Source organism: Pseudomonas sp. RA_5y_Pfl1_P24, from assembly GCF_963970945.1.
GTDB classification, from domain to species: Bacteria; Pseudomonadota; Gammaproteobacteria; order Pseudomonadales; family Pseudomonadaceae; genus Aquipseudomonas; species Aquipseudomonas tritici.
Map to the genome: position 1 here is coordinate 114,960 of NZ_CAXAOJ010000013.1, position 57,671 is coordinate 172,630.

Sequence of the window (57,671 nt, forward strand, 5' to 3'; positions counted from 1 at the left end):
GAGAGCAGCGTCCGCCTCTTTACCGGTGAGGCCCTGACGGATCAGGCTGACCAGGAACAGGTGGTTATCGGTGCCGCCGGACACTACGTCGTAGCCGCGCTTGATGAACACCTCGGCCATGGCCTGGGCGTTGTCGATCACCTGTTGCTGGTAGACCTTGAAGCCAGGCTCCTGGGCTTCCTTGAAGCACACGGCCTTGCCGGCGATGACATGCATCAGCGGGCCGCCCTGGGCGCCGGGGAATACCGCGGCGTTGAGTTTCTTTTCAATGGCTTCGTTGGCCTTGGCCAGGATCAGGCCGCCACGCGGACCACGCAGGGTCTTGTGGGTGGTGGTGGTAACCACATCGGCGTACGGCAGCGGGTTCGGGTACAGGCCTGCGGCAACCAGGCCAGCGACGTGGGCCATGTCGACGAACAGCAGCGCGCCGACCTTGTCGGCAATCGCGCGAAAGCGTAGGAAATCCAAGGTCTTGGAGTAGGCGGAGAAACCGGCCACCACCATCTTCGGCTGGTGTTCCACGGCCAGGCGTTCGACTTCGTCGTAGTCGATCAAGCCGGTGTCGGTGTTGATGCCGTATTGCACCGCGTTGTACAGCTTGCCCGAGGACGACACTTTGGCGCCGTGGGTCAGGTGGCCGCCGTGGGCCAGGCTCATGCCGAGGATGGTGTCGCCGGCGTTCAGCAGGGCCAGGTACACCGCGCTGTTGGCGGAGGAACCGGAGTGCGGCTGCACGTTGGCGTAATCGGCACCGAACAGCTGCTTGGCGCGCTCGATGGCCAGGGTTTCGACTTTATCCACATGCTCGCAACCGCCGTAATAGCGCTTACCCGGGTAGCCTTCGGCGTATTTGTTGGTGAGGCCACTGCCCTGGGCTTCCATCACGCGTTTGCTGGTGTAGTTCTCCGACGCGATCAGCTCGATATGATCTTCCTGACGCTGCTCCTCGGCATTCATCGCCGCCAGCAGTGCGTCGTCATATCCCTGGATCTGGTCTTGTTTGCTGAACATCGCGTCTCTCCCAGCCTTTCGTATTGTTGAGGCCCGTGCAGAGCCCTTTGATGCGATGGTAGGGCTGACGCCTCTGGATCAAATGCCTACGGACGCCACGCAAAGGTGCGTTTACGACATGGCGTGAACAACACCGAAACAAATGTGGGAATGGGCTTGTGTGGGAGCTGGCTTGCCTGCGATGCAGACACCTCGGTCTATAAGCAGAACCGAGGTGATGCCATCGCAGCGGTTCGACGATTCGACAAGCCAGCTCCCACAAGGGTTACGCGATGATCTTGCGAACGATCAGCAGCAGAAGGAAATGCAGGGGGTAGAGGGCGTAAGCCCAACGGCGCATGGCCGGGGGCGCGACATCTTTGGCATGTCGCAACAGGACTAATCCCGCCAATGGCGCGATCAGGCAGGCGGCCAACCCCATCAACGCGACAGGCGTGCCGCTATTAAGCAAAATCTGCCATTGATTGGCGGCCACACACACCAACCCCGGCAACACGCTTAAATACCAGGGCCGTCGGAACACCAACAGCATCGCCAGCGGCAGCAACACACCGAAAAAACCGAACATCAGGTGCGTGGAAAATACAGCGCCGATTACGATAGCAATCAACGCCAATCCTCGATCAAAAAGCGCCTTTTGCTGCCATCCTCGGGCAATCAGCAACCCCAGCGCCAACGTCGGCAACACATTCAACGTATCGGCATCGTCGATGAACATCCGATACGGCACCTCACTGATCACACTGAACAGCAACAACCATCCCAAATACCGCCACTGGCTTATGACCGGTGCGTTTCTCGCCCGATGCAGGTTCGCCGCAATCGCCAGGCAAAACCACGGGAATGCCAGGCGTCCCGGCACATACAGGCCATCCAGGCTTAAACCGACATAACGCAGGTGGTCCAGCACCATGCTCAACAGCGCCAGCCACTTGAGCAAATCCAAAGCGCCATCACGGACGGGTCCGACAGAAATCGTTTCAGTACCGTGCATAATTCCCCAGTGACTTTGCATTTACAGTACGTGCGCACCCGCGACAATCTTGGTTACAGTGCGCACCAACATCGACCACAGGAATGGGCCATGACCGACAAGAGCCAACAATTCGCCAGTGACAACTATTCCGGCATCTGCCCGGAAGCCTGGGCCGCCATGGAACAAGCCAACCAAGGCCATCAGCGCGCCTACGGCGATGATGAATGGACCCACCGCGCCGCCGACGATTTCCGCAACTTGTTCGAAACCGACTGCGAAGTGTTCTTCGCCTTCAACGGTACAGCGGCCAACTCCCTGGCGCTGTCCTCGCTGTGCCAGAGCTACCATAGCGTGATTTGCTCGGAAACCGCCCACGTCGAGACCGACGAATGCGGCGCGCCGGAGTTTTTCTCCAACGGCTCCAAGCTGCTCACCGCACGCACCGAAAACGGCAAGCTGACCCCGGAGTCGATCCGCGAGATCGCCCTCAAGCGCCAGGACATCCACTACCCCAAGCCGCGCGTGGTCACCCTGACCCAGGCTACCGAAGTGGGCAGCGTGTACACCCCGGAAGAAATTCGCGCTATCAGTGTGACCTGCAAGGAACTGGGCCTGAACCTGCACATGGACGGCGCGCGCTTCTCCAACGCCTGCGCCTTCCTCGGCTGCTCGCCAGCGGACCTGACCTGGAAGGCTGGCGTGGATGTGCTGTGCTTTGGCGGTACCAAAAACGGCATGGCGGTGGGCGAAGCGATCCTGTTCTTCAACCACAAACTGGCGGAAGACTTCGACTATCGCTGCAAACAAGCGGGCCAGTTGGCCTCGAAAATGCGCTTCCTCTCCGCCCCCTGGGTAGGCCTGCTGGAAAACGACGCCTGGCTCAAACACGCCCGTCACGCCAACCACTGCGCACAACTGCTGAGCAGCCTGGTAGCGGATATTCCTGGCGTTGAGTTGATGTTCCCGGTGCAGGCCAATGGCGTGTTCCTGCAACTCTCGGAACCGGCGATTGCCGCATTGACCGCAAAGGGCTGGCGCTTCTACACCTTTATCGGCAAAGGCGGCGCACGCTTCATGTGTGCGTGGGATACCGAGGAAGAACGTGTAAGAGAATTGGCGGCGGATATTCGGAAAGTGATGGAGGCCTGAAACCACACGGCTTTCAGCAGCGTTTCAGAGACTGTTTGTACGTATTTCTGACAGTATCTATCTACCCCCTGCCTTGAGTAGGATCTTGTCACCCCGAACAGACGGACGCGTTTTCCGGGGCTGACTGCCTGCCGAACACTCGGCTGGAAATGGAAATCCTATAGAGGGCAACATCATGGAAATTCAATGCTACACCACTGACTCTCAGCTGCGCTCCGACGTCGACGCCACACTCGTCAGCCTGGACGACCTCAGGAAGCTGGCCAACGTCGGCGACACCATCATCGAGCCGTCCAAAACCTTTACCGTGACTGGAAAAGAGTTCGAAATGACAGCATCCGGCGGATACCTCATCAACCTTTTCGTCCGCTAACCACTAAGGCCCGCGCCGCAGACTCATGACCTGCGACGCGGGACTGATGTGATTTCGCTCACAAGGCCTTCGGCTGAAGCGCTTGCCAATCATCAATGGGGCCGCGGTTTGTGAGAAAGGTCCCACCGTTGAATTTCAACGCCAGCTTATTGACGGCATTCAAGGCCGTCGTCACCGCTCCTTCTGCCCAGCCTCCCGTGAACGAAACGTCGTCACCTGCCAAAATGAACCCATCGGGTTTCGGACCCTGCACACCGTTCATGAACTGAGAAAACAGCAAGCGCTGGTACTCGTACTGGCCCGGCAGATTCATTTTGAACGCGCACAGGAAAAACGGCTGCTCCTCCCAGTTGATTTCGACAAAGGGGTTGGTCATGCCGAACTCAGCCGCCAGGTTCAACTGATGAGGGGCGTACACGCTGTCCAGCAAGCTTGTGCACACCTGCACGTGGGACGGCTGCGGCGCACTGCGATCCCCCAGGAATTTGAGGCTGTCGTCATTCCAGGTATAAGACAAAAACATACCGCTCCCCCTGTAAGGTCCGAGGCCTTGACTGTAGTCCAGCAGGTAGGTACCACGGGTGATGCGATCCGACAGGGTCACGCTCATCTTGAATTGAAAATCTGCTTCCACATCGGTCCAGAAAGGCCGTTGGGTTTGCGCGAAGATTTTGGCGGATTGCATGTAGTGCGTGTACATCACCGCTTCCCATTCCTTTGGGGATAACAGGTCATTCATTTGATTGAAGCGGGCGGCCCCATCCAAGTAGCGAAATTTGTCGAGGATCCGCTTGTGAGGGGTGTAGACCACGGCAGGAAAAGTGTATTGACGATCGTCTCCCAGATTATGGTCATACACCCATACGTCGAACTCGCCATCCGTGCGACGTATAATCTGCCGCACCTCCTGCTTTAAAGGCTGGGCAATGACTTGGGTCGTCAGGCCTTGGACGGTGGTGCCCGCAGGCCAATGCGCCATGGCGTCACCAAAGGTATCCGGGGCGCGGCTCCATAACCGTGTTGGCAGCTCGCTGGAACCGTCGAACATCAACTTATGGTTGGTATCCAGCCCGGTATACAGTACCCGCAGCACCTCCAAGAAACAGTTGGGATAGTCGGTGTTCCAACCGCCGGTGCCGAAGCCGATCTGGCCGAACAGATCAATGTCTTCGCGACTCCACCCCGCCTGCTCGACCATCGCGGCAAAAAAACTGAGGTTGTCCCAACCCGCATCCAGGATTGCGTTCCACAAGGTCTTGATCTTGGCCTGATCAATGCTGCCCTCGGACATTGCCGCTTCCATCTCGGTGAACTTGATCGGGTCCTGCTCAAGGAACACCTCAAACAACAACCGCTCAATCTCGGCGTATTCCGGCGGCAGGTTATTGCCTTCGTAATAGGTCTGTTTTTGCTGGTAGTCGACTACCGTACTGGAGGTTGCCGCCGAACCAGGGTTGGGAAAATCCGCCGAGTTGGCCGTCATTCCGACCTTCTCGAAATAGTGCATCAACGCCTTGCCTGACACAGGAAAACGCATCGCCCCCATTTCACAGATCACACTGTTAGCGGGATCTTGCGGATCACCCGCCACGTAGGAATACAGCCGCCCACCAATACGATCACTGGCCTCTACCACCACAGGGTGTAAACCCATGCGCATGGCTTCATAGGCCGCCACCATTCCCGCAACGCCTGCGCCGACGATCAACACCTTGCTGCCATACGCCAGGCTGGAAACCTGCGCCAACGGAGTGCCGTTACTCACGGCGGTATCAAGGAACCGACGGTAATGAAAAGGAAAGTCAGGAATCAGTGCAGTGACATCGTTGGCAAGCAAGCGCGCAGCGCCTTTACTTCGAGAGGGAATAGCAGACATGGCAATCATCCTTGGTGTGCAAACAGGACGCCCACCTACTGCTTCACTGCGAAAGGTGACTACGACGAATGTGTTCTTCAGCGTAGTGACTCGTAGGAAATGTCTCTATATCCGTTGGAAATAAAAAAGTGAATCAGTAAGGCAAACCTTATTCCAGAGGGTTTTGCGCACTCAGTTCAGAGTTTCATAAAGTGATTATTTGAAAATGCCGATTCAATTGTTTTTTTGCTTACAAGACTCTGTGCAACTCACTCAATAAAAAACAGACCGTGATACCTATGAACATGCCCTCCGACCGATCAGCTGCTCCCCCCTCCAGCACGCTGAAAATCGAAACCCGCTCCATCGACTACGTGCCGCGCAATGAACGCCACGGCAAGGTGTGGCATCAGGCGCCGTTCTGGTTCACCGGCAACTTCGTGCTCACCACCATGGTCACCGGGTTTACCGGCGCAGCCTTGGGGCTGAGCCTGGCGTACGCGATCCTGGCGATCGTGATCGGCGTGTGCCTGGGCACGTTCGCCATGGCGTTCCACGCCAACCAGGGACCGCGCATGGGCTTACCGCAGATGATCCAGTCGCGCGCCCAGTTCGGCCTGCGTGGCGCCGTCGTGCCGTTTATCGCAGTGGTCTTCGTGTACATCGGCTTCAACGTGTTCAACGTCATCCTGGCCACCGACGCCATCAATACTGTGCTGCCCGGCCACCGTGCACCCTGGTATGCATTGATGATCATCCTTGCGGTGGTGATCGCCGTCATCGGCCACGACCTCCTGCACACCGTGCAACGCTGGCTGACCTACGTGATGATCAGTGTCTTCGCCGTCCTGAGCGTCACGGCCTTGCTGCACCTGCAGGCCGATTCAGCCGTGGCCGACGCACATTTTTCCTGGTCGGCCTTCCTGATCCAATTGTCAGCCGCTGCGGGCTATCAGATCAGCTACGCCGTGTATGTCTCGGATTATTCGCGCTACCTGCCCCACAACACGCCGTCGCGCAGTGTCATCCTCTGGACCTACCTGGGGGCTGCCGGCTCGGCGCTGTGGTTGATGTCGTTGGGGGCATTCCTGGCCTCGGCGCTGCCCTCACCCGACGCCATTGGCAGTGTGCAGGCCGTGGGCAACCAACTGTTGCCTGGGTTTGGCACCTTTACCGTACTGATTGCCGTACCGGCGCTGGTCGGCATCATGGCCGTCAACTGTTATGGCGCGATGCTCACCGGGATCAGCGCCATTGACGGTTTTGTCCCGATCAAACCCAGGATCAAGAGCCGCATCGTCGGGATCAGCCTGGTGGCCGCAATCATTTTCGTGATTGCCTTGAGCATCCCTGAGAGCTACCTGAGCAGCTTCAACACCTTCGTGCTCTTGATGCTGTATTTCCTGGTGCCCTGGACGGCCGTCAACCTCGCAGACTTCTACGTCGTACGAAAAGGGCGCTACGCCATCAGCGATATTTTCAATCCCGCTGGCATCTATGGTCGCTGGTCGAGTGCCGGGCTGGTCGCGTATTTCCTCGGCCTGGCGGCGATGATTCCGTTTATGTCGCTGGGTTTTTATCAAGGCCCGATCAGCCTGATGCTGGACGGCGCCGATATTGCGTTCGTCATCGGCCTGGCGGTCTCGGCAGTGGTTTACTGCGTGATGAGCCGCCAGCTCGACCATGCCGCCGAATCGCGCGCTGTGCACGCCAGCGAGCGCGCATTGGAAGGAGACTGGTCGTGAAACCGCTACGCGTCGTTTGCCATCAACTGGCGCCTCATATCGGCGATGCCGACTACAACCGGGCGCTGACCGAGCGCGCGATTCGCAGTGCGGCCAGCCTCTACGCCCAGGTGGTCGTCCTGCCGGAGCTGATCCAGAGCGGCTACGCGTTCTTCGATCAAGACGAAGCCTACCGTGTCTCGGAGACGCTCGACGGCCCGACCTTGAGCCTGTGGAAAAACCTGGCGCACGAGCTGGGAATCATCATCGTAGCGGGGTTCTGCGAGCGCCTGAGCGCGCCAAACGTCGCCAACAGTGCAGCGCTGGTCGAACCCACGGGGCGCCTGACGGTGTATCGCAAGGCGCACCTGTGGGACCGCGAGAAACTGATCTTTACCCCCGGCGATGCACCACCTCCGGTGGTCGACACCGCCGTCGGGCGGATCGCCGTAATGATCTGCTACGACCTGGAGTTGCCCGAGTGGGTGCGCCTGCCCGCGCTCGCGCAAGCCGACTTGCTCTGCGCCCCAGTGAACTGGCCTGACGGCCCACGCCCCGCCGGTGAAAGGCCGGCAGAGATCGTGCGGGTCCAGGCCAATGCGGCAGTCAACCGCATGTTCATTGCCGCGTGCGACCGCTATGGCGAGGAGCATGGGGTCAACTGGGTGGGCGGTTCGGTGATCGTCGACGCTGACGGCTACCCGCTGGCCGGCGCAGCCTCCCGCCCGGAGGAACAACAGTTGGTCGCTGACCTGCCCCTGGCGCAGGCCAGGCACAAGTCAATCAGCGGCCACAATCACGTTCATCAGGACCGTCGGCCAAGGCTGTATTGAGCATCAGAACTCGATGCGCACATCCCCCTTCGGCACACTGCAGCACGACAGGATGTAGCCTTCGGCTTCGTCTTCTTCGGTGATCCCGCCGTTGTGGTCCATCTCGACCTCGCCACCCAGCTTCATCACCTTGCACGTTCCGCAGATGCCCATGCCACAGGCTTTCGGGATCAAAAGCCCAAGCTTGGCCGCAGCCGCGTGCACGGTTTCGCCCGGTGCCACGCGAATGCTCTTGCCCGACGCGATGAACTCCACTTGGTGCAGATCCGCCAGATCGACTTCCGGTGCGTCGGCGGCTTGTTCGGCTTGTTCCACCGCGTCCGCACGGGCTTCCGGTGGCGTGGCGCCAAAGGACTCCTCGTGGTAACGCGTCATGTCAAAACCGGCGACCTCCAGCAGACGCTTAACCGCGTTCATGTACGGCGTGGGGCCGCAGCAGAACACTTCACGCTCGAGGAAGTCCGGCACCATTAGTTCGAGCATCTTGTGGTTCAGGTAACCGCGATAACCCGCCCAAGGCTCACCCAATCCATGTTTCTCGCAGATCAGGTGCAGGCTGAAGTTGTCGACCCGCGATGCCATGTGTTCCAGCTCGCGGTGATAAATGATGTCTTTGGGTGAGCGGGCGCTGTGGATAAACGTCATGTCGACATTGGCGTTGGTATCGTAATACCAACGCGCCATGGACATGACCGGCGTGATGCCGACACCGCCACTGAGGTAAAGCACTTTGGTATTGCTGAAGTCGATCGCATTAAACAGCCCCACCGGCCCGTGCACGGCCAACTCCTGCCCTTCATGCAGCGTGTCGTGCAGCCAGTTGGAGACCTTGCCGCCCGGCACACGCTTGATCGTCACCGAAAAGCTGTACGGCACCGACGGTGAGCTGGAAATGGTGTAGGAGCGCATGATCGGCTGGCCTTCGATTTCCAGCTCCAGGGTGACGAATTGCCCTGGCTTGAAAAAGAACAGGATCGGCTGGTCGGCCATGAAGCAGAAGGTGCGCACGTCCCAGGTTTCCTGGATGACTTTGACGCAACGGACGATGTGCCGACCATTGGCCCAGGTCTGGGTGGTTACCGGATTCAGGAAATTACTGGACATGTTGTTCTCCACCGCCGACGTCGGCCTTATGGTGGCGATTCTGCGTAACGCGAGAACCACCCATTTACCTATCTGCGACATTCACATACTTATCGCGACCAGCCCCCATACCATGGGTGTTGCGCGTCGGGATCAGAGTGGGCCATGTCGTTAATGGACAAGGTTCTGGCCTTTGCCGGGCCCACACTCGCTTCCAACAAAGACGCTTTCTTTAGGCCTTGCAAAGTACCAACCGTAGCCACTATTCGCCGGCCACACAGAATGGCCCTGAGGACACACACGATGGACGTCACCGCAACTTTAAGCTTGGGCGATCCGCTGGAACCCGCACGCAAGGCCACCGCGCAGATGCTGCAAGAGCGCGAGCGCACCTTTTCGCTGCCACAGCCGTTCTACTCTGATGAACGGCTGTTTGATATCGATATGCAGGAGATCTTCCAGAAAGAGTGGTTGATTGCCGGCATGACCTGCGAGATCCCCACCAAGGGCAACTACCTGACCCTGCAAGTGGGCAAGAACCCGATCATCGTGATCCGTGGCGCCGACGGCGTGGTGCATGCGTTCCACAACGTGTGTCGCCACCGTGGCTCACGCTTGTGCACCAGCGACAAGGGCAAGGTTGCCAAACTCGTCTGTCATTACCACCAGTGGACCTACGAACTGGACGGCCGCCTGCTGTTCGCCGGCACCGAGATGGGCGCCGACTTCGACATGAAGCAATACGGCCTCAAGCCGGTGAACGTAAAGACCGCCGGCGGCTACATCTTCATCAGCCTGGCCGAGAACCCGCCGGCCATCGATGACTTCCTGTCAACGCTAAGCCATTACATGGAACCCTACGACATGGAAAACACCAAGGTGGCCATTCAGACCACCTTGTTCGAAAAAGCCAACTGGAAACTGGTGCTGGAAAACAACCGCGAGTGCTACCACTGCAACGCGTCGCACCCGGAACTGCTGAAAACCCTGCTGGAATGGGACGACGTCACCGACCCGCGCGCCGACCAGACCTTCAAGGACCACGTGGCCGCCTCCGCTGCCGCCTGGGATGCCGAGAAAATCCCTTACGCCCACGCCAGCTTTGGCCTGCGCAACCGCATCGTGCGCATGCCGCTGCTCAAGGGCACCGTATCGATGACCCTGGATGGCAAACAGGGTTGCGCGAAACTCATGGGCCGCATCAAGAACCCGGACCTGGGCTCGATGCGCATCCTGCACCTGCCGCATTCGTGGAACCACTGCATGGGCGACCACATCATCGTGTTCACCGTGTGGCCGATCAGCGCCCAGGAAACCATGGTCACCACCAAGTGGATCGTGCACAAGGACGCCGTGGAAGGTGTGGACTACGACGTGGACCGCATGCGCCAGGTGTGGGACGCCACCAACGACCAGGACCGTCGCCTGGCCGAAGAGAACCAGCGCGGGATCAACTCCACCGCCTACCAGCCCGGCCCATACTCCAAAACCTACGAGTTCGGTGTGGTGAACTTCGTTGACTGGTACAGCGAGCGCATGTTGAGCAACCTGGGCGCGGCGCCGGCGCCTTACCTCAAAGGCGTCGCCGTCCACGAGTAAGTGACACCCACAGATCAAACTGTGGGAGCGGCGGTGAGACGCTCTCACAGGTTGAACTCCTTAACTGTTCAAAATTTGAGCAAGTCTCTCTGACACCTCTGGTTACCAGCCCTCCAGCCTTTACCCAACAACTTATCCACAGAGCCACCCACAGCAAATGTGGGCAAGTACGGCTTCCCCCTAAAATTAAATGAAGAAAATCCGTGACTTATTCAAGCCAGCGGTTTTCACCCATATCTGATCACTTATTAATCAATACAATGAAAGCCACGAACCACGTGCCCTGTAGCGGTACGCGAACACCTTATCCACAGAAGCACCAACAGACTTTGGGGGCAACTTTGGCAGCGCTGTGGAAAACCGCCTCAAACCTTCATAAATCGGGGTTTTCAGGGATTTTAATCAAGTAAAAGCTCAAATCGATCAGATTTTGATCAATCGCATGAAAGCCTTTAACCATAAGGGCTGTGGCCGAGAGCGAACACCTTATCCACAGAAGCGCCAACAGAGTATGGGGGCAAGTCTGATCTGTTAAATGGCTGAGTGCAGGGAAAAAACCAAGGAAAAACCGCCAGTTAGCTTGGTTGTTTTTCGTACAGAGGGCTGCAGGGCTTGATTCACAGGGGCTGTGGACAACCGCGAACAGGTTATCCACAGACGGATCAACAGGGATTGTGGGTAAGCCCAAGGGACTTCAACAATGTGGGAGCTGGCTTCCCTGCTATAGCCATTGGAATCCACACAGCTCTGAGTAGTGAGCGGGCTTGTCGAATCGTCGTACCGTCCGCTCATACGGGTGCAGATACGCCAGCGCCCACAGGGAATCAGCGTACGACGCCCTCCTCAACCAACAGCTTGAGAATAGCCTCGGCACCCGCTTCCGGGCTGAGGCCCTTGAGCACTTGCCCACCGCCGCCGCTGGCCTTGGCCGTGGCGGCTTTCATACGATCGGCGCCGCTCTTGGCCTTGATCACCTTGAGCCGCTTGGGTCGAGGCTTGGCCGGTTGCAGCACGGCCGCTGTGTATAACTCGTCCTGCTCGACTTCAACTTCGTGAGCCGCCAGTTCACCGCGCTGCGCCGGGCCGTAAGCGCTTTGCCGAGGCTTGGGCGCGGCGTTATCCACGGTCGCCAGAAACGGCAAACGCACCTTCAACCGGCGCCGCTGGCCGCGTGGCAAGGCTTGCAGCACATGGGCCACGCCCGCCTCGATCGATTCAACCTGCGCCAGCCCGACAATCAGCGGCCAGCCCAATTGCTCGGCGAGCAAGAACGGCAACATGCCCGAGCCTTCACCGGTTTCGGCCTGGCTGCCGGTGAGCACCACCTGGGCACCGGCATCGCGCAAGTACTCACTGAGTACCGGCAACGCATCGCTGCCAGCCGGTTGCTCCAGTACATGTAACGCTGGCAAGCCCATGCCCAGGTAACTGCGCAGGGTCGGTTCGGCGATGTTGCCGGCGTGCAGCACCTGCAACTTATCCCCAGCCATCTGCAAACCCAGTTCGACAGCGCGGGCGTCCTGCTCCGCACGGCGCGGGCGCCCGGAGGTAGGGTGGGCGCCGATAGAAACCAAACTGATTACATTCGTGGTCATGGCCATATCCTTAAGCCGCATCGCGCTTGGCGCCGGTGCGGTAGGCCTCGACCGCATCGATCAAGGCTTGCAGTATCGCGTTACTTTCGCCGATGACCGAGAGGTCGGCACGCTTGATCATGTCGCAGCCAGGGTCAAGGTTGATCGCCACCACCTTGTCGCAGGCACCGATGCCCTGCAGGTGCTGGATGGCACCGGAAATACCTACGGCCACATACACCCGCGCCGTGACCCAGGTGCCGCTGGCGCCGACCTGGCGATCACGCGCCATAAAGCCGTCGTCCACGGCCACCCGCGAGGCGCCCTCGGTGGCACCCAGTGCGGCGGCGGTCTGGTGGAAGAGCGTCCAGTCCTTCACGCCATTGCCGCCGGAGAAAATGAATTCCGCCTCGGCCATGGGAATTGCCGCCGGGTCGACGGCCACCGCACCAAGATCTTCAATGCGCGGCAAGCTGCGCGCCAGGGCTGTGGATAACTGCACGGGCAACACTTCGTGCCGGGTTTCACTGACCGGCTCAGCGCACTCCACGGCCGCCAGGATCAGGCGCGCCAAAGGCCGGGCCAAGTCTTCCTGGCCAGCTCCGGCGCGGCCGATGCACACGTCGTCCTTGATCTGCCAGACTCGCGTGGCCGGGCGTTCCTTGAGGCTGGCGGCAAAGCGTCGGCCCAGCTCGCCGCCACCGCTGCGGCTGTCCGGCAGCAACCAGTGGCGCGGGTTGAACTGGTTATCCACAGCGCGCAAACCTTGCACCCGTTGCTCCGGTGAATAACCGTCGAATGCGTGGCCTTCCAGCACCAGCAGACGGTCGACGCCCGCCGTGGCAAACGCATGTTCCTTGTGCTCGCCAAACACCACCGCCAACACCGCGCCATCGCTGCCAGCGAGTTGCCGCGCCAGGCCCAGCAGGTCGCGGTCGTGGCTGCTCAGGCGACCGCCGACCATGTCCGGCACCACGTTGATGTAAAACGCCGGCGCCGGCACCTGGTGCAGTGGCAACTGCACTTCCACCGCTGCCGAACGCTTGGCCGTACCACCCTGCTGGGCGCCGCTGCGGTCGATACGCTTGACGCCGTTAGGGCCAATAAAACCAACACCATGCACGTTTTTGCGGATCACGCCGTTAGGCCCCATCCAGCTGTGTTGCACCGGCTGCATCGCCGCATGCAGCGGGTGCAGACGGTTGCGGGCGATCCATTCGGCCCGTGGGTCGCGGCGGATAATGTCGCTCATCAATGCACCTCCGCAGACTTTTGTTGGACAGGGCGTTTGGTCGGCGAACTGGCGGGCGCGGCGTCTTCCAATAAAGCGTCGGCCACCAGTTCGGCGATGTCCTTGATCAATGGGCGCGGCTCGACCACACCTTCGAGCATTGCCGTGCACTGCGGGCAGCCCACAGCCACCAGTTCGGCGCCGGTTTCGCGGATGTCTTCCATGCGCATGTCCGGAATCCGTTGCTTGCCGGGTATGTCGGTGATCGGCGCACCGCCGCCACCGCCGCAGCAGCGTGAGCGGAAGCCCGAACGTTGCATCTCTTTGACCTCGATGCCCAACGCCCGCAGCACTTGGCGCGGCGCCTCATACTCGCCGTTGTAGCGGCCCAGGTAGCATGGGTCGTGGTAGGTCACGCTGTTGCCTTTGTGTTGGCCCAGGTTCAACGCGCCCTCGCCGATCAACTCGGCCATGAAGGTACTGTGGTGTTGCACGAGGTAGTTGCCGTTAAAGGCGCCGTACTCGTTTTTCAGCACATGGAAACTGTGCGGGTCGCAGGTAACGATGCGCTTGAAGCTGTACTTGGCCAGGGTCTGGATATTGCGCGTGGCCAGCAGTTGGAAGGTCGCTTCATCACCCAGGCGCCGCGCCACGTCGCCGCTGTCGCGTTCTTCCAGGCCAAGCACGGCAAAGTCGACGTTGGCCGCTTTGAGTACTTTGACGAACGCTCGCAAGGTGCGCTGGTTACGCATGTCGAAGGCACCGTCGCCAACCCAGAACAGTACGTCGGCGCTGCTTTTTTCGCTGAGCAGCGGCAGGTTCAGATCCGCCGCCCAGTTCAAGCGACCGCCCGGTGCAAAGCCGCCCGGGTTGTCGGTGGCGATCAGGTTCTCGAGGACTTCGGCGCCCTTGTTCGGGGTCGCGCCTTTTTCCAGGGTGAGGTAGCGGCGCATGTCGACGATGGCATCCACGTGCTCGATCATCATCGGGCACTCTTCCACGCAGGCGCGGCAGGTGGTGCAGGACCACAGGGTTTCGGCGTCCACCAGGCCGTTGACGATTGGCTGGTGCGGGTTGCCGCTGTGCTCGCCTACCGGTTTGCCTGGATAGGGACTGCCGGCGAACTTGGCATCGGTGCCGCCAGCCAGGCCGACCACCATGTCCTGGATCAGCTTTTTCGGGTTCAGCGGCTGGCCGGCGGCGAAGGCCGGGCACGCGGCTTCGCACTTGCCGCACTGCACGCAGGCGTCAAACCCGAGCAGTTGGTTCCAGGTGAAATCCTTGGGTTTTTCCACGCCCAGAGGCGCGGTTTTATCGCCGAGGTCCAGCGGCTTCAACCCGGTGGAACGGCCACCGCCAAAGCGCTCGGCACGGCGGTGCCAGGCCAGGTGCAGGGCACCGGCGAAGGCGTGCTTCATCGGGCCGCCCCAAGTCATGCCGAAAAACATTTCCGACACGCCCCACAGCACGCCCACGCTGAGCAGCGCAGCCAACAGCCAGCCGCCGAAGTCGGCCGGCAGGATCCCGGCCACCGGCAGCGTTACCAGGAAAAAGCTCACCGAAAACGCCATCAAGCTTTTCGGCAGGCGCATCCACGGGCCTTTCGACAGGCGTGATGGCGGGTTACGGCGGCGCAGATAGACAAACGTGGCGCCGACAAACATCAGCACCGAGGCCAACAGCAGGGCATAGCCGAGGATGCGGTTATGCAGGCCGAAACCGTGCACCAGAATCGCCAACAGCGCTGACAGCACAAAGCCCAACGCCGTGGCGACGTGGGTGTTGGCGATGTATTTGTCGCGGGCAACCACGTGGTGCAGGTCGACCATGTAGCGCTTGGGCATGGCCAGCAGGCCACCGAGCAGGTCGACTTTGGAGGCGCGGCCACGGCGCCACATGTTCACCCGGCGCAGGGCGCCGAGGACGGCAAGGCCCAGGGCGGCAAACAAGAGAATAGGAAGCAAGGTGTTCAACATTGAGGTGACCTCAAGCGGCAAGTTTCAAGCTACAAGCGGCAAGTCAAAGCCGGTCAACCACTGCTCTTTCTTGCTGCTTGAAGCTTATGGCTTGCGACTGTTCTTAAAAATCCTTGCACAGGCGCAGGGCGTCGTAGATCGCAGCGTGGGTATTTCGCTGCGCCACACAATCACCAATGCGGAACAGCAAGTAGCCCTCGCCCGCATCGCTCAGGCACGGCTGCGGCTGGATCGCGAACAAGGCTTCAACATCGATCTGACCTTTGTTACGCGATCCTTCCTTGAGCCCGTAGTAAAGGGCTTCATCCGGACGCACGCCGTTTTCCACCACCACCTGGTCCACCACCCGCTCCTCTTTGGCGCCGGTGTACTCGTTCTCTAGCACCGCTACCAGCTTGTCGCCTTCGCGGTAGACCTTTTCCAGCATCATGTCGCCGGTCATGATCACTTCCTTGGGGTACATGCTGCGGTAGTAGGTCGGGAATGACGTACCGCCGATGGCCACGCCGGGCTTGATGTCGTCAGTGACGATCTCGACCTGGCAGCCTTTGTCCGCCAGGAAATCGGCCACCGACATGCCGGTGAATTCGCAGATGGTGTCGTACACCAGCACGTTCTTGCCCGGTGCCACCTTGCCGTCGAGCACGTCCCAGCTGCTCACTACCAGGCCTTCGGCCGCGCCCCAGTGTTCGTTCTGTTCGATAAACGGATGCCCGCCCACCGCCAGCACCACCACGTCCGGACGCAGGTCGAGGATGGTCTCGGCATCAGCGGCCACGCCCAGGCGCAAATCGACTTTCAAACGTGCCAATTCCAGCTGGAACCAGCGGGTGATGCCAGCGATCTGGTCACGTTGCGGCGCTTTCGAGGCGGTGGTGATCTGCCCGCCGATAAATTCTTTCTTTTCCAACAGGGTCACGTCGTGGCCACGTTCAGCGGCAACGCGCGCGGCTTCCATCCCCGCAGGGCCGGCACCCACGACCACGACTTTGCGCTTGGGCCCGATGGACTTCTCGATGATGTGCGGCACGCCCATGTATTCACGGGAGGTCGCGGCGTTCTGGATGCACAGCACATCCAGGCCCTGGTACTGGCGGTCGATGCAGTAGTTGGCGCCGACGCACTGCTTGATCTGGTCGATCTGGCCCATCTTGATCTTGGCGATCAGGTGCGGGTCGGCGATGTGCGCACGGGTCATGCCGACCATGTCCACATAACCGCCTTCGAGGATGCGCGTGGCCTGGTTCGGGTCCTTGATGTTCTGCGCGTGCAGCACCGGGACCTTGACCACTTCCTTGATCCCGGCTGCCAAGTGCAGGAACGGCTCCGGCGGATAACTCATGTTGGGGATAACGTTGGCCAGGGTGTTGTGGGTGTCGCACCCCGACCCCACCACGCCGATGAAATCGAGCATGCCGGTGTCGTCGTAATACTTGGCGATCTGCTTCATGTCCTCATGGGACAAGCCGTCCGGGTGGAATTCGTCACCGCACAGGCGCATGCCCACGCAGAAGTCGTCACCGACCTCGGCACGCACGGCTTTCAGGACTTCCAGGCCGAACTTCATGCGGCCTTCAAAGGTGCCGCCCCATTCGTCGGTACGTTTGTTGACCCGTGGGCTCCAGAACTGGTCGATCATGTGCTGGTGCACGGCGGACAGTTCCACGCCGTCTAGGCCACCGGCCTTGGCACGACGCGCGGCCTGGGCGTAGTTGCCGATCACGCGCCAGATTTCTTCCGGTTCGATGGTCTTGCAGGTAGCGCGGTGCACCGGCTCCCGCACGCCGGACGGCGACATCAGGGTCGGCCAGTTGAAGCCGTCCCAACGCGAGCGACGGCCCATGTGGGTAATCTGGATCATGATCTTGGCGCCATGCTTGTGCATGGCGTCAGCCAGGTTCTGGAAGTGCGGGATGATGCGGTCGGTGGACAGGTTTACCGAGCTCCACCACTCCTGCGGGCTGTCGATGGCCACCACTGAGGAGCCACCGCAGATCGCCAGGCCGATGCCGCCCTTGGCTTTCTCTTCGTAATACTTCACATAGCGGTCAGTCGTCATCCCGCCGTCGGTGGCATACACCTCGGCGTGGGCGGTACTGAGCACGCGGTTGCGGATGGTCAGTTTGCCGATCTGGATCGGCGCAAACATTGCTTCGAAAGCCATGGCACGGTCCTCGGTTTACAACGGCTTGACGGTGAACAGGCCGTCATCGTGGCCCTCTTCGGAGCCTCCGTAGACTTGTTCGGCGACGGTGCGGATTTGGCTGCCACGCGCCTGCAGAATCTGGTCCATGGCACCGGCAAACCAGCCGGTGAACATGTAGTCGACCTTGCGTCCGACCTTGCCGTACACGTAGACAAACGCCGAGTGCTCAAGCTTGACGCTGGCTGTGCCTTTGTCGAGGTCGATGTCCTGGATCTTGAACAGGCCCCAGCCGCGCTGCGACAGGCGCTTCATGTAGTGTTCGAACACTGCGACGCCTTCCAGGCCGTGACATTCGGCTTCTTTTTCACACCAGTGCCAGGCGGACTTGTAGCCGGCTTTGTAAAGGATGTCGGCGTAGGCGTCAGCGCCGAGGACTTCTTCGATACCCATGTGGTTGTTGACGAAGAAATGGCGTGGCACGTACAGCATCGGCAGGGCGTCGGAGGTCCAGACACCGGTTTCGCTGTCGACTTCGATAGGCAATTGCGGGGCGATCTTGGCCATGGAAACTTAACTCCAGAAAATTCGTTGTGTTGATGTTCCGCGACAGTGCGGTGGCTTATTCGCCCCAGACGTCCTTGAGGACGTTGACCCAGTTCTCACCCATGATCTTGCGCACCACACGCTCAGGGTGACCGCGCTTGAGCAGGGTTTCGGTGAGGTTGGGGAACTCGCCCACGGTGCGGATGCCCAGCGGGTTGATGATCTTGCCGAAGCTGGTCAGGCGGCGGGCGTAGCCCTTGTCATGGGTCAGCATTTCGAAGAAATCCTGGCCATGGCCCTGGGTGAAGTCGGTGCCGATGCCGATAGCGTCTTCGCCGACGATGTTCATGGTGTATTCGATGGCTTCGGCGTAGTCGTCGATGGTCGAATCGATGCCCTTGGCCAGGAACGGCGCGAACATGGTCACGCCGACAAAACCGCCGTGGTCGGCGATGAACTTGAGCTCTTCATCGGACTTGTTGCGCGGGTGCTCTTTAAGGCCGGACGGCAGGCAGTGGGAGTAGCACACCGGCTTTTTCGATTCGAGGATAACTTCTTCGGAGGTTTTGGAGCCCACGTGGGACAGGTCGCACATGATGCCGACGCGGTTCATCTCACCGACGACCTCACGACCAAAGCCCGACAGGCCGCCATCACGCTCGTAGCAGCCGGTGCCGACGAGGTTCTGGGTGTTGTAGCACATCTGCACCACCCCAACGCCGAGCTGCTTGAAGATCTCGACGTAGCCAAGCTGGTCTTCGAAGGCATGGGCGTTCTGGAAGCCGAAGATGATGCCGGTCTTGCCCTGCTCCTTGGCTTTGCGGATATCGGCGGTGGTTTTCACCGGGATCACCAGGTCGCTGTTCTCACGGATCAGGGTCTGGCTGGCCACGATGTTGTTAATGGTGGCCTGGAAGCCTTCCCACACCGACACCGTGCAGTTGGCAGCGGTGAGGCCACCTTTGCGCATGTCCTCGAACAGGTCGCGGTTCCACTTGGCAATAATAAGCCCGTCGATAACGATGCTGTCGGCGTGCAATTCGGCTGGGCTCATCAGGCGTCCCCTTATTGGCGATTCATGCGCCGAATCGTCTGCCGGCGCTTTGGGGCCAGCATATGCCCAGGGGCCGACAGAGCCGGGTGCAAAAACGACAGGGGAATTGCCGAAAGCGTCAATCCGCGACAAAGGCTGTTAAGAGAGGTCTGACTGGCGGCTGTTATTTGTCTTACGCTTGAGCCAGAATTCCCGTATCACCTGATATGAGACGGCGAAATGAAATCGATTTTCCTGGCTTTGGCACTCATCGCAACCGGCGTTCACGCGGCCGAATACACCGACAGCACGCCGTGCGACGGCATCGAAAACGACAAGCAAACCCTGGAATGCGCCACTTACAATAAAACCACCGCCGATCAGTTGCTCAAGGATAACTATCAGAGCCTGTTGGAACGCATGGCTTCGACCTACGGCAGCGACAAAACCAAGCTGGCGGACATTACCGCTCGTCTGAAGGATGCCCAGCAGAAGTGGGAAAAGTTACGCGACGCCGATTGCGCCGTGGACACCTTCCCGGCGGTGAACGGCACGAAGGCGTACGCCATTGCACAGAATGACTGCCTGGCGCGGATGAGTGATGAGCGGTCGGAGTTTCTGGAATCGATCGGGCAGGAATAAGCGACAATCCCCGTCACTTTCCTTCTGAAACAAGGCTATTCATGAAGACTTGCGGCATCGAAATCAAAGGCAGCGAAGCCATCATCGCCGTCGCCTCCCTGGACAACCAAGCGCTGACTCACGTCGCCCTGGCCACGAAAAAAATCGCCCTGGAAGACGACGATGAAGCGGCCAACGTCAAAGCCTTCGCCGCTCAGGTGAAGGCGTTTGTGCAGGCAAACGCTATCGAACGTATCGCGATCAAGAAGCGCAGCAAGAAAGGCGAATTCGCCGGTGGCCCGACCACGTTCAAGATTGAAGGGGTGCTTCAGTTGCTGGAGGGTGTTGAGGTGACGCTGTTGTCGCCGCAGACCCTCAATGCGCAGAACAAGAAGCACACCTTTGACCTGCCGGCGACGCTGAACAAGTATCAGCATGAGGCGTACAAGGCGGCGTGCTCGGCACTGGTCAAGAAATAAGCCACACCCTATATCAATGTGGGAGCTGGCTTGCCAGCTCCCACATGTGATCAGCGTTTGATTCAGTTAAGAGCTCGGCGCCGGTGCTGCAGCCAATCCCCGAAGGATTTGTCTTCCAGCGCATAACCGCCCCGGCTCGACTTCCATACCAGCTCTTTATCGCGCAAGGCATCGATACAGGCCTGAATGGTCTGGGTGCCCGGCACTACGTCGCTGCCCATGCCTTCCAACGCCTTGCTGACGGCCGTGAGGGTGCTGTCGGTAAACGGCGCGAACGGTTCGTTGTTCTGTGAGCGCTCCACCATTACGTCCAGCACCGCACGCTGGGGAATGGTGAGGGCGTTCCAGGCACTTTCGAATTCGGTCCAAACGCCGGCGCGCAGCAGCTCGGCGCGACTGTGCAGCAGTTGGCCGAGATTGCTCGCCTCCCCCAGTTCCAATGCCACTTCACCAATGATGGTGCGCAACATTTCCGGGCGACGACCCACTAGCTCAAACGCTTCATCAATGTCGGCAGCATTGAACTGGTTGGTCTTGGCCAGAAGGCCGTTGAGGTACACGGTGTAGGCCTGTGTGAATGCTTTGCCCAGCAGTGGAAATGGGGTGATGCTGGACCCGAAGAACGGCTGGCTTTTACCTAATACCAGATGGGCAAGCTTGTCGCGATTGGACCCCGTGAACACCAGGCGCAACCCGCCGCCCTCGCCTTCACGACCTTGGTTGAGCTGGTCCCGGGCGGCCTTGAGGGCAAACATCGCGTTAACACCTGCTTCGGTGGTGAGCGCGTGCTGGGCTTCGTCGATCACCAGCACGACGGTTTTCTCGGCAGCGCTGTGAAGCAACTCCAGCGCTTGTGTCAGTGTGGCGCCTGCAGGCAATTGCGGCTTGGTGAAATCCCAGGACAAGGTGCGCAGGAAGCTGAGCTTTTCGATGCCGATATTTTTGGCCAGTTTGCGTATGCCCTTTTCAAAGGGCACCAGGGCACCGGCGATGGCACTGGAGATCAGGTCGGCGGGGTCTTTTTCCTTGTCGGCCCACAGGTCGACATACACCGCCAGCCAACCACGCGCCTGGCATTCAGGAACAAGGTCCTCACGTAAAAAAGTGCTTTTGCCCGTGCGACGCGGCGCCGCGAGAAACAGGCCGGAGGTGAAATCCTGAATACCGGCCCCCACAAGGCCATCGGCAATGCTGCTTGCCAGGTCGGGGCGGCGGAACACAAAGCCGCTGTTCTTGGACATGCTTTTATACTCAATTATGGAAATGACTATAAATTATAGTCGCCAGTATAATTGACTATAATCAGCCGTCAAACCACCTCCCGTCGCCGATCCTCCCTTGGGCATTTCGCAAACCGTGCCCGATAACTCCGCGTGAAATACGACGGTGATTCAAACCCGCAGGCGATGCTCACTTCCAGCACACTCAGATCGCTCTGGCGCAGCAACTGCCGGGCTTTTTCCAAGCGCAGGCCGAGGTAGAAGTTGCTCGGGGTGTCGTTCAAATGCAGGCGAAACAGGCGCTCCAGCTGACGCCGCGTTACGTTGATAGCGTCGGCCAGCGCCAATGTGCTCAGGGGCGGCTCGGTGTGTTGCTCCATCTCGCCGATCACTTGCACCAGTTTTTTGTTGTTGATGCCGTAGCGCGTGGCGATCTGCATGCGCTGGTGGTCTTTGCGTGGGCGGATACGGCCGAGCACGAATTGTTCGGAAACCTGGATCGCCAGCTCCGAGCCATGAGCCTGGGCGATCAGGTCGAGCATCAGGTCGATGGAAGCGGTGCCGCCCGCGCAGGTGATGCGACGGCGGTCGATTTCGAAGAGTTCCTGGGTCACTGTGAGCTGCGGGTAGGATTCCTTGAAAGCGTCGATGGCTTCCCAGTGCAGGGTCAGCCGGTGGCCATCGAGCAGGCCTGCTTCAGCCAGCACGCAGGCGCCGGTGTCGATGGCGCCGAGGGTCACGCCGTCATGGTCGAGGCGGCGCAGCCAGTGTTCCAGCGCGGGAGTGGCGAACTGCAAGGGTTCAAAGCCCGCCACCACCAACAATGTCGCGCCTTTTTTCAGCGGTTCCAACGCGGCGTCGGCGTTGACCGACATGCCATTGCTCGCCAGCACCGCGCCGCCATCGGCACTCAACACGTGCCAGCGGTACAGCTCGCCACGAAAGCGGTTGGCCACCCGCAGCGGCTCCAGCGCGGAGATAAAGCCAATGGCCGAAAAGCCCGGCATCAGCAGAAAGTAGAAATCCTGGGACATGGTGGCGCTCTCGTCGGACGGGCAGCGTGGCACTGTGATACTCCCGTTCACGGACGGATTCAAGGGGGCAGGTCGCTGCAGTGCAAGAGCGGGTCGCCGCCGTGCGTTTTGTCGCCCCCAAAGCGACGTAACGTAAAACCCGCACCATCAGCCTCACGGCGCACAAAGACGCCGGCCCCCACAATAACGACCTGCCGAGGGATCCACCATGAACCGACTGATCAGCCGCTGCGTGCTCGCACTCAGCGCCAGCGCCATCTTGAGCACCCACGTAATGGCCGCCGATGCGGCGTCCTGCCAGAACGTGCGCATGGGTGTGGTGAACTGGACCGATGTAATCGCCACCAGCGCCATGACCCAAGTGTTGCTCGACGGCCTCGGCTACAAGACCAAACAGACCAGTGCCTCGCAGCAAATCATCTTCGCCGGCATCCGCGACCAACGCCTGGATATGTTCCTGGGCTACTGGAACCCACTGATGACCCAGACCATCACCCCATTCATCGACGCCAAGCAAGTCAAGGTCCTCGAAAAACCAAGCCTGGAAGACGCGCGCGCCACCCTCGCCGTGCCGACCTACCTGGCGGACAAGGGCCTGAAAACCTTCGCCGACATCGCCAAATTCGAAAAAGAACTGGGCGGCAAGATCTACGGCATCGAGCCCGGCTCGGGCGCCAACACGCAGATCAAGGCGATGATCGCCAAGAACCAGTTCGGCCTGGGCAAGTTCCAGCTGGTGGAATCGAGTGAAGCCGGCATGCTCGCCGCCGTCGACCGGGCGGTCCGCCGCAAGGAGGCCGTGGTGTTCTTTGGCTGGGCGCCGCACCCTATGAACGTCAACGTCGCCATGACTTACCTCACCGGCAGCGACGACGCCCTGGGCCCGAACGAAGGCATGGCGACCGTGTGGACCGTGACCGCGCCAACCTACGCCGAGCAGTGCCCCAACGTGCACAAACTGCTGACCAACCTGACCTTCACCGCCGCCGACGAGAGCCGGATGATGCAGCCGTTGCTGGATCACAAGGACGCCCTCGAGTCCGCCAAACAGTGGCTCAAGGATCACCCGCAAGACCAGGCTCGTTGGCTGGAAGGTGTGACCACCTTCGATGGCAGACCGGCTGCGGCCAACCTGCAATTGACCAGCAAGTAACCCCTTTTCAATCACCGCTTCGCAGCTACAAGCGGCTGCGAACGGCATCACTACGCCTGTAAGGAACCGCCCCATGAACCACGACGTCATCATCACCTGCGCACTCACCGGTGCTGGCGACACGACCAGCAGAAGCCCGCACGTGCCGGTCACCCCCAAGCAAATCGCCGCCGCAGCGGTGGAAGCCGCCAAGGCCGGCGCCACCGTGGTGCACTGCCACGTGCGCGACCCCGAGACCGGCAAGTTCAGCCGTGACGTGGCCCTGTACCGCGAAGTGATGGAACGCATCCGTGAGGCCGACATCGACATCATCGTCAACCTCACCGCCGGCATGGGCGGCGACCTGGAGATCGGTGGCGGCGAGCACCCGATGGCGTTCGGCCCTAACACCGACCTGGTCGGCCCGCTGACCCGCCTGGCCCATGTGGAAGAGCTGCTGCCGGAGATCTGCACCCTGGACTGCGGCACCCTGAACTTCGGCGATGGCGACACCATTTACGTGTCCACCCCGGCGCAACTAAGGGCTGGTGCCAAGCGCATCCAAGCGTTGGGCGTTAAGCCCGAACTGGAAATTTTCGACACCGGTCACCTGTGGTTTGCCAAGCAGATGATCAAGGAAGGCCTGCTCGATAATCCCCTGTTCCAACTGTGCCTGGGCATTCCCTGGGGCGCGCCGGCCGACACCACCACCATGAAAGCCATGGTCGACAACCTGCCCGCCGACGCGGTATGGGCCGGTTTCGGCATCGGTCGCATGCAAATGCCAATGGCCGCGCAAGCGGTGCTGCTGGGCGGCAACGTGAGGGTAGGCCTGGAGGACAACCTGTGGCTGGACAAAGGCGTGCTCGCCACCAACGGGCAACTGGTGGAGCGCGCGAGTGAAATTCTCAGCCGGTTGGGTGCTCGGGTCATGACCCCGACGGAAGGCCGAATCAAGATGGGCCTGACCAAACGCGGCTGACTTCCAAACACCACTAAATCCTGTGGGAGCCGGGCTTGCCCGCGATTGCGGTACGTCAGCCGCCAAATACACCAACTGACACACCGCTATCGCAGGCAAGCCAGATCCCACAGGTGATCACCGAACTCTTTAGGAATTTGCCATGCGCTTTATCACTGAAATCAAAACCTTCGCCGCCCTCGGCAGCGGTGTTATCGGCAGCGGCTGGGTGTCCCGCGCCCTGGCCCACGGCCTGGATGTAATCGCCTGGGACCCGGCGCCCGGTGCCGAAGCCGCCCTGCGCAAGCGGGTCGCCAACGCCTGGGGCGCCCTTGAGAAACAAGGCCTGGCACTGGGCGCGTCCCAGGACCGCCTGCGCTTTGTCGACACTATCGAAGCGTGCGTGAAAGACGCCGACTTCATCCAGGAAAGCGCCCCGGAACGCCTGGCGCTGAAGCTGGAGTTACACAGCAAGATCAGCGCGGCAGCCAAGCCGAATGCGTTGATTGGCTCAAGCACCTCCGGCCTGTTGCCAAGCGAGTTCTACGAGCGCTCGACTCACCCTGAGCGTTGCGTGGTCGGCCACCCGTTCAACCCGGTTTACCTGTTGCCGCTGGTGGAAGTCGTCGGCGGCAAGAACACTGCGCCAGAGGCCATTCAGGCGGCAATCAAGGTGTATGAATCCCTCGGCATGAGGCCCTTGCATGTGCGCAAGGAAGTGCCTGGGTTTATCGCCGATCGTCTGCTGGAAGCGCTGTGGCGTGAGGCGCTGCACCTGGTCAATGACGGCGTGGCCACCACGGGCGAAATCGATGACGCCATCCGCTTTGGCGCGGGGCTACGATGGTCGTTCATGGGTACCTTCCTGACCTACACCCTGGCGGGTGGCGATGCCGGCATGCGGCACTTCATGGCGCAGTTCGGCCCGGCGTTGCAACTGCCGTGGACTTACCTGCCGGCGCCGGAACTGACCGACAAGCTGATTGACGATGTGGTCGACGGCACCAGCGATCAGCTGGGAAAACACAGCATTTCTGCGCTGGAGCGCTATCGTGATGATTGCCTGCTGGCGGTGCTGGAAGCCGTGAAAACCACCAAGGCCAAGCACGGTATGAGCTTCACTGAATAAACCACAATTTTGACTGCGTACAAATTCGGAATTTATGTGATGCCTGCGCTGACGACCTACACCACAAACATCCTTCCCGACTGGGTGGATTACAACGGCCACCTGCGCGACGCGTTCTACCTGCTGATCTTCAGCTACGCCACCGACGCGCTGATGGACACCCTGGGTCTTACCCGTGAAAGCCGCGAAGCCAGCGGTCACTCACTGTTCACCCTGGAGTTGCACCTGAACTACCTGCACGAGGTGAAACTGGGGGCCGAGGTCGAGGTGCATACCCAACTGATCGCCCATGACGCCAAGCGCCTGCATCTTTATCACAGCCTGCACTTGGTGGGTGATGCGAAGGAACTGGCGGGCAACGAGCAAATGCTGCTGCACGTGGACCTCGCCGGCCCGCATTCGGCGCCATTCACCGAGGCCACGCTGGGGAAACTTGCGGCCATCCACGCCGAGCAGACCGACCTGGCCCGCCCCGCCCTCCTCGGCCGCCTCATAGGGTTACCCACGCCAAAATGAACAGCCAAAAAAAGCCCCGATCAAGCCGTGACAAGATCGGGGCAGAGTGCTTTGTGTAGGCCTTACATCCCGAGGGTGACCAAACCTTCAAGTCGCTTGCCTGGCAGTCAATGTACCCATTACTGCTGTCGGTAAACGGCTCGAAAACGACCTGTTCATAGCCATCTGAGGCATTCGTTGATTCTGCCCTTGCCGACCGGCTGATGGCCTACCAGAATCCACGTCAGATCCCGCTCCCTACACCAGGATAAACGTCATGATGCACGCGGACTTGATTGACCAGGATGACCTGCTGGGCCAACTGCGCTCATTGGGCTTTGAAGTGTCCAGCGGCGCCACCGCCGAGCAGGCCTGCGAGTGCGCGGTGCGTGGATTGAGCCCGGCGCGGGCCAAGGCACTCAAGGGCATGGTTGAGCAGATGTACACCGGTAGCGCGACGATCTTGCCGGCGGTGAGGCAGGCGATCGACAAGCAGTTGTTGCCGGCTTTGGTTCAGTTCAAGCAGAACTCAGGCACCTGATAGCCCGCATTTGCGAGCAAGCCCGCTCCCACATTTGACCTTGTTCACAAATCAAAATGTGGGAGCGGGCTTGCCTGCGATAGAGGCAACTCGTTCTAGAGCGTTACGCTGGCGAAAGTCGACTCGTTACGCGCCTGGCTCAATGCCGACATCGGCCCCGACAACGGCGACAACACCAGCGCCTGCGGAATCGGCATCATCGCCACCTGTTGGGCGGTGTTGGAACCAACGCGCTCATCCCGTGGCGGAATGCCGAAGTATTCGCGGTAGCACTTGGAAAAGTGCGGCGTCGACACAAACCCGCACACCGACGCCACTTCGATGATCGACATCGGCGTTTGCTTGAGCAACTGCCGTGCGCGGATCAGGCGCAGCTTGAGGTAGTAGCGCGACGGTGAACAGTGCAGGTACTTCTGGAACAACCGCTCCAGCTGGCGACGGGACACGGCGACGTATACCGCCAGTTCATCCAGGTCGATCGGCTCTTCCAGGTTGGCTTCCATCAGCGCGACAATTTCCTGCAGCTTCGGCTGGTTGGTGCCGAGCATGTGCTTGAGTGGCACACGCTGGTGATCCTGTTCATTGCGGATACGTTCGTACACAAACATCTCAGAGATCGCGGCCGACAGTTCACGGCCGTGGTCGCGGCTGATCAGGTGCAGCATCATGTCCAGCGGGGCGGTGCCGCCGGAGCTGGTGAAACGGTTGCGGTCGAGGGTGAACAGGCGTGTGCTCATGACCACGCGTGGGAAGGCTTCCTGCATCGAGGCCAGGCATTCCCAGTGCACGCTGCAATCAAAGCCGTCGAGCAAACCGGCGCAGGCCAGGGCCCAACTGCCAGTGCACACCGCGCCCAGGCGACGGGACTGGCGCGCCTGGCTTTGCAGCCACGACACATGTTCACGGGTAACGGTGCGCTGGATACCCACGCCGCCGCACACGATCACCGTGTCCAGGGCCGGGGCTTTATGCATGGAGGCATCGGGCGTGATTTGCAGACCGTCGCTGGCCCACACCTGGTTTCCGTCGACACTCAGGGTCGTCCAGCGATACAGCTCGCGGCCGGAGAGCTGGTTGGCCATGCGCAGGGGTTCGACTGCGGACGCCAGGGAAATCAGCGTGAAATTGTCCAGCAGCAAAAAGCCGATGGATTGAGGCGCACGGTTCTGGGGTTGGGCCCCTGAGTTGAACGACGTCATCGCGGTATCTCCTCACACAAAGCGGGTGATGGCCTCAGGCGAGGCTCTTGTTATTGCGCTCTTCATCCATAAAGAAGAGAGGCTTTGAATTGATAGAGCAATTGCCGTGCCTGAATTTGAATGGCTATTCAATAAATCCTAAAAACGACCTCATGACGCGTCTAAATAAGCCCGCGCCGTACGTAGGGATATCGCCAGAATTGCGCGTAGGAACGAGCCTGCTCAAAGAGTGTGAGCAGAACGGTAGCACTTGTGGGAAGGCGCTTTGAGGGATGTGGGACAAGTCTGTCACCGCAAGCGCGGGTGACGGGTGGTCATGCGGGAAATCGTTCGGAAGCTACTTATCTATTTGCGACGCGCTAAAAGGTGGCGCTTTTGGTTCGGGGTGTTCACTTTATGCGCAGTGTTGCTTGAACTACCGCTATCGCGGGCAAGCCCGGCTCCCACAAGGGAACGCATTCCAAAGGTGGGAGCTGGCTTGCCTGCGATAGCAGTGTCACTGACTCAACATTCCACAGCACTCACCGCCAACCCACCCCGCGACGTCTCTTTGTACTTGTCATGCATATCCGCCCCGGTATCGCGCATGGTGCGGATCACCCGGTCCAGCGAGATAAAGTGCTGCCCATCACCGCGCAAAGCCATCTGCGCGGCGTTGATCGCCTTCACCGCGGCAATCGCATTGCGCTCGATGCACGGCACTTGTACCAGCCCGCCCACCGGGTCGCAGGTGAGGCCGAGGTTATGTTCCAGGCCGATTTCGGCCGCGTTGCACAGCTGCTCCGGCGTGGCGCCGAGGATCTCGGCCAACCCGGCGGCGGCCATCGCGCAGGCCGAGCCTACTTCGCCCTGGCAGCCCACTTCGGCACCGGAAATCGAGGCGTTCTTCTTGCACAGGATCCCCACCGCCGCCGCACCGAGCAGGTAGTCGACCACGTTGGCCTCGGTGACTGCCTCGCTGAACTTCATAAAGTAGTGCAGCACCGCCGGGATGATCCCCGCCGCGCCGTTGGTGGGTGCGGTGACCATGCGCCCACCAGCGGCGTTCTCCTCGTTCACCGCCAGGGCGAACAGGTTCACCCACTCCATGGCGCTCAAGGTCGAGCCGATCACGTTCGGCTTACCCAACTCTTGCAGGCTGCGATGCAACTTGGCGGCACGTCGGCGCACGTTCAGGCCGCCAGGCAGGATGCCTTCGTGCTTGAGGCCCTGCTCCACGCAATCCTGCATGGCGCGCCAGAGTTTCATCAGGCCGCTGCGGATTTCTTCTTCAGAGCGCCAGACTTTTTCGTTAGCCAGCATCAACTCGGCGACGCGCAGGTTGTGGGTCTTGCACAACTGCAGCAGCTGCGCCGCGCTGGAAAACTCGTAAGGCAACTCGGTACGATCCATATCGGCCACGCCGCTGTGCGCCTGGGCTTCATCCACGACAAAACCGCCACCTACTGAATAGTAGGTATCACGGTGCAGTTCGCCGTTATCGCCGTGCACCACCAGGGTCATGGCGTTGGGATGGAACGGCAGGTTTTCGTCGAGCAGGCGCATGTCCCGCGCCCACACAAACGGCACCGGCAAACGCCCGTCCAGCAACAGGGTGTCGGTCTCGCGCAGGGTGTGAATACGGCTGCCGATTTGCGACGGGTCAATTGCGTCCGGCCACTCGCCCATCAGGCCCATGATGGTCGCGGTATCGCTGCCGTGGCCGATGCCGGTGGCCGACAATGAGCCATACAACTGAACTTCGACGCGCCTGACTTGTTCCAACAGTTCACGTTCACGCAATGCTTGGACGAACAACGCCGCGGCGCGCATGGGGCCGACGGTGTGAGAACTCGAAGGCCCGATGCCGATCTTGAACAGGTCGAAAACGCTGATAGCCATTGCCGTGAAACTCCTCGGTGAGCAGGCTAGGCATGAACAAGCTGCTACGCTCAGATCGCCCAGATGGCGGCATCATCAAGCTTTTATCCGCCCTCACGGCGTCTCACACCGACGTAACCATGCTCACCAACGCCGCTCTCGTGCGATCAGGCGTTTTGGCCGTTTTTAGCGGTGCAGATCGGTAAAAACTGCGGTTTTGCCACTGGAAAAATCTGTAAGCGACGTTACCGACACTGGATACGACCATCCCTGTACTGGATACGACGCCCCCTGTAGGCGTCAGATTTTCACTGGTACATGATCAGTCCCGACTCGTTTGCAAGGCGCCGTGCCTGCGCTTCATCGCACGCCCCAACCGCAACACTTATAAAGCGCGGCGAATGCCGCCAGAAAAAAGACACAGGAGTCTACCCCGATGAAAGGTTCACCCTCGTTGTTGTTGGCCGCCATGCTGAGTCTGCCAGTCTTGGCGAACGCTGCAGAACCGGAACAGTGCCATACCGTTAACTTCTCCGATGTCGGCTGGACCGACATTACCGTCACTACCGCGACCACCAGCGAAATCCTCAAGGGCCTGGGCTACACGCCGCGCACCACGATGATTTCGGTACCGGTGACTTACAAGTCGCTGGCCGACGGCAAGAACATGGACATCTTCCTCGGCAACTGGATGCCGACCATGGAAAACGACATCAAGCAGTACCGTGATGCCGGCACCGTGGAAACCGTGCGCGCCAACCTGGAGGACGCCAAATACACCCTCGCGGTCCCGGAAGCGCTGTACAACAAGGGCCTTAAAGACTTCGCCGACATCGCCAAATTCAAGGATGAACTGGGCGGCAAGATCTACGGTATCGAGCCGGGCAACGACGGTAACCGCACCATCAAGACACTGATCGACAAAGACGCCTTCGGCCTGAAAACCGCCGGTTTCAAAGTGGTTGAGTCCAGTGAAGCCGGGATGCTCTCGCAAGTGGAACGCGCCACCAGGCGGGACCAGGCCATCGTGTTCCTTGGCTGGGAACCGCACCCGATGAACACCCGCTTCAAGATGAAGTACCTGACTGGCGGTGACGATTCGTTCGGCCCCAACTACGGCCAGGCCACCATCTACACCAACGTGCGCAAGGGTTACACGCAGGAATGCAGCAACGTTGGCCAGTTGCTGAAAAACCTGTCGTTCACCCTGAACATGGAAAGCACCCTGATGGGTAATGTCCTGGACGACAAGATGAAACCCGACGCCGCCGCGAAAGCCTGGCTGAAGAAAAACCCTCAAGTACTCGACACCTGGCTCGCCGGTGTCACCACCGTTGATGGCAAACCTGGTCTCGCCGCCGTGAAAGCCTACCTCGCCAAATAGCAACCGCTGACCCCGGGGCGGTGCACTGCCCCGGGATGTTTTCCCTCTTCGCATGTGGACATTCACTACCATGCTGACTGAACATAAAATCCCATTAGGCCAGTACATCGCTGCCTTCGTCGATTGGTTGACCCAACACGGTGCCAACTACTTCGACGCAATCGCATCGACCCTGGAAACGATGATCCAAGGCGTGACGTTTGCGCTGACCTGGTTCAATCCGCTGGCATTGATCGGTCTGGTTGCGCTACTCGCTCACTTTATTCAACGCAAATGGGGCCTGACGGTATTTGTCATTGCCTCCTTCCTGCTGATCCTGAACCTCGGGTACTGGCAGGAAACCATGGAGACCCTGGCGCAAGTGCTGTTCGCCACCCTGGTCTGCGTGGTCATCGGTGTGCCGCTGGGCATTGTTGCCGCGCACAAACCGCTGTTCTACACCCTGATGCGGCCGGTGCTCGATCTGATGCAGACCGTACCGACCTTCGTCTACCTCATCCCTACCCTGACCCTCTTCGGGCTGGGTGTTGTGCCTGGGCTTATTTCCACGGTGGTGTTCGCGATTGCCGCGCCGATCCGCCTGACCTACCTGGGTATCCGAGACGTACCGCAAGAGTTGATGGACGCCGGCAAGGCCTTTGGCTGCTCGCGCCGTCAGTTGCTCTCGCGCATTGAACTGCCCCATGCCATGCCGAGCATTGCCGCCGGCATTACCCAATGCATCATGCTGTCGTTGTCGATGGTGGTGATCGCGGCCCTGGTGGGCGCCGACGGCCTCGGCAAACCGGTGGTCAACGCACTCAACACCGCGGACATTGCCCTGGGCTTTGAAGCCGGCCTGGCAATCGTATTGCTGGCGATCATGCTCGACCGTATCTGCAAACAACCCGAAGCTAAAGTAGGGGGTGATGCATGAGCATTATCCGATTCGACAATGTCGACGTGATTTTCTCCAAAGACCCACGCGAAGCGCTCAATCTGCTGGACCAGGGCATGAGCCGTAACGAGATCCTGAAAAAGACCGGGCAAATTGTTGGCGTCGAGAACGCCAGCCTGGATGTAGAGAAAGGCGAAATCTGCGTGCTGATGGGCCTGTCAGGCTCCGGCAAGTCGAGCTTGCTGCGTTGCATCAACGGCCTCAATACCGTGAGCCGTGGCCAGTTGTTCGTGGAGCATGAGGGTCGCCAGATCGACATCGCATCCTGCACACCCGCCGAACTGAAGATGATGCGCACCAAACGCATCGCCATGGTGTTCCAGAAGTTTGCCCTGATGCCCTGGCTGACCGTACGCGAGAACATCAGCTTTGGCCTTGAAATGCAGGGCCGCCCGGAAAAAGACCGGCGCAAGCTGGTGGATGAAAAACTGGAGCTGGTGGGCCTGACCCAATGGCGCAACAAGAAGCCCGACGAGCTGTCCGGCGGCATGCAGCAGCGCGTCGGCCTGGCCCGCGCGCTGGCGATGGACGCCGACATTTTGTTGATGGACGAACCCTTCTCCGCCCTCGACCCGCTGATCCGTCAAGGCCTGCAAGATGAATTGCTGGAGCTGCAACGCAAACTGAACAAGACCATTGTGTTCGTGAGCCACGACCTCGATGAGGCGCTCAAACTGGGCAGCCGGATCGCGATCATGAAAGACGGCAAGATCGTCCAGTACAGCGTGCCGGAAGAGATCGTGCTGAACCCGGCCGATGACTACGTGCGCACCTTCGTCGCGCATACCAACCCGCTCAACGTGCTGTGCGGCCGCAGCCTGATGCGTACCCTGGACAACTGCACGCGCGTGAACGGATCGGTGTGTCTCGACCCAGGCGACGACTCGTGGCTGGACCTGGCCGAAGGTAACATCATCAAGGGCGCGCGCCAGAATGGCGTGGGGATGAACCTGCAGAACTGGGCACCTGGGCAGACATTGGAAGGTCTGGGCCGGCTGCCGACACTGGTGGACTCCAATATCGGCATGCGCGATGCGTTGCACATTCGGTATCACACCGGCAATAAACTGGTGCTGCATGACAACAACCAAGTGGTGGGAATACTCGGAGACACCGAGCTTTACCATGCCTTGCTAGGCAAGAACCTGGGCTAACCACGGCGTAACCAAATGGAGGTATTTAGGCATTAACCAAGCGGCGCCATCGAGGGCGCCGCCTGCTCAATCATCAGCTATAGACCCGGCCAAGGAGCTGCCGATGGCTTTTAAACTGATCGAGCACGTCCCGGGTAATCTGTTCTGGGGCGAAGCCCATCAGGTCGTATTCCTGAGGCCCGTTGTACAGGTAAACCTCGGCGCGGTAGTAGCGGGTACGCTCTTCCTCGGGCAGGTCATTGGGTGCCGACGAGTAAGCATCCAGGCTCACCTCATAGACAAACGGGTTGTCTTCTTCCATCTCTACACGCACACCAATGCAGCGTTTGGACTTGCCAAGCAAGGTCTGCACTTGCAGCCCTTGGTTACGCAACGTAAGCGCCGCTTCTTCCAGCGCAGGCGTGACGCGCTTGTCCATAAAACGTTGCACGGTGCCCTGGCTCGGTTGCAGGTCCAGCGCGGTCAAACGCTCGCTGAAACCATGGCGGCCACGCTCGGCCAATTGCGCCTGCTCCTGTTCCATCGCCACGTCCTGGCGCATGGCTTTGTGCAGACCGAACATAAACAGGATCAGCACCACCGAGAACGGCAGCCCCGCCAGCACCACCATGGTCTGCATGGCTTCAAAGTTGCCGGCAAACAGCAGGCCGATGGTCACCAGGGTGATCACCGCCGACCAGAAGATCCGCAACCAGTGCGGCGCGTCTTCGTCCACATTGCCGCCTTTGCAGGAAAGGTTGGCCATCATCACCGCGCCAGAATCCGCCGGGGTCAGGAACAGCACAAAGCCCACAAAGATCGACACTCCGATGACGATTTTCGACGCAGGGTAATGCTCAAGCAGTTGGTAGATAGCCATCGACGGCTGTTCCAGCGCCGTCTTGCCCAGTTCCACCGCACCGTGGTTCAGCACCAGGTCCAGCGCCGAGTTGCCGAAGATCGACAGCCACGCCAGGGTGAAGCCCAGCGGGATCAGCAACACGCCGGCGACCAGTTCACGCACCGTGCGACCACGGGAAATACGCGCGATGAACATGCCCACGAATGGCGCCCAGGAAATCCACCAGGCCCAGTAGAACAGGGTCCACAGGCCCATCCAGCGCTCGCTCTTGTCGGCGTCGCCTTCGTACACGTAGAGGTCGAAGGTTTTCAGGATGATGCCGTTGAGATAATCACCGGTGTTCTGCACCAGGCCGTTGAGCAAATGCAGGGTCGGACCGAACAGCAGCACGAAGATCAGCAACCCGCTGAACAGCACGATGTTGAGGTTGGACAGGCGGCGAATGCCGTTCTCCACACCCGACACAGCAGCAATGGTTGCCACGGTACTCATCACGACGATCACGATCAGCAAGTTGGTGTTGCTGTGCTGCATGCCGAACAGGTTTTCCAAACCGGACGACACCTGCATCGCGCCGATCCCCAGGTTGGTCACCAGGCCGAGCAGGGTCACGAACATACCGAAACCGTCCACCGCGTGGCCGGCCGCGCCTTTCACCCAACGCTCGCCCACCAGCGGGTACAGCGCCGAGCGCAAGGCCAGCGGCTGGTTGTGACGGTAGGCAAAGTACGCCACGGCCAGGCCGACCAGGGCATAGATTGCCCAGCCATGCAGGCCCCAATGCAAGAAGGTCAATTGCAACGCCTGGCGAGCGGCGCCATTGCTCGCTGCTGCGCCTTCAGGCGGGTTGAAGTAGTGGTCGAGCGGCTCCGAAGCGCCGAAATACAGCAGCGAGATGCCGATACCCGACGAGAACAACATGCCGGCCCAGGCGCCGTAGCTGAAGTCCGGGGTGTCGTCCTTGCTGCCCAGTTTCAACTTGCCAAAGGACGAAAACGCCAGGCCGACCACAAACACCAGGTAGGCGGCGATGACCACCATGTAATACCAGCCGAAGCTTTTCGACAGCCAGGCTTGGGCGATGCCGAGCATGCGCCCGGCCTCTTGCGGGGCGATGATCAGGATGGCAGTCAACAACAGAATCAGCGCGGTCGAGGTGTAGAACACCCAACCGTTGACCCTGACCTTTTCCGGCGGGGTCTTTATAAGAGAGGCAGAACTCATGGCGCAGATGCTCCGGGCAGTGCGAGAGAGAAACACAAGGCAACGGTTATCCCGGAACATCGATTTTTCGGCAGTCGACGGACGGGTGTTATAAAGACACCCCGAAAATCCTTGTGCCCCGCGAGGCGGTGCCAGGCCCATATATGGCCCGTTTCAGGGGTTTTCGCAGGTGTCAGATGTCGCCGCCCATTTGTAGGAAATGCCTATAGGCAGCGACCATTTGTCGCAGAGCTTATTCTTTGTTGATTGAACGTTCAATCAAAACAAAATAGACTGGCCACCAAGTCGACGAACGTTCATCGCCCGTCGCAGGCCTAAGGAGAGGTGCTACATGCCCAAGGTCGGTATGCAACCCATACGCCGCCAGCAGTTGATCGAAGCCACGCTGACGGCGATTGATCAGGTCGGAATGGGAGATGCCAGCATTGCGCTGATCGCCCGTTTGGCCGGCGTCTCGAACGGCATCATCAGTCACTACTTCAAGGACAAGAACGGCCTTATTGCAGCGACGATGCGCTATTTGATGAACGCGCTGATCGAGAACGTCCACGAACGAAGGCTTGCGCTGAAGGACGACAGTCCACGGGCGCACCTTCGGGTGATTATCGAGGGCAACTTCGACGCCAGCCAGGTCAACGGACCGGCAATGAAAACCTGGCTGGCCTTCTGGGCCACCAGCATGCATCACCCGTCATTGCACAGGTTGCAGCGGATCAACGATCAACGTCTGTATTCCAACCTGTGCTGCCAGTTCCGCCGAGTGCTGCCGCTGCCCCACGCACGCAAAGCAGCCAGAGGCCTGGCAGCCCTGATCGACGGTTTGTGGTTGCGCGGCGCCCTGTCGGGAGACGCTTTCGACACGGAGCAGGCGCAACGGATCGCTTACGAATACATGGATTTCCAATTGGCCAAGCAGGTGAGTTAGAGCACACGTAACCGCTCAACCCCTGAACCGTTGCCGCTCAGTGTTGCCACACCCTTATGGCTCACTTTTCGGCGGTTAACGCCAACCACTTATGCACTTGCGAGGACTTTATGGCCCGTTTCGAACTGCAAAAACTCTACATTGACGGCGGCTACAGCGACGCTGGCAGCGATGCCACTTTCGAAGCCATCAACCCGGCTAACGGTGAAGTTCTCGCCCAAGTGCAACGCGCAACGAAAGAAGACGTTGAGCGTGCCGTGGTCAGCGCCGAGAAAGGCCAGAAAATCTGGGCGGCGATGACCGCCATGGAGCGTTCGCGCATCCTGCGCCGTGCCGTCGACATCCTGCGCGAGCGCAACGATGAACTGGCCGCCCTGGAAACCCTGGACACCGGAAAATCCTTCTCCGAAACCAAGTACGTCGACATCGTCACCGGCGCTGACGTACTGGAGTACTACGCAGGCTTGGTGCCGGCCATCGAAGGCGAGCAGATCCCACTGCGCGACACTTCGTTCGTCTACACCCGCCGCGAGCCGTTGGGCGTGGTCGCGGGTATCGGTGCATGGAACTACCCGATCCAGATCGCCCTGTGGAAATCCGCACCGGCCCTGGCCGCCGGTAACGCGATGATCTTCAAGCCAAGCGAAGTCACCTCGCTGACCACCCTGAAACTGGCCGAGATCTACACCGAAGCCGGCGTTCCGGCTGGCGTGTTCAACGTACTGACCGGCAGCGGCCGTGAAGTCGGCACCTGGCTGACCGAGCACCCGCGCATCGAGAAAGTCTCGTTCACCGGCGGCACCGACACCGGCAAGAAAGTCATGGCCAGCGCTTCGAGCTCGTCGCTCAAAGAAGTGACCATGGAACTGGGCGGCAAGTCGCCATTGATCGTGTTCGAAGACGCCGACCTGGATCGTGCAGCCGACATCGCGATGATGGCCAACTTCTACAGCTCCGGTCAGGTCTGCACCAACGGCACTCGCGTGTTTGTACCCAAACACCTGCAAGCGGCGTTCGAAGCCAAGATCGTTGAACGTGTTGCGCGCATCCGCGTTGGCAACCCGGAAGACGACAACACCAACTTCGGCCCGCTGGTCAGCTTTGCCCACATGGAAAGCGTGCTGGGCTACATCGCCAAGGGTAAAGAGCAAGGCGCCCGCCTGCTGTGCGGCGGCGACCGCCTGACCGACGGCGACTTCGCCAAAGGCGCCTTCGTGGCCCCGACCGTGTTCACCGACTGCACCGACGACATGGTCATCGTGCGTGAAGAAATCTTCGGCCCGGTGATGAGCATCCTCACCTTTGATACCGAAGAAGAAGTGATCCGCCGCGCCAACGATACCGACTTCGGCTTGGCTGCCGGCCTGGTGACCAAGGACCTGAACCGCGCCCACCGCGTGATTCATCAACTGGAAGCGGGTATCTGCTGGATCAACGCCTGGGGCGAGTCCGACGCCAAGATGCCAGTGGGTGGCTACAAGCAATCCGGTGTGGGCCGTGAGAACGGGATCAGCTCGCTGAACAACTTCACCCGCATCAAATCAGTACAGGTTGAGCTGGGCGATTACGCATCAGTGTTCTGATGAGCCTCGAGCGGCAAGCTTCAAGCTGCAAGTAAAAGCAGTTTGGTTTGCCGCATCTCCCACATGCACCGCTCGCTGCTCTTTCTTGCAGCTTGAAGCTAGGAGCTTGCAGCTCCCCCGGAGTACAAATGACTCAAGAATACGACTACATCATTGTTGGCGCAGGTTCTGCGGGCAACACCTTAGCGACCCGTCTGACCGAAGACGAAGGCGTCACCGTTTTGCTGCTGGAAGCCGGCGGCCCCGACTACCGTCTTGACTTCCGTACCCAGATGCCGGCAGCCCTGGCCTTCCCGCTGCAAGGCCGCCGCTACAACTGGGCCTACGAGACCGATCCAGAGCCACACATGGACGGCCGTCGCATGGAATGTGGTCGCGGTAAGGGCCTGGGTGGTTCTTCGCTGATCAACGGCATGTGCTACATCCGTGGTAACGCCATGGACTACGACAACTGGTCGAAACTGCCCGGTCTGGAAGACTGGACGTACCTGGACTGTCTGCCGTACTTCCGCAAAGCCGAAACCCGTGACATCGGCCCGAACGACTGGCACGGCGGCGATGGCCCGGTCAGCGTGACCACGCCTAAAGCCGGCAACAACCCGCTGTTCCACGCGATGGTTGAGGCTGGCGTACAAGCCGGTTATCCGCGTACCGAAGACTTGAACGGCTACCAGCAAGAAGGCTTTGGCCCGATGGACCGTACTGTCACGCCTAACGGCCGTCGCGCCAGCACCGCGCGCGGTTACCTGGACACGGCTAAAAAGCGTTCGACCCTGACCATCGTCACCCACGCCCTCACCGACAAAGTATTGTTTGAAGGCAAGCGTGCGGTTGGCGTGCGTTACCTGATCGGCGCAGCCGAAGAGCGCGTTGAAGCCCGCGCTCGCAAGGAAGTGCTGGTGTGCAGCGGCGCAATCGCTTCGCCGCAATTGCTGCAACGCTCCGGCGTTGGCCCGGCCAAACTGCTGGAAAGCCTCGACATCCCGGTGGTCCACGACCTACCGGGCGTCGGCGAAAACCTGCAGGACCACCTTGAGCTGTACCTGCAATACGCGTGCACCCAACCAGTGTCGCTGTACCCGTCGCTGCTCTGGTACAACCAGCCGGCCATCGGTGCCGAATGGCTGTTCAACGGCACCGGTATCGGCGCCAGCAACCAGTTCGAAGCAGGCGGGTTCATCCGTTCACGCCCGGAATTCGAATGGCCGAACATCCAGTACCACTTCCTGCCGGTCGCGATTAACTACAACGGCAGCAATGGCGTAGAAGAGCACGGTTTCCAGGCGCACATGGGTTCCATGCGTTCGCCAAGCCGTGGCCGCATCCAGTTGAAGTCGAAGAACCCACGGGACTACCCGAGCATCCTCTTCAACTACATGGCTACCGAGCAGGACTGGCAGGAATTCCGCGACGGCATCCGCCTGACGCGTGAAATCATGCAACAGCCGGCACTGGACCCGTTCCGTGGCCGCGAAATCAGCCCAGGTATTGAAGTGCAAACCGATGAGCAGTTGGACAAGTTCATCCGCGAGCACGCCGAAACCGCGTACCACCCGTCCTGCTCGTGCAAGATGGGCACCGACGAGATGGCTGTAGTGGATGGCGAAGGCCGCGTGCATGGCATGCAGGGTCTGCGTGTGGTCGATGCGTCGATCATGCCGATCATCGCCACCGGCAACCTGAACGCGCCGACGATCATGATCGCCGAGAAAATCGCCGACAAGATCCGTGGTCGCCAGCCGCTGCCGCGCAGCACCGCCGACTACTACGTGGCAGGCGATGCGCCGGTGCGTGGCAAGCCGATGCGTGAAGTGGGCCCGACTGCACAGTAACTGATACACCGCGGTGCTCCCTTCGCGAGCAAACCCGCACACATTTGACCGTGTGAACACGATCAAATGTGTGCGGGTTTGCTCGCGAAGGGGCCCGACCATTCACTGCAAAACCTCTCCTTGATCAGCTACTCTGTTTGCCTGCGCGCGACGAGCCGCCCACAAGGAAGGTCCCATGTTCGACCACCACTCCACACTCAAACAGCATTTCAGTGCCCTGCGCACCTCCGCCGAATTCTTCTCCCTGCGTTACGTGCGCGAGTCCGGCCACTACCTGGCCGTACGCAAGAACGTCGCCGAACCACCCCACCTGAACCACGACGAAGGCGCCATGCTCACCGTGCGTCTCAATGGCGTGGAAGCCTACGCCGCGACCCACGACATTTCCCTGCATGGCCTGCAAGCCGCCCTTGCGCGCGCCGAACAGCAAGCCCGGTTGATCAAGCCCCACGCGCTGCTCGACCTGCGCGACCAGCACGTCTCCAGCGATGTGGCGGACTACCTGTCCCCCGACCTTAACCAACCCTTCCCGTCCTTGAGCGACTGCTACCAACTGCTGGGTGACGAATCCGCCGCCGTGCCCAAGGACGAGCGCCTGGTGAACTGGGAAGTCAGCCTCGGCCTGACCCACGTCGAGCAGATCTACCTCAACAACGCGGGCGCCGAACTGCGTCAGGCCCAGCGCTTCGTGTTCCCCGGCGTCAACGTCACGGCCTATGACGGCAACGACAGCCAGAGCCGCACCCTGGGCGGCAGCAACTTCGGCCAGCAAGGCGGCGTTGAGGTGATCAGCCGCTTCGGCCTGATCGGCGCCGCGCCACGCATCGCCGACGAAGCCCTGCAACTGCTGCTCGCACCGAACACCCCCAACGGCCCGCGCGACCTGCTGCTGATGCCCGATCAGATGATCCTGCAGATACACGAATCCATCGGCCACCCGCTGGAGCTGGACCGCATTCTGGGGGACGAGCGCAATTACGCCGGCACCAGCTTTGTGAAGGCCGGCGACTTCGGCCATCTGCAATATGGCTCCAAGTTGCTCAACGTAACGTTTGACCCAGACATCCCCGAGCAACTCGCCAGCTACCGCCATGACGACGACGGCACCCGCGCCAGCAAGCAGTTCCTGATCCGCGAAGGGCGGTTGCTCAAACCGCTGGGCGGGGCGCTGTCGCAATACCGCTCCGGCATGCCAGGCGTGGCCAACAGCCGGGCCAGCAGTTGGAACCGTGCGCCCATCGACCGCATGGCCAACCTCAACATCGAAGCTGGCGACAAGAGCCTTGCACAACTGATCGGCGGCATAGAAAACGGCATCCTGATGTCGACCAACCGTTCATGGTCCATCGACGATGCGCGCAATAAATTCCAGTTCGGCTGTGAATGGGGCCAATTGATCGAAAACGGTGAGCTGAAAGGTGTGGTGAAGAACCCCAACTACCGGGCTATTTCCGCAAACTTCTGGCGCAATCTCAGTGCGGTTGGCGATGCCAGCACCTTCAAGGTCCTGGGCACGCCGAACTGCGGCAAAGGCGAACCCAACCAGGTGATCCGCGTCGGCCATGCGTCGCCCGCCTGCGTATTCAGTGATGTCGACGTATTTGGGGGAGACGCCTGATGAACAACTTCAAGGCATTGGTGGAGTGGCTCAAGCACGCCATCACCGACCGCGAACAATTCCACCTGGGCTATGCGGATGAAGCGTCCGAGTTCGTGCGTTTCAACCACGCCAAGGTGCGCCAGGCCGGCCAGGTGCAACAGGCCAGCCTCAACCTGAAACTGATCAACGACGGCCGCCACGCCGACCTGGGCATCACCCTGGCAGGCGAGCCGGAGTTGGACCGCCAACGCTTGGCCGATGGCCTGAAACAGCTGCGTGAAACCCTGCCGTTGCTGCCCCAGGATCCGTACCTGTTGCTGAACCACAACGCCTGGCAAAGCAACAACGCACACACCCGACCGCTGCCGGCACTGGCTCAGGTACTGGAAGAGATCAGCCGGGCTGCGCAAGGCGTCGACCTGGTCGGTTTCTATGCGTCGGGCCCCATCAGCCGAGGCTACGCCAGTTCGTCGGGCGCCTTCGGCTGGCACCAGGCCAATAGTTTCAACTTCGATTTCAGCCTGTTCCACGCCAATGGCGAAGCGGTGAAAGCCAGCTACGCCGGACACACCTGGGACAGCGCCGAGTTTGCCGCGCGCTTCCAGCAGGCCCGCGAACAGCTTCAGTTCCTCGGCCGCCCACTGCACACGCTGGCACCTGGACAATACCGCGCTTACCTCGCCCCGGCGGCGATTGAAGAAATCATCAGCATCATCACCTGGGGTGGGTTTTCCGCCCAGGCCATCGCCAGCAAGGGCAGCTCGCTGCAAAAGCTGTATGCCGGCGAACAGTCCCTGAGCCCGCTGGTGACGGTGGCTGAACAGATCAGCGGTTCCCTGAGCCAGGCGTTTTCCACCGAAGGTTACCCACGCGGCGATGTCACGCTGATCAATGCGGGGAAAGCCGATGGCCAACTGATCAACTCACGCAGCGCTGCCGAATACGGCTTGAGTACCAATGGCGCGAGCAGTGATGAATCGCCCAGCGCCTTGCAGATGGCTGCCGGTAGCCTGGCCCAGGCCGATATTCTCAAGCAGTTGGGCACCGGGCTGTACATCAGCAACCTGTGGTACCTGAACTACTCGGACCTGCCGGCGGCACGCCTGACCGGCATGACGCGCTTCGCCACCTTCTGGGTGGAAGACGGCGAGATCAAGGCGCCGGTGAGTACCATGCGGTTTGATGACAGCATCTATAGCCTGCTTGGTTCGCAGTTGGAAGCGCTGACCGTTGACAGGGAATTGCTGCTGTCGGCGAGTACGTATAGCCAGCGCAACACCGCCTCCAACTTATTGCCAGGCGCGTTGGTAAAACGCCTGACGTTGACCCTGTAAACACCCCCCTGTGGGAGCGCACTTGCCCGCTCCCACATTGGGTTGTGTTGATTTCAGACACGTCTGGTCTGCCCCTTCCTACCGTCAAATCCCATCCCGCACGTGTTCCCGCATGCTCTGTTGTCGCCCGCAGAAAACCTCGCTATAACGGTCAGTGGCACACCGCCACCCCACAGGAAGTACTGCATGCACTTGCCCGGTATGGGCAAGCCGGAGCATTGACATGGACCATGGAAGTTTCGTCATACAAAAGCTGTTCAAGCATTACAACGTTCACGTCGAGCAGTTAGGTAACAATCCGCAGAAAAAAACCGTGCTGATGGTCAATGGCGCGCTGTCCACCACGCGCTCATTTGCGCGCACCAGCAAATGTCTGGCGGAACACTTCAATGTGTTGCTGTTCGACTTGCCATTCTCCGGCTATTCCCGCGAGCACAACACTGTCCTCGACCTGGTGACCAAGGACGACGAGGTGCACATGCTGCGCGCATTGGTCGAACGCTTTCAGGTCAACCACCTGGTGTCAGCCTCCTGGGGCGGTATCTCCACGCTGCTGACCCTGGCGCACAACCCACCGTCCATCGAAAGCTCGGTGGTGATGGCCTTGGCGCCCAACCTCAACCAAGCCATGCTCGACTATGTGGAGCGTGTGCGCGTACTGATCGAGGCGGATGACAAGTCTGCCGTCGGCCACTTGCTCAATGAAACCGTGGGCAAATACCTGTCACCTCGGCTCAAGCGCAACAACCATCGGCACCTGTCGAGCATGGCGACCACCGAATACCGCCAGGCGCGTTTTCATATCCACCAAGTGCTGGCTCTGGGCGATGGCAATTACTTGCCGGCACTCCGGCAGATTGAAACGCCGGTGCACTTTCTCAATGGCGCGCTGGACGAATACACCCCCGCCGCCGAGGCGCAGCTATTCAAGCACTACGTGGGGCGCAGCAGCTTTGCTGTGGCCGAACATACGGGGCATTTGCTCGACCTCGAATCCAGCGAAGCCGCCGTGGCGGTGCACCGTGAACTGCTGGATTTCCTGGTGGGAAAAGGATCGACGGATGGCGCATAATCGCCAACACATAGCCTGCTAACAAAAGGTTTTCCATGCCGAACCGCGTCCCGCTTGATGCCAAGACCGCCCGCTGGCTGCCCTGGGTGGTAGCGATTGCCTTCTTCATGCAGTCGCTGGACGGGACGATCCTGAACACCGCACTGCCGGCCATGGCACGGGACCTCGCGGAAAACCCGCTGCGCATGCAAGGGGTGGTGATCGCCTACATGCTCACCGTGGCCTTGCTGATCCCGGCCTCGGGCTGGATCGCCGACCGCTTCGGCACCAAGAAAATCTTCTTTTGCGCAATCATGCTGTTCAGCATGGGCTCGCTGCTGTGCGCCTTGTCCAACAGCTTGAGCATGCTGGTGGGTGCGCGGGTGATCCAGGGGTTGGGCGGTGCGCTGATGCTGCCGGTTGGACGGTTGGTGGTGTTACGCGCGTACCCCCGCTCCGAACTGGTACGCATCATGGGCTTCATTACCATCCCCGGGCTGCTCGGCCCATTGCTTGGGCCGACCATGGGCGGCTGGATGGTGCAATACCTGACCTGGCACTGGATCTTCTTGATCAACTTGCCGGTGGGCATGATCGGCTGCTACGCCGTGTGGAAATTTATCCCCGACCTGCGCGGCAGTGAGCGCACGCGATTCGATGGGATCGGCTTCCTGTTGTTTGGCGCCGCGATGGTGCTGATCACCATCGCCATGGAAGGCCTGGGCGAATTGCACCTGCCGCACCTGCGCGTGATGTTGCTGCTGTTTGGCGGGTTTGCCTGCCTCGCGGCCTATTGGCTGCGCGCCGGACATATCGATAACCCGTTGTTTTCGCCAGTGCTGTTCAAGACCCGTACCTTTGCCGTGGGCATTCTCGGTAACCTGTTTGCGCGCCTGGGCAGCGGCGCCCTGCCGTTCCTGGTGCCGCTGCTGTTGCAGGTGGCGCTGGGTTATTCGCCGTCGGAAGCCGGGATGAGCATGTTGCCTCTGGCGGCGGCGGCGATGTTTGCCAAGTCCGTTGCGCGGCCGCTGATCGAACGCCTGGGCTACCGCATCGTGCTGACCGGCAACACCCTGGCGCTGGGCATCATGCTGGCGAGCATGGGGCTGGTCACTGAAAACACGCCGTACCCGCTGCTGCTGGGGATGCTGGCGGTGCTGGGGGCGATCAACTCCCTGCAATTCACCGCAATGAACACCGTTACGTTGATCGACCTTGATGACGCCCAGGCCAGCAGCGGCAACAGTTTACTGTCGGTGGTGGCGCAACTGTCGCTGAGCCTCGGGGTGGCCTGCGCCGGTGCATTGCTGGGTGGGTTTACGGCCGAAACCGGCAACGATGGTGTGGAAAGCGTACTCGGCGCCTTCCAGCTGACCTTCCTTACGGTGGGCATCATGGCGATGCTGGCGGCGGCGATCTTCCTGCAATTATCGCCAAAAGACGGCAAACGTGTGGCCAGCCCGGAGCAGCATATTGAGCATTGAAGCAGCTGCAAGCTTCAAGCTGTAAGCCTCAAGCTGTAAGCCTCAAGCTTGCCGCTTGCAGCTCGTAACTTGCCGCTGGCCTGCTGCTCCTCGTCGAGAACATATAAAGAAACTCAAAGGGGCCTGCTACACTGCGCGACATTTTGTTTTGCAGAGCCAGTCCCGTGACTACCATCGCCACCGCTTTTAATACTTTGCCCCTGTCCGCCGCCATGCTGGCTAACCTCGACTCGCTGGGTTATGTCGAGATGACGCAGATCCAGGCGCAAAGCTTGCCGGTGATCCTCAAAGGGCTGGACCTGATTGCCCAGGCCAAGACCGGCAGCGGCAAGACCGCTGCGTTCGGCATCGGCCTGTTGAACCCGATCAACCCGCGCTACTTCGGCTGCCAGGCCCTGGTGATGTGCCCGACCCGTGAGCTGGCCGACCAGGTCGCCAAGGAAATCCGTCGCCTGGCCCGTGCCGAAGACAACATCAAGGTGCTGACCCTGTGCGGCGGCGTGTCCCTCGGCCCACAGATCGCGTCCCTGGAACACGGCGCCCACGTCATCGTCGGCACCCCGGGCCGTATCCAGCAGCACCTGCGCAAGGGTTCGCTGGTACTCGACGGCCTGAACACGCTGATCCTCGACGAAGCCGACCGCATGCTCGATATGGGCTTCTACGACGCCATCGAAGACATCATCAGCAAGACCCCGCCGCGCCGCCAGACCCTACTGTTCTCGGCCACCTACCCGGTGAGCATCAAGCAGTTGGCCTCGAAATTCATGCGGGCGCCGCAACAAGTGAAGGCCGAAGCCTTCCACTCCGACGACCAGATCGAGCAGCGTTTCTACGAGATCTCGCCGGAAGAGCGCATGGACGCCGTGACCAAGGTACTGGCGCACTTCCGCCCGGCATCGTGCGTGGCGTTCTGCTTTACCAAGCAGCAAGTGCAGGAAACCGTGGATCACCTGACGTCCAAGGGCATCAGCGCCGTTGGCCTGCATGGCGACCTGGAACAGCGTGACCGTGACCAAGTGTTGGCGATGTTCGCCAACCGCAGTACCTCGGTGCTGGTAGCGACCGACGTGGCCGCCCGTGGCCTGGACATTGACTCGCTGGACATGGTGATCAACGTCGAACTGGCCCGCGACTCGGAAATCCACATCCACCGCGTCGGCCGTACCGGTCGTGCCGGTGAGACCGGCATCGCGATCAGCCTGGTTGCACCGTCAGAAGCGCACCGCGCCCAGGCGATCGAGCAGTTGCAGAAGTCGCCGTTGAACTGGGACCAACTGGACAACCTCAAGCCACAAAGCGGTGGTCCGTTGCTGCCGGTGATGAGCACCCTGTGCATTGCTGCCGGGCGCAAAGACAAGGTTCGCCCAGGCGACATCCTCGGCGCGCTGACCGGTGATGCCGGCATTCCGGGGGCCCAGGTTGGCAAGATCGCGATCTTTGATTTCCAGGCGTTCGTGGCCGTGGAGCGCGGGATCGCCAAGCAGGCATTGCAGCGCTTGAATGATGGCAAGATCAAAGGCCGTTCGTTGCGCGTGCGGATCCTGTAAAGCTTTCCCGTCCGATGGAGATCCGATGTGGTAGCGAGCAAGCCCGCTCCCACATTTGACTGTATTCCAAATCAGAAAATGTATGAGGACACCGTTTTGCGCTCGACCGAAGTTGTGATCATTGGCGCCGGCGCCGCAGGCTTGATGTGCGCACTGACCGCCGCCGGGCGTGGGCGCAAGGTGATGCTGATCGACCATGCGAACAAGGCCGGCAAAAAGATCCTGATGTCCGGCGGTGGCCGCTGCAATTTCACCAATATGTACACCGAGCCGGCCAATTTCCTTTCGCACAACGCGCACTTCTGCAAGTCCGCCCTGGCGCGCTACACCCAGTGGGATTTTATCGGCCTGGTGGCCAAGCACGGCGTGCCGTACCACGAGAAAAAGCTCGGCCAGCTGTTCTGCGATAACAAGTCCAGCGACATTCTCGGGATGCTGCTGGACGAGTGCATCCAGACCGGTGTGAGCATGCACCTGGACACGTCGATCCAGGAGATCGCCAAAGTCGACAATGGTTACCAGTTGCAGACCACGCTGGGTGAGCTGCGCTGCGAGTCTTTGGTGATTGCCACGGGCGGCTTGTCGATTCCAACCCTCGGCGCGACCGGTTTCGGCTATCAAGTCGCCAAGCAATTCGGTCATGAGCTGCTACCGACCCGCGCCGGGCTTGTGCCGTTCACCATCACCGACCAGCTCAAGGACTTGTGCGCAGAGCTGTCCGGCACCTCGGTGGATTGCCTGGTCAGCTGCAACGACCAGAGCTTTCGCGAGAACATCCTGTTTACCCACCGCGGCCTGAGCGGGCCGGCGATTCTGCAGATTTCCTCTTACTGGGAGTCCGGCGACACGGTGGAGATCAACCTGCTGCCTGACCACGACGCCCACAGTTGGCTGCAACAGCAACAGACCGAGCGCCCTAACAGCGAGCTGAAAACCCTGCTGGGCGAGATCTTCACCAAGAAGATGGCCAACCTGCTGGCAGAGACCTGGTTTGTGTCCAAGCCGATGAAGCAGTACACCCACGCCGAGATTGCCGATATCGCGCAAAAGCTCGGCAGTTGGCAACTGGTGCCGGCGGGCACCGAGGGCTATCGCACGGCCGAAGTGACGTTGGGTGGGGTGGACACGCGGGAAGTGTCTTCCAAGACCATGGAGTCGCTGAAAAGCCCTGGCTTGTACTTTATTGGTGAAGTGTTGGATGTGACCGGTCACCTGGGTGGCTTTAACTTCCAGTGGGCGTGGGCCTCAGGTTACGCGGCCGCACAATATGCCTGACACAATGCGGTAAAACATGTGGTGTGCCAGTGAATAATTTGCTGTCAGATGTGATCACCACCCTTGCCGTGGCGTCATTACTGGCTCAATTTAACGGCATCGTCCCGGAAGACTCCAGCCTTCATGTCATCGACCTCGTTCAAGCAGTCCATGCGGCGCCTGTGGGCGCTGGATAAATTCAGCTACAGCATTCGGGTGTTCATCGCCCTCACCGGCAGCATGGCGTTGTGCTGGTATCAGGATGAAATGACGCTGCTTATCCCGCTGTTCCTGGGGATTATCGCCAGCGCCCTGGCCGAGACCGACGACAGTTGGCAGGGCCGCCTCAACGCCCTGGCAGTGACGCTGGTGTGTTTCAGCATTGCCGCGCTGTCGGTGGAACTGCTGTTCCCTTATCCCTGGATTTTCGCGATCTCCCTGGCCCTGGCCACCTTCTGCCTGACCATGCTCGGCGCCTTGGGCGAACGTTATGGCGCGATTGCCTCGGCGACATTGATTTTGTCGGTGTACACCATGATCGGTGTGGACCAACGCGGTGGCGCCGTCTCCGATTTCTGGCACGAGCCGCTGCTGCTGGTGGCCGGGGCCGCCTGGTACGGCGTGCTGTCAGTCCTGTGGCAGGCGCTGTTTTCCAACCAGCCGGTGCAGCAGAGCCTGGCACGGCTGTTTCGCGAACTGGGGCGTTACCTCAAGCTCAAGTCGTCACTGTTTGAACCGATTCGCCAGTTGGATGTAGAGGCGCGACGCCTGGAACTGGCCCAGCAAAACGGCCGGGTGGTGGCGGCGCTCAATGCGGCGAAGGAAATCATCCTGCACCGCGTGGGCAATGGCCGCCCAGGCTCGAAAGTCAGCCGTTACCTGAAGCTGTACTTCCTCGCCCAGGACATCCACGAACGCGCCAGCTCATCCCACTACCCTTACAACGCGCTGGCCGAAGCCTTCTTCCACAGTGATGTGCTGTTCCGTTGCCAGCGCCTGCTGCGCCAACAGGGCAAGGCCTGTCAGGCCCTCGCCGAGTCGATCCAACTGCGCCAACCGTTCATCTATGACGACAGCTTCGCCGAAGCGCTGGGCGACTTGAATGCGTCGCTGGAACACCTGCGCATCCAGAGCAACCCGGCCTGGCGCGGCCTGCTGCGGTCGTTGCGCGCCCTCGCGGCCAACCTGTCCACACTCGACCGCCTGCTGGGCGACGCCAGTAACCCCGACAGGCTGGCTGATGCCACCGACAGCAACCTGCTAGACCGTGCGCCGCGCAACCTCAAGGAAATGTGGACGCGGTTGCGCACCCAACTCACGCCGACATCACTGCTGTTCCGCCATGCCTTGCGCCTGTCCCTGGCGTTGACCATTGGGTACGGCACCCTGCATGCCATCCACGCCTCCCAAGGCTACTGGATCATCCTCACCACGCTCTTCGTGTGCCAGCCCAACTACGGCGCGACACGGCGCAAGCTCGGCCAACGGATCATCGGCACCGCCATCGGCCTCACTGTGGCCTGGGCACTGTTCGACCTGTTCCCGAGCCCCCTGGTGCAGTCGATGTTCGCCATCGCCGCCGGCCTGGTGTTCTTTATCAACCGTACTACCCGCTACACGCTGGCCACGGCCGCCATCACCCTGATGGTGCTGTTCTGCTTCAACCAGGTGGGTGATGGTTACGGGCTATTCCTGCCACGCCTGTTCGATACCTTGCTCGGCAGCTTGATTGCGGGCCTGGCGGTATTCCTGTTCCTGCCGGACTGGCAGGGCCGACGCCTGAACAAGGTGCTGGCCAACACACTGACCTGCAACAGCATCTACCTGCGCCAGATCATGCAGCAATACGCCGCCGGCAAGCGCGACGACCTGGCCTACCGCCTGGCCCGTCGCAATGCGCACAACGCCGATGCGGCGCTGTCCACCACCTTGGCGAACATGCTGATGGAGCCGGGGCACTTCCGGAAGGAGGCGGACGTGGGTTTCCGCTTCCTGGTGCTATCGCACACCTTGCTCAGTTACTTGTCAGGGCTGGGCGCGCATCGCGAAACACAGTTGCCGGCCGAGGTGCGCGAACACCTGATCGACGGCGCCGGTAATACCTTGGCGGCGAGCATCGATGAAATCGCTACAGCGCTGGCGAACAAACAGCCGATTGCGATTCAAAGCGATGCCGAGGAAGCGTTGGCGGCCGATCTGGAGCAGATGCAGGATGAGATTGATGAAGGGCAGCGGTTGGTGCAGACGCAGTTGGCGTTGATTTGTCGGCAGTTGGGGCCGCTGCGCACGTTGGCGGCGCATCTGATCAAAGACACCAGCGCGGCCTAGACCGCTTTCGCGGGCTTGCTCGCGAAGAGGGCTGCAAGAGCCCTACATCCCATGCTGCTTCATCAATCGTGCATAACTCCCATCCGCCTTCATCCTGGCAATTTCCCGATCAAAGCTGGCGACAATCTGCGCATGCTCAGGGTTTTTCAGGCTGACCAGAATATGCAGGCTGTTTTGACTCAGCGGCTTGGGTAAAAACTCCACCGCATCGCGCACCCGTGCCGACTCCCGGGAAAGGTAAAAACGTGCCACATATTCATCCTCCACGGTCATCCGAACCCGCTGCGCCGCGAGCATGCGCACGGCCATGGCGAAGTTATGCACAGGGACTTTGTGCAACTGCGCGTCCCCATCGAACGCCGCCGAATAAACATACCCGCGCACCACTGCGATGGGATAGTCGTGCAGCTGCTCAAGGTTCTGGAAATCGATAGGGTCGTCGCGGCGCTTGATGAAACGCACGCGGTTGAGCAGGTACTCGCCGGAGAACTGCCCCAGTTGAGTGCGGGCATCGTCGTACCAGGCGTTGACCAGCACGTCGTAGCGCCCATCGCCCACGCCCAACAACGCACGGGCCCATGGCACCTGTTCAAAATCACTGGCATACCCCGCACGGGCCAACGCGGTGCTGACGATATCGGTGGCAAGCCCGCCGTTGATCAACGTGGCGTCAGTAAAAGGTGGCCACGCATCCGCTACCAGGCGCAAACGCTGTGCAAAGGCCGGCTGGGCCAGCAACAACACTCCAATCAAAGCAACGGCACGAGAGAATCGCGGCATGCTCAAGTCCTAGGCAGGCAGGCGGTGGCCTTAGCTCAGGCAGCGCCTGAGGCTCTAACAGTAGCTCAGATTACACAAAGAAACCGGCGCCGAGCGCACTCAATGATGGCAATTTGATTTCACTCACAAAAATAACGAATTTAGACACACACGGCGGTCGCGCTTACTATCCGGAACAGACATTTATAAGAGAACACGTCATGACAGTTGAATGGGTCTGCAAACATCACGACGACTTGGGCAAGGAGCAGCTTTACGCCATCTTGCGCTTGCGCAACGAGGTCTTTGTCGTGGAGCAAAAATGCCTTTACCAGGATATCGACGGGCAGGACTTGTCGGGCGACACCCACCACCTGATGGCCTGGCAGGATGATCAACTCGTGGCGTACCTGCGCCTGCTGGACCCGGAGTCCCAGGGCGGCGATGTGGTAATCGGCCGAGTGATTGTGGCGCCCGTGGCGCGCGGCACCGGGCTGGGGCATCGGATGATGGAAGAGACGCTAGAGCGGATTGCCGATATATGGCCGCAGACGCCGATGTTTCTGTCAGCCCAGGCGCATTTGCAGGGGTACTACGAGCGGTATGGGTTCGTGGTGGCGGGTGAGGAGTATTTGGAAGATGACATTCCACATATTGGAATGCGCCGCGCTTGATGGCCTCATCGCGAGCAAGCCCGCTCCCATATTTGACCGGGTACTACCTTTGGAATGCGGTCGAATGTGTGGGCTTGCTCGCGAAGGCGTCAGCCCAGACAGCGCCGACCTTCAGGGATACCCCAACACCTGCTTGATCACCGCCAGATTCTCCTCGATCCAAACCCGATCAATCGCCCCCCAGTTGCGAACCCGATAGTGCCCCGCATGATTGCGCGCACCGTCCTCCTGCTCGAACTCACACACGATATCCAGGTCGGCCAACGCCGCAATCGTATCCTGCGCCGTGCGCCGGGGCATGCCGGTGGCGTCGGTCAGCGCCGGGACGTTGCTCGCCTGCCCACTGTCGATCAGGTAGGCCACATACAGGCGGCGGTAAAAACTGCTCTTGGTCTTGCTCACATCCATCGTCGGTCGCCTTGTGCGGTCAGGGTTTGCCCTGCAGGTCGCGGTACGTGAGGTAGACCCGCAGGTCGAATTCCACCTGGTGGTAGCCCGGCATCATGTACTCACAGAGTTTGTAGAACGCCTTGTTGTGTTCCGATTCCTTGAAGTGGGCCAGTTCGTGTACCACGATCATGCGCAGGAACTCTGGCGCGGCCTCCTTGAACAGCGCAGCAATGCGGATCTCTTTCTTGGATTTCAAATTGCCGCCCTGCACCCGCGAGATCGTGGTGTGCAGGCCGAGAGCGCGATGAGTCAGGTCCAGGCGGTTATCGAACAACACTTTGTCGATGGCCGGCGCATTACGCAGGTGTTCCTGCTTCAAGGCCAACGCGTAGGCGTACAGGGCCTTGTCGCTCTGCACGGCGTGGCGTTCAGGGTAACGTTGCTCCAAGTAAGCACCCAACTGGTCCTTGGCGATCAGCTGGCGCACTTGCTCTTGGAGAGCTGTGGGATAAGCCTGGAGGTACTTCAACGCGGTCATTGGGTCTGCAACAGGGTTCGGATGGGCGCCAGTGTAGCGAATTCAGCGCACGCGGGCGCGCGACCAGTTGGCGACTTCCTCGGCCATCAATGGCTGCGCGGCCAATGGGCCCTGGATAAACGCGCACCCATTGGCCTTGAGCCATTGAGCCTGTTCTTGGGTTTCTACGCCTTCGGCGATCACCAGCACATCGAAATGCCCGCATAGCTCGATAATGCTACGGGCCATCACCGCATCCCGTGCGGAGCCCGGCAAGCGCGCGACCAATTGCGGGTCGAGCTTGAGGGTGTCGAACGCTAAATCGCGAAGATGCGCCAGGGAACAGTTGCCTAAACCAAAATCGTCCAGCGCAGTGCGCACACCAAGCTGGCGCAGCAACTTCAGTTGCTTGGTCGACTCTTCCAGGTTACTCATCAGGCTTTCTTCGCTGATTTCCACCTCCAGCTGGCGCCCCTGCAACCCATGTCGATCGAGTACCTGCTGCAGTTGGGTCGCCAGGTTGGGCATATTGAACTGGTTACTGCTCAGGCTCACGCTCAGCACCAGCTCATCATCAAAGCTGGCTTGCCATGCCTGACGCTGGGCGGCGACCTGCTGGTAAATCCAGGCGCTCAGTTGGCTGATCAACCGCGCTTCTTCCAGCAACGGCAAGAACAACCCAGGCGGCACATCGCCAACACTCGGATGCTGCCAGCGCAACAGTGCTTCGACACCGCGCAAACGCCCGTCATCCAGGGACACCTGAGGCTGATACACCAAGATGAAATCCTTGTTGTGTATCGCCGTGCGCACGCTGTCTTCCAGCATCAGGCGCGAACGGGCGCGGCCGTTCATTTCCTGGTCGTAATAGCGATACTGCTGACGGCCCGCACGCTTGGCCTCGTACATGGCGATGTCGGCGGCGCGCATCAGGCCATTCAAGTCCGAGCCGCAATCCGGGAAAGTAGCGATACCAATACTGACGCCGAGCATCACGTCCAGGCCGTCCACCTGATGGCAGATCGACACGCGCTCGATCAGTTTTTCCGCAATCTTCGCCGCCTGTTCTGGGAATTCCAACTCCAGCAGCGCGGTGAACTCATCGCCGCCCATGCGCCCGAGAATGTCGTAGGAGCGCAGGCAACCCTGCAATTGCTCCGACACCCAACGCAGTACCCGGTCGCCTGCGTCATGCCCCAGGGAGTCGTTGACCCGTTTGAAGCCATCCAGGTCCAGGTACAGCAACACCAGGGCCTGGTCAGTTCGCTCGCTGCGCAGCAGGGTGTTCTCCACTGCCTGGTGGAAGCCGCGCCGGTTCAGCAGCCCGGTCAACGGATCCGTAACGGCCTGGAACTCCAGTTGCTGATGCAGGTGACGAACCTCGGACATGTCCAGCACCGTCACTACCATCGCCTTCTGCTCGGCGGGCAACGGCGCGCAAGACAACGCCACCGGCACCTGCTGGCCACGATTGGTACGCAGGAGCGCATCGTGCAGGCGCCAGCTGTCACTCTGGCGGTACGCGGCATACATCAGCGAGTCCGGCCAGGTCGGCACATGAGGTTTTTGCAGGAACCCCAGGAATTCCTGGCCCTGCAGTTCGTCCATCGTGGCATTGAGCAAGCGTGATATCGCCGGGTTGGCGTACTCGATCACGCCCTCCTCACTCACCACAAGGATGCCTTCGGCGGCGTTATCCAACACCGAGGCATTAAAGGCGCGAGCGGACTCCAAATCATGACTCAGGCGCTGTAAGGCCCGGCGATTGCGCTGATGCTCCAGCAACGCCTGGACCTTGGGCTTGAGCATATGCGGGTCGAAGGGTTTGAACAGGTAATCGATGGCGCCACTGGCGTAGCCCTCCAGCACTGCGGCGGGAGATTGGGCGTTGGCACTGAGGAAGATGATCGGCGTCATCTGCGTACGCTGGCTGCCGCGCATCAAGCGGGCCACTTCAAAGCCGTCCATGCCGGGCATCATCACATCCAGCAACACCAGGTCGACTTCGTGCGCCAGCAACAACTCCAACGCCTCTACGCCGGAGCTCGCAGTGACGACCTTCCAATCGTCACGCTGCAAAAGTGCACGCATGCTGATCAGGTTTTCCGGATAGTCATCGACCACCAAGAGAACCGAACTGCCATCGCCGTGGTGTGGAGCGCATTCCATGCTACGAATCTTCCTTAGGAGCTGCTCCGGTCACTTCTGGGAAAAAACCCGGACAAACAATGAGGCCTCACTCTATCCTCGGTTCCGAAAAATCAGAAGTAACCGCAGTGCCATCATTGCGCCAATTTTCAGGAAGCCGACTAACGGTCAGTGTCTGGAGCCCGCGAGTCATGGGAGACATGGCTTTTTGACGCTTGGTTGACGCCAATAAATCGCCAAAAATATTTAACAAGACGGTTAACACCACCTATAAAGAACCTGTCTGGCCCAAGTGCCATAGCCTACACCTCTCCGTAAAAAGGCCTACGCAATGATTGACCTTTCCACCTGGAACCTCAGCATTCCTGTCGGCTCCCCGCCTGCGACCATCGAAACCTCCAAACTGATGAGCGGATTCAAGGACCAATATTTCCAGGCCGAAGGCAGCAGCGTGCAATTCTGGACACCCGTGACCGGTACCCGCACCGAAAACGCCGTTTACCCGCGCAGCGAATTGCGCGAAACCTACGCGGACGGGCGCCTGCGCAACTGGACCTATCCGGAAGCGGACAACTTTCTGCGCGCCACCCTGGCCGTCAATCAGGTACCGTCCACCGGCAAAATCGTGATCGGGCAGATCCATGCCTATGACAGCCAGAAACCGCTGATCAAGTTGGAGTACCAATTCAAGGAAAAAACCCAGACCGGCAACATCGTCGCCAAGGTGCGCATGCGCCCGGATGAAGGTGAAAGTCGGGTGATTACCGTCGCGTCGAATGTGCCGCTGGAGAAGAGCTTTACCTATGTGATCAACCTCAACAAAGCCGGGCTGCTAAGTGTGTATGCGGCGGATGGAGAGTGGAATGAACGCATTGGTGCGGCGTGGGGGTCAAAGCCGTTGTACTTCAAGGCCGGGGCGTACGTGCAGGACAACAGTGGGAATACCAAGGAAGGCGCGCGGGTGACGTTTGCTAAATTGGATATTGATCACGAGTAAGCATCGACTCCTGTCTTGTAGGCCTAGTCCTAACGAGCCCACAGATCATTCGCACTCTTGAATACGCCAACGATTCGTGTGGGAGCCGGGCTTGCCCGCGATGGCGGTGTATCAGCCGACATCCTCAGAGACTGACACGCCGCCATCGCGGGCAGCCTTGCTCTTAATCGACAGCGACGCCCCGTTGCGGGACCGCCATTCCTGCTTGCGAGAACGTCTCAACGCCGTCCTCGAACACCTCAACCTGATGGCCTGCTCCTGCCTGCCGGACTTTGGCAAACGCGACCTGAACAACGTAGCCAATACGGCGCGCATTCTGGTGCAGGACGTGAGTGATGTATTCCGGGTGATCGAGCACCGAAGCTTCGATACAGCTGACGCCGCTTTATAAAGTCCATCCGAAAAAAAGCCCGCATCGCTACGGGCTTCTTTTTAAATGCTTAAGGCTTAGTTCACCTTAGCGTTCAACTCACCTTTCAAATACCGCTGATACATCGCCTCCAACGAAACCGGCTTGATCTTCGAAGCATTACCGGCGGTACCAAACGCTTCATAACGCGCGATACACACGCGGTTACAGGGGCAAGGGTAAACACAAGCTGAAGTTGTATATCAACGCTCAAATTACATATGTGACATTTGATATCCTCGACTAAAGTGTCGGATTGAGCACCCCGAAAGGAAAAAATTGAACCACAACGACAACGAAACTCCAGGCCAATATGCAACTGGATATTACAAACTTGTATATGAATCAGCATTTTTATAAATCAACGGTGGAGCGAGATGTAGGAACTACCAATCAGAATCATCCGACAACCGCCTATAAAAATACACAAAAATTCAACTGAAAAAAATCACACTCCAAGAATTGAAGTTGACAATCACAATGACCCCTCATACGGTTTAATCGCATCGCACATCCGCGAATGCAATAACGCTGAGGAACTATATATGAAACGTGTAATTATAGAACCGACACTTATCAATCAGTCAAACGACGCGTACCAAACCCCTCACTTTTCAATTAAGACAATCACTGTACCCAGGTACACATTCATTCCCAACTATGGGGAGCGCATTGTCGCGACCTCTAGTAGTAGAAAGTTAGCAGTCAAATAACAATGTACCGCCTGGGCTTCGGCTCAGGCTGCCACTAAAAATGAACCTCACTACTGGATGGTCACGCGGGTATGTGCAATGCGAAAAAAAAATGGCTCTCGAACGACATATTTCTTATGCTTAAAGATGGCGCGGCTTACTTGTGGGACTATAAAAATCACGTCCAATACCAAATAAGTACTAGAGAATTTGAGCGGCTCGTAAGTTTTTCCGCAGGCGATTTCGTATCGGATACAGCTGATGACATATCCATAGACACATCCGGGCTCCTATATGAAGCAAAACCAACTGATGAATGGGGTTGGGACGTGCTATCCAAAATATTCCATACCGGGACATCTCACCCCAACCCTCCAACCCCAGACAAGCCTGAAATGTACAGCGAATATGCTAAAAGTTACTTAAATTTCTGCAAATCAATTCATAAGAGCGAACCAAATATCTCTTTAATAAAAGGAGGCAAAAGAACGTTATTGCCAGCTCCAAACATCTCAGCCATTAAAGAAGCTAGCCTTTGGGAAACTCTTTTAGCACGTCATACCTGCCGAGATTTTTTTGATACTTCAGTATCTATATCATCACTGGCAACCATATTGTATGGAACGTTGGCGGATAAAAAAGAGACCGATTACGACGCTCCGGTCGGAACACAAAAATTTGGTTTCAGAAGGACGTCCCCCTCAGCCGGAGGTTTACAGGCGACGGAGGGTTATGTATGGGTACGCAATGTCGAAGATCTTGCACCCGGCATTTATCATTATATAAGTGAACAGCATACTCTTGAGAAGGTAAACGACCTTCCGCCT

At 59.7% G+C, this 57,671-nt stretch carries 48 protein-coding genes and 1 pseudogene (2 of these 49 cut by a window edge); 29 read left to right on the forward strand and 20 right to left on the reverse strand.

What is annotated here, in order from left to right; genetic code table 11:
• Window positions 1-1,011 carry the 5' portion of a serine hydroxymethyltransferase gene (glyA, locus tag AACY30_RS21510; protein WP_339541101.1) on the reverse strand. The gene continues 243 nt to the left of window position 1, outside the view, so only the first 1,011 of its 1,254 coding nucleotides appear in the window; it begins with the start codon at window positions 1,009-1,011; its stop codon lies beyond the left edge, outside the window.
• A gap of 265 nt (window positions 1,012-1,276) precedes the next feature.
• Window positions 1,277-2,005 carry a TraX family protein gene (locus tag AACY30_RS21515; protein ID WP_339541102.1) on the reverse strand — a complete coding sequence of 243 codons (729 nt, stop codon included), beginning with the start codon at window positions 2,003-2,005 and terminating at the stop codon, window positions 1,277-1,279.
• A 90-nt stretch (window positions 2,006-2,095) separates the two neighbouring features.
• Here AACY30_RS21515 and AACY30_RS21520 point away from each other — a divergent pair, with 90 nt between their 5' ends.
• A complete protein-coding gene (locus AACY30_RS21520) occupies window positions 2,096-3,136 on the forward strand; it encodes a threonine aldolase family protein (protein WP_339469750.1) in 1,041 nt (346 codons plus the stop codon).
• A 175-nt stretch (window positions 3,137-3,311) separates the two neighbouring features.
• Complete coding sequence (locus AACY30_RS21525; protein ID WP_339541103.1) at window positions 3,312-3,509, forward strand: hypothetical protein; 198 nt, start codon at window positions 3,312-3,314, stop codon at window positions 3,507-3,509.
• Window positions 3,510-3,567: 58 nt separating this feature from the next.
• On the opposite strand, the gene AACY30_RS21530 is transcribed toward AACY30_RS21525, so the two are convergent.
• On the reverse strand, window positions 3,568-5,385 hold the full coding sequence (locus AACY30_RS21530) for a flavin monoamine oxidase family protein (protein ID WP_339541104.1): 1,818 nt from the start codon (window positions 5,383-5,385) through the stop codon (window positions 3,568-3,570).
• 284 nt (window positions 5,386-5,669) lie between these two features.
• On the opposite strand from AACY30_RS21530, the gene AACY30_RS21535 reads away from it, so the two are divergent.
• Both AACY30_RS21535 and AACY30_RS21540 read left to right on the forward strand, forming a co-directional pair.
• Window positions 5,670-7,109: a purine-cytosine permease family protein gene (locus AACY30_RS21535; protein ID WP_339541127.1), complete on the forward strand. Its 1,440-nt coding sequence runs from the start codon at window positions 5,670-5,672 to the stop codon at window positions 7,107-7,109.
• A complete protein-coding gene (locus AACY30_RS21540; RefSeq protein ID WP_339541105.1) occupies window positions 7,106-7,921 on the forward strand; it encodes a nitrilase-related carbon-nitrogen hydrolase in 816 nt (271 codons plus the stop codon). Before AACY30_RS21535 ends, AACY30_RS21540 begins: the two co-directional genes overlap by 4 nt.
• A gap of 3 nt (window positions 7,922-7,924) precedes the next feature.
• Here the strand turns inward: AACY30_RS21540 and gbcB are convergent, their stop codons facing one another.
• Entirely contained in the window at window positions 7,925-9,025 is a 1,101-nt protein-coding gene (gene gbcB / locus AACY30_RS21545) for a glycine-betaine demethylase subunit GbcB (protein WP_339541106.1), read from the reverse strand.
• 282 nt (window positions 9,026-9,307) lie between these two features.
• Between gbcB and gbcA the strand changes: the two genes are divergently transcribed.
• Window positions 9,308-10,603 (forward strand): glycine-betaine demethylase subunit GbcA, encoded by a 1,296-nt coding sequence (gene gbcA / locus AACY30_RS21550; protein ID WP_339541107.1) that lies wholly within the window; start codon window positions 9,308-9,310, stop codon window positions 10,601-10,603.
• A gap of 824 nt (window positions 10,604-11,427) precedes the next feature.
• Here gbcA and etfB read toward each other — a convergent pair.
• The 6 genes from etfB to AACY30_RS21580 form a co-directional block, all read right to left on the reverse strand.
• A complete protein-coding gene (gene etfB, locus AACY30_RS21555) occupies window positions 11,428-12,198 on the reverse strand; it encodes an electron transfer flavoprotein subunit beta (RefSeq protein WP_339541108.1) in 771 nt (256 codons plus the stop codon).
• A gap of 10 nt (window positions 12,199-12,208) precedes the next feature.
• Window positions 12,209-13,429 (reverse strand): electron transfer flavoprotein subunit alpha, encoded by a 1,221-nt coding sequence (gene etfA, locus AACY30_RS21560; protein WP_339541109.1) that lies wholly within the window; start codon window positions 13,427-13,429, stop codon window positions 12,209-12,211.
• Window positions 13,429-15,384: a dimethylglycine demethylation protein DgcB gene (gene dgcB, locus AACY30_RS21565; protein WP_339541110.1), complete on the reverse strand. Its 1,956-nt coding sequence runs from the start codon at window positions 15,382-15,384 to the stop codon at window positions 13,429-13,431. Before dgcB ends, etfA begins: the two co-directional genes overlap by 1 nt.
• Before the next feature lie 103 nt (window positions 15,385-15,487).
• Window positions 15,488-17,548 carry a dimethylglycine demethylation protein DgcA gene (dgcA, locus tag AACY30_RS21570; protein WP_339541111.1) on the reverse strand — a complete coding sequence of 687 codons (2,061 nt, stop codon included), beginning with the start codon at window positions 17,546-17,548 and terminating at the stop codon, window positions 15,488-15,490.
• 15 nt (window positions 17,549-17,563) lie between these two features.
• Window positions 17,564-18,094, reverse strand: a complete 531-nt coding sequence (locus AACY30_RS21575) for a DUF5943 domain-containing protein (RefSeq protein ID WP_128874052.1) — start codon at window positions 18,092-18,094, stop codon at window positions 17,564-17,566.
• Window positions 18,095-18,149: 55 nt separating this feature from the next.
• A complete protein-coding gene (locus AACY30_RS21580) occupies window positions 18,150-19,127 on the reverse strand; it encodes a dipeptidase (protein ID WP_015886257.1) in 978 nt (325 codons plus the stop codon).
• Window positions 19,128-19,346: 219 nt separating this feature from the next.
• On the opposite strand from AACY30_RS21580, the gene AACY30_RS21585 reads away from it, so the two are divergent.
• Window positions 19,347-19,748 (forward strand): lysozyme inhibitor LprI family protein, encoded by a 402-nt coding sequence (locus tag AACY30_RS21585; RefSeq protein ID WP_339469740.1) that lies wholly within the window; start codon window positions 19,347-19,349, stop codon window positions 19,746-19,748.
• Window positions 19,749-19,789: 41 nt separating this feature from the next.
• Window positions 19,790-20,206: a DUF3010 family protein gene (locus tag AACY30_RS21590; RefSeq protein ID WP_339415336.1), complete on the forward strand. Its 417-nt coding sequence runs from the start codon at window positions 19,790-19,792 to the stop codon at window positions 20,204-20,206.
• Window positions 20,207-20,268: 62 nt separating this feature from the next.
• On the opposite strand, the gene AACY30_RS21595 is transcribed toward AACY30_RS21590, so the two are convergent.
• Window positions 20,269-21,447, reverse strand: coding sequence for a hypothetical protein (locus AACY30_RS21595; RefSeq protein ID WP_339541112.1), 1,179 nt, complete (start codon window positions 21,445-21,447; stop codon window positions 20,269-20,271).
• A gap of 68 nt (window positions 21,448-21,515) precedes the next feature.
• Window positions 21,516-22,460, reverse strand: a complete 945-nt coding sequence (locus AACY30_RS21600; RefSeq protein WP_339415334.1) for a GlxA family transcriptional regulator — start codon at window positions 22,458-22,460, stop codon at window positions 21,516-21,518.
• A gap of 208 nt (window positions 22,461-22,668) precedes the next feature.
• On the opposite strand from AACY30_RS21600, the gene AACY30_RS21605 reads away from it, so the two are divergent.
• From AACY30_RS21605 to AACY30_RS21625, 5 genes are all read left to right on the forward strand, one after another.
• Window positions 22,669-23,613 (forward strand): choline ABC transporter substrate-binding protein, encoded by a 945-nt coding sequence (locus AACY30_RS21605; protein ID WP_339541113.1) that lies wholly within the window; start codon window positions 22,669-22,671, stop codon window positions 23,611-23,613.
• A 73-nt stretch (window positions 23,614-23,686) separates the two neighbouring features.
• Entirely contained in the window at window positions 23,687-24,574 is an 888-nt protein-coding gene (locus tag AACY30_RS21610; protein WP_339541114.1) for a 3-keto-5-aminohexanoate cleavage protein, read from the forward strand.
• Between the two features lie 142 nt (window positions 24,575-24,716).
• On the forward strand, window positions 24,717-25,682 hold the full coding sequence (locus tag AACY30_RS21615) for an L-carnitine dehydrogenase (RefSeq protein WP_339469737.1): 966 nt from the start codon (window positions 24,717-24,719) through the stop codon (window positions 25,680-25,682).
• A gap of 39 nt (window positions 25,683-25,721) precedes the next feature.
• Window positions 25,722-26,198, forward strand: a complete 477-nt coding sequence (locus AACY30_RS21620; RefSeq protein ID WP_339541115.1) for a thioesterase family protein — start codon at window positions 25,722-25,724, stop codon at window positions 26,196-26,198.
• 256 nt (window positions 26,199-26,454) lie between these two features.
• Entirely contained in the window at window positions 26,455-26,718 is a 264-nt protein-coding gene (locus AACY30_RS21625; protein WP_065871872.1) for a hypothetical protein, read from the forward strand.
• Window positions 26,719-26,813: 95 nt separating this feature from the next.
• On the opposite strand, the gene AACY30_RS21630 is transcribed toward AACY30_RS21625, so the two are convergent.
• Complete coding sequence (locus AACY30_RS21630; RefSeq protein ID WP_339469735.1) at window positions 26,814-27,917, reverse strand: GlxA family transcriptional regulator; 1,104 nt, start codon at window positions 27,915-27,917, stop codon at window positions 26,814-26,816.
• A 504-nt stretch (window positions 27,918-28,421) separates the two neighbouring features.
• Window positions 28,422-29,798, reverse strand: a complete 1,377-nt coding sequence (locus AACY30_RS21635) for an L-serine ammonia-lyase (RefSeq protein ID WP_339436132.1) — start codon at window positions 29,796-29,798, stop codon at window positions 28,422-28,424.
• 415 nt (window positions 29,799-30,213) lie between these two features.
• Here AACY30_RS21635 and AACY30_RS21640 point away from each other — a divergent pair, with 415 nt between their 5' ends.
• The 3 genes from AACY30_RS21640 (at window position 30,214) to choV (ending at window position 33,252) form a co-directional block, all read left to right on the forward strand.
• Window positions 30,214-31,161: a choline ABC transporter substrate-binding protein gene (locus AACY30_RS21640; RefSeq protein WP_339469734.1), complete on the forward strand. Its 948-nt coding sequence runs from the start codon at window positions 30,214-30,216 to the stop codon at window positions 31,159-31,161.
• Between the two features lie 70 nt (window positions 31,162-31,231).
• Window positions 31,232-32,077 carry a choline ABC transporter permease subunit gene (choW, locus tag AACY30_RS21645; protein ID WP_339469733.1) on the forward strand — a complete coding sequence of 282 codons (846 nt, stop codon included), beginning with the start codon at window positions 31,232-31,234 and terminating at the stop codon, window positions 32,075-32,077.
• A complete protein-coding gene (gene choV / locus AACY30_RS21650; RefSeq protein WP_339541116.1) occupies window positions 32,074-33,252 on the forward strand; it encodes a choline ABC transporter ATP-binding protein in 1,179 nt (392 codons plus the stop codon). Before choW ends, choV begins: the two co-directional genes overlap by 4 nt.
• 73 nt (window positions 33,253-33,325) lie before the next feature.
• On the opposite strand, the gene AACY30_RS21655 is transcribed toward choV, so the two are convergent.
• The gene (locus tag AACY30_RS21655; RefSeq protein WP_339541128.1) at window positions 33,326-35,260 is read right to left on the reverse strand and encodes a BCCT family transporter; all 1,935 of its coding nucleotides are present in this window, start codon (window positions 35,258-35,260) and stop codon (window positions 33,326-33,328) included.
• A 388-nt stretch (window positions 35,261-35,648) separates the two neighbouring features.
• On the opposite strand from AACY30_RS21655, the gene betI reads away from it, so the two are divergent.
• The 10 genes from betI to yccS all read left to right on the forward strand — a co-directional run bounded on the left by betI (window position 35,649) and on the right by yccS (window position 50,258).
• A complete protein-coding gene (betI, locus tag AACY30_RS21660) occupies window positions 35,649-36,242 on the forward strand; it encodes a transcriptional regulator BetI (protein WP_065871878.1) in 594 nt (197 codons plus the stop codon).
• Between the two features lie 110 nt (window positions 36,243-36,352).
• Window positions 36,353-37,825 (forward strand): betaine-aldehyde dehydrogenase, encoded by a 1,473-nt coding sequence (gene betB / locus AACY30_RS21665; protein ID WP_339415323.1) that lies wholly within the window; start codon window positions 36,353-36,355, stop codon window positions 37,823-37,825.
• A 128-nt stretch (window positions 37,826-37,953) separates the two neighbouring features.
• The gene (gene betA, locus AACY30_RS21670; protein WP_339469731.1) at window positions 37,954-39,657 is read left to right on the forward strand and encodes a choline dehydrogenase; all 1,704 of its coding nucleotides are present in this window, start codon (window positions 37,954-37,956) and stop codon (window positions 39,655-39,657) included.
• A 175-nt stretch (window positions 39,658-39,832) separates the two neighbouring features.
• Complete coding sequence (locus AACY30_RS21675) at window positions 39,833-41,275, forward strand: TldD/PmbA family protein (protein ID WP_339541117.1); 1,443 nt, start codon at window positions 39,833-39,835, stop codon at window positions 41,273-41,275.
• Window positions 41,275-42,591 (forward strand): TldD/PmbA family protein, encoded by a 1,317-nt coding sequence (locus AACY30_RS21680; RefSeq protein WP_339541118.1) that lies wholly within the window; start codon window positions 41,275-41,277, stop codon window positions 42,589-42,591. The genes AACY30_RS21675 and AACY30_RS21680 overlap by 1 nt, the downstream gene beginning before the upstream one ends.
• A gap of 223 nt (window positions 42,592-42,814) precedes the next feature.
• Window positions 42,815-43,663, forward strand: a complete 849-nt coding sequence (locus AACY30_RS21685; RefSeq protein ID WP_339541119.1) for an alpha/beta fold hydrolase — start codon at window positions 42,815-42,817, stop codon at window positions 43,661-43,663.
• A 35-nt stretch (window positions 43,664-43,698) separates the two neighbouring features.
• Window positions 43,699-45,126 (forward strand): multidrug transporter subunit MdtD, encoded by a 1,428-nt coding sequence (gene mdtD / locus AACY30_RS21690; RefSeq protein WP_339541120.1) that lies wholly within the window; start codon window positions 43,699-43,701, stop codon window positions 45,124-45,126.
• Window positions 45,127-45,338: 212 nt separating this feature from the next.
• Entirely contained in the window at window positions 45,339-46,676 is a 1,338-nt protein-coding gene (gene dbpA / locus AACY30_RS21695; RefSeq protein ID WP_231982804.1) for an ATP-dependent RNA helicase DbpA, read from the forward strand.
• A gap of 96 nt (window positions 46,677-46,772) precedes the next feature.
• On the forward strand, window positions 46,773-47,951 hold the full coding sequence (locus AACY30_RS21700) for an NAD(P)/FAD-dependent oxidoreductase (RefSeq protein ID WP_339415317.1): 1,179 nt from the start codon (window positions 46,773-46,775) through the stop codon (window positions 47,949-47,951).
• Window positions 47,952-48,074: 123 nt separating this feature from the next.
• The gene (gene yccS, locus AACY30_RS21705; RefSeq protein WP_339469726.1) at window positions 48,075-50,258 is read left to right on the forward strand and encodes a YccS family putative transporter; all 2,184 of its coding nucleotides are present in this window, start codon (window positions 48,075-48,077) and stop codon (window positions 50,256-50,258) included.
• Window positions 50,259-50,300: 42 nt separating this feature from the next.
• Here the strand turns inward: yccS and AACY30_RS21710 are convergent, their stop codons facing one another.
• Window positions 50,301-51,038, reverse strand: coding sequence for a substrate-binding periplasmic protein (locus AACY30_RS21710; RefSeq protein ID WP_339469725.1), 738 nt, complete (start codon window positions 51,036-51,038; stop codon window positions 50,301-50,303).
• A 200-nt stretch (window positions 51,039-51,238) separates the two neighbouring features.
• Between AACY30_RS21710 and AACY30_RS21715 the strand changes: the two genes are divergently transcribed.
• Entirely contained in the window at window positions 51,239-51,691 is a 453-nt protein-coding gene (locus AACY30_RS21715) for a GNAT family N-acetyltransferase (protein WP_339541121.1), read from the forward strand.
• Window positions 51,692-51,802: 111 nt separating this feature from the next.
• On the opposite strand, the gene AACY30_RS21720 is transcribed toward AACY30_RS21715, so the two are convergent.
• Genes AACY30_RS21720 through AACY30_RS21730 form a run of 3 tightly spaced genes read right to left on the reverse strand, consistent with a single transcriptional unit; the run spans window position 51,803 to window position 54,767 of the window.
• Complete coding sequence (locus tag AACY30_RS21720; protein ID WP_339469724.1) at window positions 51,803-52,099, reverse strand: winged helix-turn-helix domain-containing protein; 297 nt, start codon at window positions 52,097-52,099, stop codon at window positions 51,803-51,805.
• Window positions 52,100-52,118: 19 nt separating this feature from the next.
• Window positions 52,119-52,619, reverse strand: a complete 501-nt coding sequence (locus tag AACY30_RS21725) for a M48 metallopeptidase family protein (protein WP_339469723.1) — start codon at window positions 52,617-52,619, stop codon at window positions 52,119-52,121.
• A 42-nt stretch (window positions 52,620-52,661) separates the two neighbouring features.
• On the reverse strand, window positions 52,662-54,767 hold the full coding sequence (locus AACY30_RS21730) for a putative bifunctional diguanylate cyclase/phosphodiesterase (protein ID WP_339541122.1): 2,106 nt from the start codon (window positions 54,765-54,767) through the stop codon (window positions 52,662-52,664).
• A 310-nt stretch (window positions 54,768-55,077) separates the two neighbouring features.
• Between AACY30_RS21730 and AACY30_RS21735 the strand changes: the two genes are divergently transcribed.
• Together AACY30_RS21735 and AACY30_RS21740 are read left to right on the forward strand one after the other, a co-directional pair.
• The gene (locus AACY30_RS21735) at window positions 55,078-55,743 is read left to right on the forward strand and encodes a polysaccharide lyase family 7 protein (protein ID WP_339469721.1); all 666 of its coding nucleotides are present in this window, start codon (window positions 55,078-55,080) and stop codon (window positions 55,741-55,743) included.
• A 100-nt stretch (window positions 55,744-55,843) separates the two neighbouring features.
• Window positions 55,844-56,134, forward strand: a complete 291-nt coding sequence (locus AACY30_RS21740; protein WP_339541129.1) for a fructose-bisphosphate aldolase — start codon at window positions 55,844-55,846, stop codon at window positions 56,132-56,134.
• Between the two features lie 56 nt (window positions 56,135-56,190).
• Here AACY30_RS21740 and AACY30_RS21745 read toward each other — a convergent pair.
• Window positions 56,191-56,313: pseudogene (locus tag AACY30_RS21745) on the reverse strand (fructose-1,6-bisphosphate aldolase); the annotation flags it as partial.
• Window positions 56,314-56,936: 623 nt separating this feature from the next.
• On the opposite strand from AACY30_RS21745, the gene AACY30_RS21750 reads away from it, so the two are divergent.
• On the forward strand, window positions 56,937-57,671 hold the 5' portion of the coding sequence (locus AACY30_RS21750; RefSeq protein WP_339541123.1) for a SagB family peptide dehydrogenase. It continues 342 nt past the right edge of the window; 735 of the gene's 1,077 nt are visible here — the first part of the coding sequence; the start codon lies at window positions 56,937-56,939; its stop codon lies off the right edge, out of view.

What these genes read in the sequence shown, in the direction of transcription:
- mdtD (WP_339541120.1), top strand. Translation starts at nt 43,699, where the DNA reads ATGCCGAACCGCGTCCCGCTTGATGCCAAGACCGCCCGCTGGCTGCCC.
- AACY30_RS21625 (WP_065871872.1), top strand. Translation starts at nt 26,455, where the DNA reads ATGATGCACGCGGACTTGATTGACCAGGATGACCTGCTGGGCCAACTG.
- AACY30_RS21615 (WP_339469737.1), top strand. Translation starts at nt 24,717, where the DNA reads ATGCGCTTTATCACTGAAATCAAAACCTTCGCCGCCCTCGGCAGCGGT.
- AACY30_RS21585 (WP_339469740.1), top strand. Translation starts at nt 19,347, where the DNA reads ATGAAATCGATTTTCCTGGCTTTGGCACTCATCGCAACCGGCGTTCAC.
- AACY30_RS21630 (WP_339469735.1), bottom strand. Translation starts at nt 27,917, where the DNA reads ATGACGTCGTTCAACTCAGGGGCCCAACCCCAGAACCGTGCGCCTCAA.
- dbpA (WP_231982804.1), top strand. Translation starts at nt 45,339, where the DNA reads ATGCTGGCTAACCTCGACTCGCTGGGTTATGTCGAGATGACGCAGATC.
- AACY30_RS21680 (WP_339541118.1), top strand. Translation starts at nt 41,275, where the DNA reads ATGAACAACTTCAAGGCATTGGTGGAGTGGCTCAAGCACGCCATCACC.
- AACY30_RS21595 (WP_339541112.1), bottom strand. Translation starts at nt 21,447, where the DNA reads ATGTCCAAGAACAGCGGCTTTGTGTTCCGCCGCCCCGACCTGGCAAGC.
- betI (WP_065871878.1), top strand. Translation starts at nt 35,649, where the DNA reads ATGCCCAAGGTCGGTATGCAACCCATACGCCGCCAGCAGTTGATCGAA.
- AACY30_RS21735 (WP_339469721.1), top strand. Translation starts at nt 55,078, where the DNA reads ATGATTGACCTTTCCACCTGGAACCTCAGCATTCCTGTCGGCTCCCCG.
- AACY30_RS21720 (WP_339469724.1), bottom strand. Translation starts at nt 52,099, where the DNA reads ATGGATGTGAGCAAGACCAAGAGCAGTTTTTACCGCCGCCTGTATGTG.
- AACY30_RS21740 (WP_339541129.1), top strand. Translation starts at nt 55,844, where the DNA reads ATGGCGGTGTATCAGCCGACATCCTCAGAGACTGACACGCCGCCATCG.
- AACY30_RS21710 (WP_339469725.1), bottom strand. Translation starts at nt 51,038, where the DNA reads ATGCCGCGATTCTCTCGTGCCGTTGCTTTGATTGGAGTGTTGTTGCTG.
- AACY30_RS21535 (WP_339541127.1), top strand. Translation starts at nt 5,670, where the DNA reads ATGCCCTCCGACCGATCAGCTGCTCCCCCCTCCAGCACGCTGAAAATC.
- betB (WP_339415323.1), top strand. Translation starts at nt 36,353, where the DNA reads ATGGCCCGTTTCGAACTGCAAAAACTCTACATTGACGGCGGCTACAGC.
- AACY30_RS21605 (WP_339541113.1), top strand. Translation starts at nt 22,669, where the DNA reads ATGAACCGACTGATCAGCCGCTGCGTGCTCGCACTCAGCGCCAGCGCC.
- AACY30_RS21590 (WP_339415336.1), top strand. Translation starts at nt 19,790, where the DNA reads ATGAAGACTTGCGGCATCGAAATCAAAGGCAGCGAAGCCATCATCGCC.
- betA (WP_339469731.1), top strand. Translation starts at nt 37,954, where the DNA reads ATGACTCAAGAATACGACTACATCATTGTTGGCGCAGGTTCTGCGGGC.
- AACY30_RS21610 (WP_339541114.1), top strand. Translation starts at nt 23,687, where the DNA reads ATGAACCACGACGTCATCATCACCTGCGCACTCACCGGTGCTGGCGAC.
- etfA (WP_339541109.1), bottom strand. Translation starts at nt 13,429, where the DNA reads ATGAGCGACATTATCCGCCGCGACCCACGGGCCGAATGGATCGCCCGC.
- gbcB (WP_339541106.1), bottom strand. Translation starts at nt 9,025, where the DNA reads ATGTCCAGTAATTTCCTGAATCCGGTAACCACCCAGACCTGGGCCAAT.
- AACY30_RS21675 (WP_339541117.1), top strand. Translation starts at nt 39,833, where the DNA reads ATGTTCGACCACCACTCCACACTCAAACAGCATTTCAGTGCCCTGCGC.
- AACY30_RS21685 (WP_339541119.1), top strand. Translation starts at nt 42,815, where the DNA reads ATGGACCATGGAAGTTTCGTCATACAAAAGCTGTTCAAGCATTACAAC.
- AACY30_RS21620 (WP_339541115.1), top strand. Translation starts at nt 25,722, where the DNA reads ATGCCTGCGCTGACGACCTACACCACAAACATCCTTCCCGACTGGGTG.
- dgcA (WP_339541111.1), bottom strand. Translation starts at nt 17,548, where the DNA reads ATGGCTTTCGAAGCAATGTTTGCGCCGATCCAGATCGGCAAACTGACC.
- AACY30_RS21715 (WP_339541121.1), top strand. Translation starts at nt 51,239, where the DNA reads ATGACAGTTGAATGGGTCTGCAAACATCACGACGACTTGGGCAAGGAG.
- choW (WP_339469733.1), top strand. Translation starts at nt 31,232, where the DNA reads ATGCTGACTGAACATAAAATCCCATTAGGCCAGTACATCGCTGCCTTC.
- yccS (WP_339469726.1), top strand. Translation starts at nt 48,075, where the DNA reads ATGTCATCGACCTCGTTCAAGCAGTCCATGCGGCGCCTGTGGGCGCTG.
- AACY30_RS21530 (WP_339541104.1), bottom strand. Translation starts at nt 5,385, where the DNA reads ATGTCTGCTATTCCCTCTCGAAGTAAAGGCGCTGCGCGCTTGCTTGCC.
- etfB (WP_339541108.1), bottom strand. Translation starts at nt 12,198, where the DNA reads ATGACCACGAATGTAATCAGTTTGGTTTCTATCGGCGCCCACCCTACC.
- AACY30_RS21640 (WP_339469734.1), top strand. Translation starts at nt 30,214, where the DNA reads ATGAAAGGTTCACCCTCGTTGTTGTTGGCCGCCATGCTGAGTCTGCCA.
- AACY30_RS21730 (WP_339541122.1), bottom strand. Translation starts at nt 54,767, where the DNA reads ATGGAATGCGCTCCACACCACGGCGATGGCAGTTCGGTTCTCTTGGTG.
- AACY30_RS21515 (WP_339541102.1), bottom strand. Translation starts at nt 2,005, where the DNA reads ATGCACGGTACTGAAACGATTTCTGTCGGACCCGTCCGTGATGGCGCT.
- AACY30_RS21580 (WP_015886257.1), bottom strand. Translation starts at nt 19,127, where the DNA reads ATGAGCCCAGCCGAATTGCACGCCGACAGCATCGTTATCGACGGGCTT.
- AACY30_RS21575 (WP_128874052.1), bottom strand. Translation starts at nt 18,094, where the DNA reads ATGGCCAAGATCGCCCCGCAATTGCCTATCGAAGTCGACAGCGAAACC.
- gbcA (WP_339541107.1), top strand. Translation starts at nt 9,308, where the DNA reads ATGGACGTCACCGCAACTTTAAGCTTGGGCGATCCGCTGGAACCCGCA.
- AACY30_RS21635 (WP_339436132.1), bottom strand. Translation starts at nt 29,798, where the DNA reads ATGGCTATCAGCGTTTTCGACCTGTTCAAGATCGGCATCGGGCCTTCG.
- AACY30_RS21525 (WP_339541103.1), top strand. Translation starts at nt 3,312, where the DNA reads ATGGAAATTCAATGCTACACCACTGACTCTCAGCTGCGCTCCGACGTC.
- dgcB (WP_339541110.1), bottom strand. Translation starts at nt 15,384, where the DNA reads ATGTTGAACACCTTGCTTCCTATTCTCTTGTTTGCCGCCCTGGGCCTT.
- AACY30_RS21520 (WP_339469750.1), top strand. Translation starts at nt 2,096, where the DNA reads ATGACCGACAAGAGCCAACAATTCGCCAGTGACAACTATTCCGGCATC.
- choV (WP_339541116.1), top strand. Translation starts at nt 32,074, where the DNA reads ATGAGCATTATCCGATTCGACAATGTCGACGTGATTTTCTCCAAAGAC.
- AACY30_RS21600 (WP_339415334.1), bottom strand. Translation starts at nt 22,460, where the DNA reads ATGTCCCAGGATTTCTACTTTCTGCTGATGCCGGGCTTTTCGGCCATT.
- AACY30_RS21725 (WP_339469723.1), bottom strand. Translation starts at nt 52,619, where the DNA reads ATGACCGCGTTGAAGTACCTCCAGGCTTATCCCACAGCTCTCCAAGAG.